General features: G+C 65.5%; 53 protein-coding genes, 2 pseudogenes and 1 riboswitch (2 of these 56 running past the window's edge). Of the genes and pseudogenes, 33 read left to right on the top strand and 22 right to left on the bottom strand.

What is annotated here, in order from left to right; translation table 11 throughout:
- The 5 genes from ACPFMJ_RS16010 to ppsR form a co-directional block, all read right to left on the bottom strand.
- On the bottom strand, positions 1–353 hold the 5' portion of the coding sequence (locus ACPFMJ_RS16010) for a TspO/MBR family protein (protein WP_424360942.1). 181 nt of this gene lie to the left of the window's left edge; only the first 353 of its 534 coding nucleotides appear in the window; it begins with the start codon at positions 351–353; its stop codon lies off the left edge, out of view.
- Positions 350–1534 carry a geranylgeranyl diphosphate reductase gene (locus ACPFMJ_RS16005; RefSeq protein ID WP_424360941.1) on the bottom strand — a complete coding sequence of 395 codons (1185 nt, stop codon included), beginning with the start codon at positions 1532–1534 and terminating at the stop codon, positions 350–352. Before ACPFMJ_RS16005 ends, ACPFMJ_RS16010 begins: the two co-directional genes overlap by 4 nt.
- 12 nt (positions 1535–1546) lie before the next feature.
- Positions 1547–2872 carry a BCD family MFS transporter gene (locus ACPFMJ_RS16000; protein WP_424360940.1) on the bottom strand — a complete coding sequence of 442 codons (1326 nt, stop codon included), beginning with the start codon at positions 2870–2872 and terminating at the stop codon, positions 1547–1549.
- A 35-nt stretch (positions 2873–2907) separates the two neighbouring features.
- Positions 2908–3774, bottom strand: coding sequence for a chlorophyll synthase ChlG (chlG, locus tag ACPFMJ_RS15995; RefSeq protein ID WP_424360939.1), 867 nt, complete (start codon positions 3772–3774; stop codon positions 2908–2910).
- Positions 3775–3857: 83 nt separating this feature from the next.
- Positions 3858–5291 (bottom strand): transcriptional regulator PpsR, encoded by a 1434-nt coding sequence (gene ppsR, locus ACPFMJ_RS15990; protein ID WP_424360938.1) that lies wholly within the window; start codon positions 5289–5291, stop codon positions 3858–3860.
- A 45-nt stretch (positions 5292–5336) separates the two neighbouring features.
- On the opposite strand from ppsR, the gene ACPFMJ_RS15985 reads away from it, so the two are divergent.
- The 15 genes from ACPFMJ_RS15985 (at position 5337) to hemA (ending at position 21284) form a co-directional block, all read left to right on the top strand.
- The gene (locus tag ACPFMJ_RS15985; protein WP_424360937.1) at positions 5337–5654 is read left to right on the top strand and encodes a hypothetical protein; all 318 of its coding nucleotides are present in this window, start codon (positions 5337–5339) and stop codon (positions 5652–5654) included.
- An 81-nt stretch (positions 5655–5735) separates the two neighbouring features.
- Positions 5736–6242, top strand: a complete 507-nt coding sequence (bchF, locus tag ACPFMJ_RS15980; RefSeq protein ID WP_424360936.1) for a 2-vinyl bacteriochlorophyllide hydratase — start codon at positions 5736–5738, stop codon at positions 6240–6242.
- Positions 6239–7528 carry a ferredoxin:protochlorophyllide reductase (ATP-dependent) subunit N gene (locus ACPFMJ_RS15975; protein WP_424360935.1) on the top strand — a complete coding sequence of 430 codons (1290 nt, stop codon included), beginning with the start codon at positions 6239–6241 and terminating at the stop codon, positions 7526–7528. Before bchF ends, ACPFMJ_RS15975 begins: the two co-directional genes overlap by 4 nt.
- Positions 7529–7531: 3 nt before the next feature.
- A complete protein-coding gene (gene bchB, locus ACPFMJ_RS15970; protein ID WP_424360934.1) occupies positions 7532–9061 on the top strand; it encodes a ferredoxin:protochlorophyllide reductase (ATP-dependent) subunit B in 1530 nt (509 codons plus the stop codon).
- Positions 9036–12767 (top strand): magnesium chelatase subunit H, encoded by a 3732-nt coding sequence (locus tag ACPFMJ_RS15965; protein ID WP_424363888.1) that lies wholly within the window; start codon positions 9036–9038, stop codon positions 12765–12767. Before bchB ends, ACPFMJ_RS15965 begins: the two co-directional genes overlap by 26 nt.
- Positions 12764–13645 carry a ferredoxin:protochlorophyllide reductase (ATP-dependent) iron-sulfur ATP-binding protein gene (bchL, locus tag ACPFMJ_RS15960; RefSeq protein ID WP_424360933.1) on the top strand — a complete coding sequence of 294 codons (882 nt, stop codon included), beginning with the start codon at positions 12764–12766 and terminating at the stop codon, positions 13643–13645. Before ACPFMJ_RS15965 ends, bchL begins: the two co-directional genes overlap by 4 nt.
- On the top strand, positions 13645–14343 hold the full coding sequence (bchM, locus tag ACPFMJ_RS15955; protein WP_424360932.1) for a magnesium protoporphyrin IX methyltransferase: 699 nt from the start codon (positions 13645–13647) through the stop codon (positions 14341–14343). Before bchL ends, bchM begins: the two co-directional genes overlap by 1 nt.
- Positions 14340–15782 (top strand): MFS transporter, encoded by a 1443-nt coding sequence (locus ACPFMJ_RS15950; protein WP_424360931.1) that lies wholly within the window; start codon positions 14340–14342, stop codon positions 15780–15782. The genes bchM and ACPFMJ_RS15950 overlap by 4 nt, the downstream gene beginning before the upstream one ends.
- The gene (puhA, locus tag ACPFMJ_RS15945) at positions 15779–16543 is read left to right on the top strand and encodes a photosynthetic reaction center subunit H (protein WP_424360930.1); all 765 of its coding nucleotides are present in this window, start codon (positions 15779–15781) and stop codon (positions 16541–16543) included. The genes ACPFMJ_RS15950 and puhA overlap by 4 nt, the downstream gene beginning before the upstream one ends.
- Positions 16540–17196 (top strand): photosynthetic complex putative assembly protein PuhB, encoded by a 657-nt coding sequence (gene puhB / locus ACPFMJ_RS15940; protein WP_424360929.1) that lies wholly within the window; start codon positions 16540–16542, stop codon positions 17194–17196. The genes puhA and puhB overlap by 4 nt, the downstream gene beginning before the upstream one ends.
- A 21-nt stretch (positions 17197–17217) precedes the next feature.
- Entirely contained in the window at positions 17218–17694 is a 477-nt protein-coding gene (gene puhC, locus ACPFMJ_RS15935; protein WP_424360928.1) for a photosynthetic complex assembly protein PuhC, read from the top strand.
- Positions 17691–18002 carry a hypothetical protein gene (locus tag ACPFMJ_RS15930; protein ID WP_424360927.1) on the top strand — a complete coding sequence of 104 codons (312 nt, stop codon included), beginning with the start codon at positions 17691–17693 and terminating at the stop codon, positions 18000–18002. Before puhC ends, ACPFMJ_RS15930 begins: the two co-directional genes overlap by 4 nt.
- Positions 17999–19060 (top strand): magnesium-protoporphyrin IX monomethyl ester (oxidative) cyclase, encoded by a 1062-nt coding sequence (gene acsF, locus ACPFMJ_RS15925; RefSeq protein ID WP_424360926.1) that lies wholly within the window; start codon positions 17999–18001, stop codon positions 19058–19060. The genes ACPFMJ_RS15930 and acsF overlap by 4 nt, the downstream gene beginning before the upstream one ends.
- A gap of 10 nt (positions 19061–19070) precedes the next feature.
- On the top strand, positions 19071–19913 hold the full coding sequence (gene puhE / locus ACPFMJ_RS15920; RefSeq protein WP_424360925.1) for a putative photosynthetic complex assembly protein PuhE: 843 nt from the start codon (positions 19071–19073) through the stop codon (positions 19911–19913).
- Positions 19914–19982: 69 nt separating this feature from the next.
- On the top strand, positions 19983–21284 hold the full coding sequence (gene hemA, locus ACPFMJ_RS15915) for a 5-aminolevulinate synthase (RefSeq protein ID WP_424363887.1): 1302 nt from the start codon (positions 19983–19985) through the stop codon (positions 21282–21284).
- An 8-nt stretch (positions 21285–21292) separates the two neighbouring features.
- Here the strand turns inward: hemA and ACPFMJ_RS15910 are convergent, their stop codons facing one another.
- On the bottom strand, positions 21293–21430 hold the full coding sequence (locus tag ACPFMJ_RS15910; protein WP_424360924.1) for a hypothetical protein: 138 nt from the start codon (positions 21428–21430) through the stop codon (positions 21293–21295).
- A gap of 148 nt (positions 21431–21578) precedes the next feature.
- Here ACPFMJ_RS15910 and ACPFMJ_RS15905 point away from each other — a divergent pair, with 148 nt between their 5' ends.
- The 3 genes from ACPFMJ_RS15905 to ACPFMJ_RS15895 all read left to right on the top strand — a co-directional run bounded on the left by ACPFMJ_RS15905 (position 21579) and on the right by ACPFMJ_RS15895 (position 23614).
- Positions 21579–22148: a hypothetical protein gene (locus tag ACPFMJ_RS15905; protein ID WP_424360923.1), complete on the top strand. Its 570-nt coding sequence runs from the start codon at positions 21579–21581 to the stop codon at positions 22146–22148.
- A gap of 68 nt (positions 22149–22216) precedes the next feature.
- Positions 22217–22471: a hypothetical protein gene (locus ACPFMJ_RS15900; RefSeq protein ID WP_424360922.1), complete on the top strand. Its 255-nt coding sequence runs from the start codon at positions 22217–22219 to the stop codon at positions 22469–22471.
- A gap of 84 nt (positions 22472–22555) precedes the next feature.
- Entirely contained in the window at positions 22556–23614 is a 1059-nt protein-coding gene (locus ACPFMJ_RS15895; protein ID WP_424360921.1) for an alkene reductase, read from the top strand.
- Positions 23615–23800: 186 nt separating this feature from the next.
- On the opposite strand, the gene ACPFMJ_RS15890 is transcribed toward ACPFMJ_RS15895, so the two are convergent.
- Positions 23801–24847 carry an NAD(P)-dependent alcohol dehydrogenase gene (locus ACPFMJ_RS15890; RefSeq protein ID WP_424363886.1) on the bottom strand — a complete coding sequence of 349 codons (1047 nt, stop codon included), beginning with the start codon at positions 24845–24847 and terminating at the stop codon, positions 23801–23803.
- Between the two features lie 116 nt (positions 24848–24963).
- Between ACPFMJ_RS15890 and ACPFMJ_RS15885 the strand changes: the two genes are divergently transcribed.
- Positions 24964–26928, top strand: a complete 1965-nt coding sequence (locus tag ACPFMJ_RS15885; RefSeq protein WP_424360920.1) for a beta-galactosidase — start codon at positions 24964–24966, stop codon at positions 26926–26928.
- Here the strand turns inward: ACPFMJ_RS15885 and ACPFMJ_RS15880 are convergent.
- Positions 26904–27182: a hypothetical protein gene (locus ACPFMJ_RS15880; protein ID WP_424360919.1), complete on the bottom strand. Its 279-nt coding sequence runs from the start codon at positions 27180–27182 to the stop codon at positions 26904–26906. The genes ACPFMJ_RS15885 and ACPFMJ_RS15880 overlap by 25 nt on opposite strands.
- Positions 27183–27256: 74 nt before the next feature.
- Here ACPFMJ_RS15880 and ACPFMJ_RS15875 point away from each other — a divergent pair, with 74 nt between their 5' ends.
- Positions 27257–27664, top strand: coding sequence for a surface-adhesin E family protein (locus ACPFMJ_RS15875; protein ID WP_424360918.1), 408 nt, complete (start codon positions 27257–27259; stop codon positions 27662–27664).
- Here the strand turns inward: ACPFMJ_RS15875 and ACPFMJ_RS15870 are convergent.
- On the bottom strand, positions 27654–27932 hold the full coding sequence (locus tag ACPFMJ_RS15870; RefSeq protein WP_424360917.1) for a hypothetical protein: 279 nt from the start codon (positions 27930–27932) through the stop codon (positions 27654–27656). The genes ACPFMJ_RS15875 and ACPFMJ_RS15870 overlap by 11 nt on opposite strands.
- A gap of 176 nt (positions 27933–28108) precedes the next feature.
- On the opposite strand from ACPFMJ_RS15870, the gene ACPFMJ_RS15865 reads away from it, so the two are divergent.
- On the top strand, positions 28109–28372 hold the full coding sequence (locus ACPFMJ_RS15865; RefSeq protein WP_424360916.1) for a hypothetical protein: 264 nt from the start codon (positions 28109–28111) through the stop codon (positions 28370–28372).
- A 166-nt stretch (positions 28373–28538) separates the two neighbouring features.
- Here the strand turns inward: ACPFMJ_RS15865 and ACPFMJ_RS15860 are convergent, their stop codons facing one another.
- Together ACPFMJ_RS15860 and ACPFMJ_RS15855 are read right to left on the bottom strand one after the other, a co-directional pair.
- Positions 28539–32405 (bottom strand): translocation/assembly module TamB domain-containing protein, encoded by a 3867-nt coding sequence (locus tag ACPFMJ_RS15860; protein WP_424360915.1) that lies wholly within the window; start codon positions 32403–32405, stop codon positions 28539–28541.
- A complete protein-coding gene (locus ACPFMJ_RS15855; protein WP_424360914.1) occupies positions 32406–34313 on the bottom strand; it encodes an autotransporter assembly complex protein TamA in 1908 nt (635 codons plus the stop codon).
- A 568-nt stretch (positions 34314–34881) separates the two neighbouring features.
- Here ACPFMJ_RS15855 and ACPFMJ_RS15850 point away from each other — a divergent pair.
- Positions 34882–35505, top strand: coding sequence for a PilZ domain-containing protein (locus ACPFMJ_RS15850; protein ID WP_424360913.1), 624 nt, complete (start codon positions 34882–34884; stop codon positions 35503–35505).
- Positions 35506–35611: 106 nt separating this feature from the next.
- On the opposite strand, the gene ACPFMJ_RS15845 is transcribed toward ACPFMJ_RS15850, so the two are convergent.
- The 4 genes and pseudogenes from ACPFMJ_RS15845 to ACPFMJ_RS15830 all read right to left on the bottom strand — a co-directional run.
- Entirely contained in the window at positions 35612–36004 is a 393-nt protein-coding gene (locus ACPFMJ_RS15845) for a VOC family protein (protein WP_424360912.1), read from the bottom strand.
- Entirely contained in the window at positions 35994–36908 is a 915-nt protein-coding gene (locus ACPFMJ_RS15840) for an SDR family NAD(P)-dependent oxidoreductase (RefSeq protein ID WP_424360911.1), read from the bottom strand. Before ACPFMJ_RS15840 ends, ACPFMJ_RS15845 begins: the two co-directional genes overlap by 11 nt.
- Positions 36909–36918: 10 nt before the next feature.
- A complete protein-coding gene (locus tag ACPFMJ_RS15835; protein WP_424363885.1) occupies positions 36919–37692 on the bottom strand; it encodes an N-acetylmuramoyl-L-alanine amidase in 774 nt (257 codons plus the stop codon).
- Between the two features lie 36 nt (positions 37693–37728).
- Positions 37729–38226 (bottom strand): annotated as a pseudogene (locus ACPFMJ_RS15830) (thiamine phosphate synthase); the annotation flags it as partial.
- A 129-nt stretch (positions 38227–38355) separates the two neighbouring features.
- Here ACPFMJ_RS15830 and ACPFMJ_RS15825 point away from each other — a divergent pair.
- Positions 38356–39474 (top strand): phage tail sheath family protein, encoded by a 1119-nt coding sequence (locus ACPFMJ_RS15825; RefSeq protein ID WP_424360910.1) that lies wholly within the window; start codon positions 38356–38358, stop codon positions 39472–39474.
- Here ACPFMJ_RS15825 and ACPFMJ_RS15820 read toward each other — a convergent pair.
- The 3 genes from ACPFMJ_RS15820 to ACPFMJ_RS15810 are packed head-to-tail and all read right to left on the bottom strand — an operon-like array spanning position 39471 to position 41447.
- On the bottom strand, positions 39471–40274 hold the full coding sequence (locus ACPFMJ_RS15820) for a thiazole synthase (RefSeq protein WP_424360909.1): 804 nt from the start codon (positions 40272–40274) through the stop codon (positions 39471–39473). The two genes, ACPFMJ_RS15825 and ACPFMJ_RS15820, sit on opposite strands and share 4 nt — an antisense overlap.
- On the bottom strand, positions 40271–40468 hold the full coding sequence (gene thiS, locus ACPFMJ_RS15815; protein WP_424360908.1) for a sulfur carrier protein ThiS: 198 nt from the start codon (positions 40466–40468) through the stop codon (positions 40271–40273). The genes ACPFMJ_RS15820 and thiS overlap by 4 nt, the downstream gene beginning before the upstream one ends.
- The gene (locus ACPFMJ_RS15810; RefSeq protein ID WP_424360907.1) at positions 40437–41447 is read right to left on the bottom strand and encodes an FAD-dependent oxidoreductase; all 1011 of its coding nucleotides are present in this window, start codon (positions 41445–41447) and stop codon (positions 40437–40439) included. The genes thiS and ACPFMJ_RS15810 overlap by 32 nt, the downstream gene beginning before the upstream one ends.
- 17 nt (positions 41448–41464) lie before the next feature.
- Positions 41465–41591: riboswitch (TPP riboswitch) on the bottom strand.
- A 163-nt stretch (positions 41592–41754) separates the two neighbouring features.
- On the opposite strand from ACPFMJ_RS15810, the gene ACPFMJ_RS15805 reads away from it, so the two are divergent.
- Complete coding sequence (locus ACPFMJ_RS15805; protein WP_424360906.1) at positions 41755–42321, top strand: hypothetical protein; 567 nt, start codon at positions 41755–41757, stop codon at positions 42319–42321.
- Positions 42322–42421: 100 nt separating this feature from the next.
- On the opposite strand, the gene ACPFMJ_RS15800 is transcribed toward ACPFMJ_RS15805, so the two are convergent.
- The 3 genes from ACPFMJ_RS15800 to ACPFMJ_RS15790 form a co-directional block, all read right to left on the bottom strand.
- Positions 42422–43267 (bottom strand): hypothetical protein, encoded by an 846-nt coding sequence (locus tag ACPFMJ_RS15800; RefSeq protein ID WP_424360905.1) that lies wholly within the window; start codon positions 43265–43267, stop codon positions 42422–42424.
- Between the two features lie 223 nt (positions 43268–43490).
- Positions 43491–43874, bottom strand: a complete 384-nt coding sequence (locus ACPFMJ_RS15795; protein ID WP_424360904.1) for a cell division protein ZapA — start codon at positions 43872–43874, stop codon at positions 43491–43493.
- Positions 43875–43877: 3 nt separating this feature from the next.
- Entirely contained in the window at positions 43878–44228 is a 351-nt protein-coding gene (locus ACPFMJ_RS15790) for a DUF4164 family protein (RefSeq protein ID WP_424360903.1), read from the bottom strand.
- Between ACPFMJ_RS15790 and gap the strand changes: the two are divergent.
- The 3 genes and pseudogenes from gap to hspQ all read left to right on the top strand — a co-directional run bounded on the left by gap (position 44209) and on the right by hspQ (position 46925).
- Positions 44209–45215: pseudogene (gap, locus tag ACPFMJ_RS15785) on the top strand (type I glyceraldehyde-3-phosphate dehydrogenase). The gene ACPFMJ_RS15790 and the pseudogene gap sit on opposite strands and share 20 nt — an antisense overlap.
- Positions 45216–45294: 79 nt before the next feature.
- The gene (locus ACPFMJ_RS15780; RefSeq protein WP_424360902.1) at positions 45295–46488 is read left to right on the top strand and encodes a phosphoglycerate kinase; all 1194 of its coding nucleotides are present in this window, start codon (positions 45295–45297) and stop codon (positions 46486–46488) included.
- 104 nt (positions 46489–46592) lie between these two features.
- Positions 46593–46925 carry a heat shock protein HspQ gene (gene hspQ / locus ACPFMJ_RS15775; protein WP_424360901.1) on the top strand — a complete coding sequence of 111 codons (333 nt, stop codon included), beginning with the start codon at positions 46593–46595 and terminating at the stop codon, positions 46923–46925.
- 217 nt (positions 46926–47142) lie between these two features.
- Here the strand turns inward: hspQ and ACPFMJ_RS15770 are convergent, their stop codons facing one another.
- A complete protein-coding gene (locus tag ACPFMJ_RS15770) occupies positions 47143–47844 on the bottom strand; it encodes an invasion associated locus B family protein (protein WP_424360900.1) in 702 nt (233 codons plus the stop codon).
- Between the two features lie 330 nt (positions 47845–48174).
- Here ACPFMJ_RS15770 and ACPFMJ_RS15765 point away from each other — a divergent pair, with 330 nt between their 5' ends.
- From ACPFMJ_RS15765 to mutL, 6 genes are all read left to right on the top strand, one after another.
- Positions 48175–50007, top strand: coding sequence for an extracellular solute-binding protein (locus tag ACPFMJ_RS15765; RefSeq protein WP_424360899.1), 1833 nt, complete (start codon positions 48175–48177; stop codon positions 50005–50007).
- Positions 50004–51077 carry an AMP-binding protein gene (locus tag ACPFMJ_RS15760; protein WP_424360898.1) on the top strand — a complete coding sequence of 358 codons (1074 nt, stop codon included), beginning with the start codon at positions 50004–50006 and terminating at the stop codon, positions 51075–51077. The genes ACPFMJ_RS15765 and ACPFMJ_RS15760 overlap by 4 nt, the downstream gene beginning before the upstream one ends.
- A gap of 162 nt (positions 51078–51239) precedes the next feature.
- Positions 51240–52229 (top strand): SPFH domain-containing protein, encoded by a 990-nt coding sequence (locus ACPFMJ_RS15755; protein ID WP_424360897.1) that lies wholly within the window; start codon positions 51240–51242, stop codon positions 52227–52229.
- Between the two features lie 166 nt (positions 52230–52395).
- Positions 52396–52863, top strand: a complete 468-nt coding sequence (locus ACPFMJ_RS15750; protein WP_424360896.1) for an NfeD family protein — start codon at positions 52396–52398, stop codon at positions 52861–52863.
- An 83-nt stretch (positions 52864–52946) separates the two neighbouring features.
- The gene (locus tag ACPFMJ_RS15745) at positions 52947–53300 is read left to right on the top strand and encodes a hypothetical protein (RefSeq protein WP_424360895.1); all 354 of its coding nucleotides are present in this window, start codon (positions 52947–52949) and stop codon (positions 53298–53300) included.
- Between the two features lie 114 nt (positions 53301–53414).
- Positions 53415–55037: the 5' portion of a DNA mismatch repair endonuclease MutL gene (mutL, locus tag ACPFMJ_RS15740; RefSeq protein ID WP_424360894.1), read on the top strand. Its footprint extends 165 nt past the window's final position; only the first 1623 of its 1788 coding nucleotides appear in the window; its start codon is at positions 53415–53417; its stop codon lies off the right edge, out of view.

Genomic DNA, 55037 nt, shown 5'->3' with positions numbered 1-55037 from the left:
AACCACAGCAAGATCAGCTCGGCCATCGCCCAATCCGGCCGCCGCAATTTGAAGAAAAGCGGACTCCAGGCGACATTGAGCACAGCGTTGACGACAAACAGGATCAGCAGCCGAGTCCGGGCGCCGTCATCCGGCGCCTGTTCGAAGGCGAGCACGCCGCTCGTCGCCGTCAGGAGGAAGATAAGGGTCCAGGCCGGTCCGAAAATCCAGTTCGGCGGACGCCAGGGCGGGAAGCGCAAGCCTTCATACCATTCGCCGACCTCCGTCGCGAGCCCGCCGAGCAATGCGACGACGCCGACCATGGACGTCGCGATGGCGATCAGCATCCATCGATCTGCGGCAAGCGACATCATGGCGACGCCAATCTCAGAAGGTGAGCCAGATCCTTGAAGAAGATCCGGACATGCGCCATCGGATCGCGGCGCACCAGCTCCTTGTTCATATAGGCTTCCCATGTGAGGCGCTGCACGTCGGGGTCTTTGCACATGCTGACAAAGGCTTCCCGCAGACGGTCGTTGCGATACCAGAAGAACTGCATCATCCCCAGGATGAAAAAGACGCGGCCATGCAGCTTCATGAAGCGTCTGCGCGCCGTCGCCAGCGCGCGCGCATCGCCCGTGCGCAGCGCTTCGTCGGCGGCGTCCGCGGCGAGGCGCCCGCCAAGCATCGCGTAATAGATGCCTTCGCCAGACGCGGGCGCGACGACGCCGGCGGCGTCGCCAGCGAGCACCACGTCGCGGCCATTGTCCCAGCGCTTCAGCGGCTTCAAGGGAATGGGCGCGCCTTCGCGGCGCATCGTCTCCGCTTCCGCGAGACGCTCGCAATCGCGAAGGTCGCTCACCGAGGCCTTGAGCGAAAATCCCTTATGGGCGCTGCCGGAGCCGACGCTCATCGTGTCGCCATGGGGGAAGATCCAGGCGTAGAAATCCGGCGACAGCGCGCCGCGATAGTGGATTTCGCAGCGATTGGGGTCGCTCGTCTCGTCGGATGGGGTCTTGATAACTTCGTGATAGGCGAAGACGAAACGCGTCTTGTCGGCGCCCGGCACTTCCTGCCGCCCGACCTGCGAGAGCGCGCCGTCCGCGCCGATGACGAGCCGCGCAAGCAAGGTCCGCGGCTCGGCCTCGCCCCTCACGCGATAATGCACATGCGCGAAGCCCTCGGCGTCGCGCGTAATTTTCTCATAGGCTCCCGTGACGCGCGTGGCGCCGGAGGACGCCGCGCGCGCGCGCAGCCATTCGTCGAATTCGCAGCGGTCGACCATGCCGACGAAGCCGCCCTTGATGGGCATGTCGACGACGACGCCTTTCGGCGAAATCATGCGCGCCGAGGTGACGCGCGCCTTCAGCAGATGATCGGGAATTCCAAAATCGCGGATGAGACGCGGCGGAATGGCGCCGCCGCAGGGCTTTATGCGCCCGGCCTTGTCGATGAGCGCCACTTTGTGGCCGCGCCGCGCGAGATCATGCGCCGCCGTCGCGCCGGACGGGCCGCCGCCGACGACGGCCACATCGAAGATCATGTCATCGGGCATCGCGCGCCCTCCTCACGATTGCGCCGGCGCCGCATGCGCCGGGAGAGAGACGGAAGCGCGCGGCGTCTGCGGCGCGGCGATGCGGCTGGCGAGGATGGCGGAGACGATGAAGATCGCCGCTTCGCCAACGAAGACCATGGCGTAGGCGGAGAGCGGGGCCCCGGTGAGCAATCTAGCAATGTCGACGAGAATCGTCGCGAAAACGCCGCCGCAGCCGAAAGCGATGGCCTGCGCCGCGCCCCACAGTCCCATGCGCGTGCCTTCGCGCGCATGGGCTCCCGATCCTGCGAGACCCATCATCGAGCCGATCGCCGCCACCGCGAAGGCGCCGTTCGAGACACCCAGCGCGAAGACGGAGGCGCGCAGCGCGAGAGCGAGGCCCGTATAGCCGCTCGCGGCGACGGCGACGAGCGACGCGCCCGACGCGACGCAACCGCCGACGGTCCACATGCGCAGCGACCCGAGACGCGGCCCGCCAATCCCCGTCGCCGCTGCGGCGACGCCGATCATGCCGAGCAGCACGCCGCCATGTTGCAACCCCGCAAGCTTGGTGGTCGCGCCCGGCGTCATGCCGAAAACGACGCCCGCGAAGGGTTCGACCAGCAGTTCCTGCATGCTGTAGGCGAGCATGGAGACGAAGATGAAGATAGTGAACTGGCGCGCCGCCGGCTCCCGCCAGACCTGCGCGAAGGCTACCCGAAAAGGCGGCTTCTGATGCGCCGCGACAGGCGCTGGCGCATCGGTTTCGACGCCGATCACTGCGAGCGTCGCAACGAGGAACGCGATCGCGCAAACGCAGGCGGTCACGACGATGAGGCGCTGCTGAGAGAAGGGATCGAGGAAATGGCCGGCGAGCGGCGCGCTGACCGCGAAGCCGAGGATCATCATCACCCAGACGGTCGTCGCGGCGGCGGCGCGGCGTTGCGGCGCCACGCGCGTCGCCAGCATGGCGAGGACCGACGTTCCCGCCGCGCCGGCGCCGACGCCGACGAGAAGGAAGGCGAAAGCCGCAAGCGCAAGCCCGGCGACGGGATTGCTGGCCGTGAGCGCGGCGCCGAGCGCCGCGCCGACGCCGCCGAGCGAGAGCGCCGCGAGGCCGCCAATGATCCATGGGGTGCGCCTGCCGCCGACATCGGCGCCATAGCCCCAGGCGGGCCGAAGAATTTGTATCCCGTAATGCGACGCGACGAGCAGGCCCGGGACGAAAGCTGGCAAAGCAAGTTCGACGACCATGACGCGATTGATGGTCGAGGTCATGAGCACGACGATGGCGCCGAGCGCCGTCTGCACGAGACCCAACCGGACAATGCCGGACCAACCGAGCGGCGCTGCGTTCATTCCAAGCCTCCCTGGCGGCTCTTTGTTCTGTCGGCTTACGCTCTCATGGCGAAGGCGCTGATCAGCATGCCGAGCACGTAAAGGGTCGTGCCCGTCGCGTTGTAGAAGGGAGCCTGCGCCCGCGGATCGGCGAGCAGGCGCCGCATCAGCCAAAATTGGCCGGCGAGCAGCGCGGCGACGCCGGCGGCGTGGAGCGGATGCCCCCAGTGGACGAGCAGCGCAATGACGATGACTTGCGGCGCGGCCATCACGACGCAGGCGAAGCGCGCGGCTTCGTCGACGCCGAGTTGCACGGGCAGAGACGCGACTCCCATGCGCCGATCGCCTTCGACCGATTTGAAGTCGTTGAGCGTCATGATGCCATGGGCGCCAAAGCTGTAGAGCAAAGCGAGCGCGATGATGCGCCAGTCCGGAAGCGAGGCCGCCATGACGGCCGCGCCGGTGAACCACGGCAAACCTTCGTAGCAGAGCGCGACGGCGGAATTCCCCCACCAGCCGTTCTGTTTCAGCCGCAGCGGCGGCGCGCTGTAGACCCAAGCCAGGAAAAGCCCGAGCGCGGCGGCGGCGAAAACCCACTGGCCGAGCGCCGCGGCGACGGCAAGCGAGAGCAGCGTCCAGACGCAGGCGATGTAAAAGCCCCAGCTTCCGGGAATGCGGCCGGACGGAATCGGACGGTTCGGCTCATTGATGGCGTCGACATGGCGGTCATACCAGTCGTTCACCGCCTGGCTCGTCGCGCAGACAAGAGGGCCCGCCAGCATGACGCCGGCGAGCACGAAAGTCCAACGCGAAAGAGGAGAAACGCCTGACGAGACGATGCCGCAGCCGAACGCCCACATCGGCGCAAACCACGTAATCGGCTTTAAAAGCTCAAGAACGGCTGCGGGTTTCGGCGTCTGCATCCCTGGACGGTATGCTTGACACTAGCATCTGTCAATGTGGATTTACACATGTGGCATTGATCGTGTTGAATCGTCCTGAAACCTCAGTCGCTCAGCGCCTCCTCGTCGAGGTCGCCAAGTCCATAGCGGCGCAGCTTCGTGTAAAGCGCCTGCCGGCTCAGGCCGAGCATTTCCGCGGCGGAAGCGCGATTGTCCTTCGTCAGCTCCAGCGCCGCCTCGATGCAGAGGCGCTCGATGAGATCGGTGGTTTCCCGCACGAGATTTTTCAGCGGCACGCGACCGACAAGATCGGCGAACTGTTCGGCCGTACGCGGCAATTCGCGGCCGCCGAGCCGCTCACGCCCGCCGCGCGGGCTGGCGTTGCGGATGCAGAAGCCGAGGCAATGCCGAGCGCCGTCGGAGACATCGATGGCCGAAACCTCCACGTCCTCGATCGTCCCATGCTCGCCGCGCATCACCGTCGAAAAATTACGCAGCGCGCCATGCGTCTGCAAATTCGCGAACAGCACGTCGACGTCGAGCCCCGGGCGGCCGACCCATTTCTCGATCGGCTCGCCCCGCAATCTGTCCTCGGAGGCGGCCTGCGCGAGATCCACGAAAGCGGCGTTGGCCATCAGGACTCGCCGGTCCTTGTCGGTGAGCGCGAAGGCGTCCGGCATCCGCTCGAGCGCGAGCAGCGCGCCGGCTGCGTCGATGGACATGGGAGCGCCGCCATTGACGCGCGAAAGAATGACGAGAATGGAACTGACGCCGTCCTGGCGAAACATCGCGCCGGAGAGCAGAAGGGGTTCGCCGCTCTCGGCGAGCGCGCCATGCACATTGTCGAGGCGCGGCGCCACGAGCAGCGCCGAGACGAAAGATTGCGCCGCGCGCCGACTCGCATCGTCGAAGAGGTCGGTGAAGACGCCGCCGACGATCTTCTTCAGAGGCTTGCCGATCAGCGCCAGGGCGGCGGGATTGGCCTCGACGATGCGCTGCGTGCCGGCGTCGATGATGAGAATCGCCTCAGCCGCGAGTTGAAACAACAGCCTGTAGCGCTTTTCGGCGCTTCGGATCTTCGCGTATTCGCGCTCCATTTCCTGCTGCGCCTCGGCGACGCGCTGCTGCAGCGACGCGAAGTCGCGCAAATCGCGTCCGAAGGCCACGATCGGCCCGCCAGGACGACTGCGCGTCGCTGCATAATTCATCGGCAGATCTGCGCCGTCTTTTATGGGATGGTTGATCTGCCGCCAGCGCGGCGGCGCGCCTTTGAGCGCGTCGCGCAACAGCGCGTCGATTTTCGGACGGCTTTCAACCGTCGCCGTGTCGACCCAGCGTCGGCCGATCCACGCCTTGGCCAGAGCGGCGTCGCCCGCGCCAGCGGCGGCGTCGACGATCACGCCTTTGGAATCCAGAATAAGCGTGACGTCGGCGGCGGCGGCGAGCAGCGCGCCGACATTCTCCACGGAGATCTTCCCCAACTGCGCGTCGGGGGCGGAAAAGCCCTTGGAAGCTGCGGAGGTCGTGGCGTCGCTCACGGCGCTAATCTCGCTTTCTGACCATTTTAGTCGACACGAAAAAGTGTGCGTTTTTATTGGGCAGGCCAAACCTTAGCAACGTTTCATCTTCTGATGGGGGCGCCCGACGCTGCGCGATCCGTCTGGCGTCCTGCGCCCGCTTCGGCGTTTTCTATTCCCTTCGCTTGCTGCGAGCACCCTATAGCCCCTTCTTCATCGGCCAAGCAAAGCGTCGCGCTGAATCTCAACGGTTTTGCCCAGTTTTTTGAAAGCAAGGGCGATGCCGAAGGAAATTTTGTTTGCGGCAGAATAGCGCATCCTCGCGCGATTGTCACACAAAGTGAACGTCAATTTTCATTGACACTTTCCTGTAAAGCGCTCTAAGCTTCGCGTCAGGGTCGCCTGGCGGCGGATCGCGCGCCAAGGGAAGTCCCTCAAAAAGACATGGCGAGGCGAGGAAGCGGCATGAGCGATTACCGGCTTCAGAATGCCAAACCTCTTTACACGGCCGACGAACGCCGCCGTCGCGACGAGACGATCTGGACGCTCGTGCAGGGCGTGCTGGCGCCGGTGCAGTTTTTTGTCTTCCTCGTCAGCCTCATTCTTGTGCTGCGCTACCTGTTGACCGGCGAGGGAGAAAGCGCCGCGACAATCTCCGTCGTCGTCAAGACGATTGCGCTCTACGCCATCATGATCACCGGCTCGATCTGGGAGAAAGTGGTCTTCGGCCGCTATCTCTTCGCGCCGGCCTTCTTCTGGGAAGACGTGTTCAGCATGCTGGTGCTGGCGCTTCACACGGCCTACCTCGCGGCGCTCGCCTTCGGCTGGCTGGACGCCCGCGGCCTCATGCTTCTCGCGCTCGCCGCCTATGCGACCTATGTCGTCAACGCCACGCAATTCCTTCTGAAGCTGCGCGCGGCGAGGCTGGACGAAGCGGCGCGCGTCAGACTGCAGATGGAGTTTGCGCCATGAACGCGCTCGCGCCGCTCCCGCCTGTCGCTTCCGGCGCCTGTCACGCGTCGCCCATCGTGCAGGAGCGCGGCCAGCGCGAGGTCTTCTGCGGCCTCACCGGCATCGTCTGGCTGCACCGAAAGATCCAGGACGCCTTCTTTCTCGTCGTCGGTTCCCGCACCTGCGCGCATCTGCTGCAATCCGCGGCAGGCGTGATGATCTTCGCCGAGCCGCGTTTCGCCACCGCCATTCTCGAAGACCGCGATCTCGCCGGCGTCGCCGACATCGACGACGAACTCGATGCAGCGGTCGAGCGTCTGCTCACGAGACGTCCCGAGATCAAGCTGCTGTTCCTCGTCGGCTCCTGTCCGTCCGAAGTCATCAAGATCGATCTGTCGCGCGCCGCCGCGCGTCAGTCGAAGAAGCACGCGCCGCGCGTGCGGATACTGAGCTACTCCGGCAGCGGCATAGAGACGACCTTCACCCAGGGCGAAGACGCCTGCCTCGCCGCGCTGGTTCCGGCTCTCCCCCAAGAGGCGCTGGACGCGCCGCAGTCGCTGCTCGTCGTCGGCGCGCTCGCCGATGTCGTGGAAGACCAGTTCGCCCGCCTCTTCGACGCGTTGGGAATCGCGCCTGTGCGCTTCCTCCCCATGCGGCGCGCCGCCGACCTTCCTCCCGTCGGCCCCAACACGTCGTTTCTCCTCGCCCAACCCTTCCTCGGCGACACCGCTTACATGCTGCAGGAGCGCGGCGCGCGCCCCATTGCGGCCCCCTTCCCGCTCGGCGTCGAGGGCGCGACGCTCTGGCTGCGCGCCGCGGCCGAAGTCTTCGGCGTGACGCAAGAGCGCTTTGAGGCCGCCGTCGCGCCCGCCCGCGCACGCGCGGCGCAGGCGCTCTCGCATTATCGCGACGCACTCGCTGGCAAGCGCATCTTCCTCTTTCCCGATTCGCAGCTCGAACCCGCTTTGGCGCGCTTTCTCTCGCGCGAAATGGGCATGGAGATCGTCGAGATCGGCACGCCCTATCTGCATCGCCGCCTCATGGCGAGCGAACTCGACCTGCTGCCGCCAGACGCGCCGATCGTCGAGGGCCAGCATGTCGAAAAACAGCTCGACCGTTGTCGCGCCGCCCGTCCCGACCTCGTCCTCTGCGGCCTTGGGCTCGCCAATCCGCTGGAGGCGGAAGGCTTCACAACGAAATGGTCGATCGAACTCCTCTTCTCTCCCATCCAGGGATTCGATCAGGCGGGCGACCTCGCGGAACTCTTTGCGCGGCCCTTGAACCGCCGCGCGCGGCTGGAGGTCTAGGCCATGCAGCTGACGCTCTGGACATATGAAGGGCCGCCGCATATCGGCGCCATGCGCGTCGCGACCGCCATGCGCGGTCTGCATTACGTACTCCATGCGCCGCAGGGCGATACATACGCCGATCTCCTCTTCACCATGATCGAGCGCCGCGGCGCCCGCCCGCCCGTCACCTACACCACCTTCCAGGCGCGCGATCTCGGCTCGGACACGGCGGAGCTTTTCAAGAACGCGGCGCGCGAAGCCTATGAGCGTTTCTCCCCGGAGGCGATGATCGTCGGGGCTTCCTGCACGGCCGAGCTGCTGCAGGACGATCCCGGCGGTCTCGCCAAGGCGCTCGATCTTCCCTGCCCCGTCATTCCGCTGGAACTGCCGGCCTATCAGAAGAAGGAAAACTGGGGCGCCGCCGAAACCTTCTACCGGCTTGTGCGCGGACTCGCCGGCGCGAAGCGCGAACGCCGGGAGCGGTCGCGCAAGAGCTGCAATATTCTGGGGCCGACGGCGCTCGGCTTCCGCTGCCGCGACGATGTGCGCGAAATTGAAACGCTGCTTGAGACTCTCGGCGTCGACGTCAATGTCGTCGCCCCGCTGGGCGCCAGCCCGCGCGATTTGACGCGTATCGGCGACGCGGATTTCAACGTCCTGCTCTATCCCGAGATCGCGCTCACGGCCGCGCAATGGCTCGAGCGCACGCATGGGCAGCCCTTCACCCGGACCGTCCCGATCGGCGTCGGCGCCACGCGCGATTTCATCACGGAAGTCGAGCGCCTAGCGGGTCTCGACGCGGCGGTTGCAAAGATGGCCGAGCCCTCGCGTCTGCCTTGGTATTCGCGCTCCGTCGACTCGACCTATCTCACGGGCAAGCGCGTCTTCGTCTTCGGCGACGCGACCCACGCCATCGCCGCCGCGCGCATCGCGCGGGACGAACTGGGCTTCACGGTCGTCGGCCTTGGGACCTATTCGCGCGAATTTGCCCGCGACGTCCGGGAGGCCGCGGCGCGCTACGGGCTGGAGGCGCTCGTCACGGATGATTACCTCGAGGTCGAAGCCAAGGTCGCGGAGCTGCAGCCCGAACTCGTGCTCGGCACGCAGATGGAGCGCCATATCGCCAAACGCCTCGGCGTTCCCTGCGCGACGATCTCCGCGCCTGTTCATGTGCAGGATTTCCCCGCGCGATACTCGCCGCAAATGGGCTTCGAGGGCGCCAATGTGATCTTCGACTCCTGGGTTCATCCGCTCATGATGGGCCTCGAGGAGCATCTGCTCACCATGTTCCGCGACGACGTCGAATTCCATGACGCAGCCGCGCCATCTCATCTCGGCGGCAAGCAACCGGCGCCGCCGGCGGCCATCGCGCCTGTCATGAGCGACATCGTCGTCGCCTGGGCCGACGACGCCGAAAGGGAATTGAAGAAGGTACCCTTCTTCGTGCGCGGCAAAGCCCGCCGCAACACGGAGAAATTCGCCGCGGAACGCGGCCTAGCGACTATCACCGTCGAGACGCTCTATGATGCAAAAGCATACTTTGCACGCTGAAGCGGCGGCCGTGAAGGTCGTCATCGTGACGATGGACACGCATGTGGCCACGGCGACGGACCGTGCGCGCCGCAAACTGGCGCAGGATCTGCCGGGCCTCTCGCTCAGCGTCCATGCGGCGTCGGAGTTCACGACCAATCCGAAGGCCCTCGAAGCCTGTCTTGCCGCAATCCGCGAAGGCGACATTATCGTCAACGCCATGCTCTTCCTCGAAGAGCACTTCAAGCCGCTGCTCGCCGCTCTTGCGGCGCGGCGCGCCCATTGCGACGCGATGATCACGATCATGTCCGCGGGAGAGGTTGCGAAACTCACCCGCATGGGGCGCTTCGACATGAGCGCGCCGACGTCTGGCTTCATGTCGCTTCTCAAACGCCTGCGCGGCAATAAGGGCAAGTCTGAAGCCGCCGGCGCGCGGCAGATGAAGATGCTGCGCCGCCTTCCGAAAATCCTTCGCTTCATTCCGGGGACGGCGCAGGACGTACGGGCCTATTTTCTTGCCCTGCAATATTGGCTCGCGGGCTCCGACGAGAACATGGCCAATATGGTTCGCTTTCTCGTCGACCGCTACGCCGATGGCCCCCGGCGCGCGCTGCGCGGCCGCCTGAAGCCGGCGGCGCCCGTCGAATATCCGGAAACCGGCCTCTACCACCCCGCGCTGCCGGGCCATGTCTGCGAGGGCCTCGATCAGTTGCCGACGCCGCCCAACGCAAAGGCGACTGTCGGGCTCATCGTGCTGCGCTCCTATGTGCTCGCCGACAACGCCCGCCATTATGACGGCGTCATCGCCGCCATGGAGGCGCGCGGCCTCAAAGTCATCCCGGCTTACGCCACGGGCCTCGACGCGCGTCCGGCGATCGAGAAATATTTCATGCGCGACGGGCGGCCGATCATCGATGCGCTCGTCTCGATGATCGGCTTCTCGCTTGTCGGCGGCCCCGCCTATAACGACGCGAAAGCGGCCGAGGAAATCCTGGCGCGGCTCGACGTGCCCTATATCGCCGCGCACCCGGTTGAATTTCAGACGCTGTCGGATTGGCGCGGCTCGGATCGTGGCCTTCTCCCGGTCGAAGCGACCGTCATGGTGTCTATCCCCGAACTCGACGGCGCGACCGGCCCAATGGTGTTCGGCGGCCGTCCGTATGGCGCGGGCGCCTGCACCGCCTGCGCGCGCAACTGCGTCTTCCCGGACAGCGACAGCGCTCGCGACATGCAGGCCTGCGCGGAGCGCGCCGATATGCTCGCGGCGCGTGTCGAAAAGCTCACGGCGCTGCGCCGCGCCGAGCGCGCGGCTCGGAAAGTGGCGATCGTTCTCTTCAACTTCCCGCCCAATTCCGGCGCGACCGGCACGGCCGCCTTTCTCTCGGTCTTCGAGTCCCTGCATCGCGTGCTGCACGAGATGAAGCGCAGCGGCTATAGCGTCGAGCCGCCGGCGACGGTCGAGGCCTTGCGCAAGGCGATCGTCGACGGCAACGCTCAGCGCTTCGGCGCGCAGGCCAATGTGCATGCGCGCGTAATGACGGACCAGCATGTACGGCATGAGACCTGGCTCGATGAAATCGAAGCGCAATGGGGTCCGGCGCCTGGCCGCCAGCAAAGCGATGGAACCTCGATACATATCTATGGCGAGCGCTTCGGCAATGTCTTCGTCGGCGTGCAGCCCGCCTTCGGCTATGAAGGCGACCCGATGCGCCTGCTCTTCGAGAAGGGCTTCGCGCCGACGCACGCCTTCTCGGCCTTCTATCGCTGGCTGAAGGAAGATTTCGGAGCCGACGCCGTGCTGCATTTCGGCACGCATGGCGCCCTGGAATTCATGCCTGGCAAGCAAACCGGCCTCTCCGGCGCCTGCTGGCCGGATCGCCTGATCGGCGCTTTGCCGAACTTCTATCTCTACGCCTCGAACAATCCGTCCGAGGGCGTGCTCGCCAAGCGACGTTCGGCGGCGACGCTGATCAGCTATCTGACGCCGCCCGTCGCAAATGCAGGGCTCTATCGCGGCCTCGCCGAACTGAAAGCCTCCATCGATCGCTGGCGCGCGCTCGACCCCGCCGAGGCAATGGAGCGCGGCGAGCTCGCGGAACTCATCCAGTCGCAGGCCGCCGCCGTCGATCTCGAAGCCGCCGAACCGCTCTGGCGCGAAGCGGCCGCGCAGAAGATCGTCAAGCTCGGCGAAAAGGTGCTCGAACTCGAATATGCGCTCATTCCGCATGGGCTGCATGTCGTCGGCGAACCGATGGCGCACGAGGCGCGGCGGGACATGCTTCTCGCCATGGTTGACGCCACACAGGGTCCGAGGATCGACGGCGACATGATCGACGCGCTGATGCGCGAGGTCGCGCCCGAGACGATTTCTTCAGACCCAGCAGCGCGCGAAACGCTGCAGACTCTCGCCGCCGCCAACGCCGCGCTTGCGCAAGACCACGAACTCGCCGGCCTCATCCGCGCGCTCGACGCCCGTTTCGTGCCGCCGGCGCCGGGCGGCGACGTGCTGCGCACCGCCGAGGTGCTGCCCACCGGCCGCAATCTTCACGGCTTCGACCCGTTCCATATTCCAAGCGTCTTCGCCGTGCGCGACGGCGCGCGCCAGGCCGCGCGTCTGCTCGAACGCCACATGAGCGATGGCGGCGCGTTGCCAGAAACGATTGCGCTCGTCCTGTGGGGCACCGACAATCTCAAGACGGAAGGCGGTCCCATCGCGCAGGCGCTCGCGCTCATCGGCGCCGAGCCGCGTTTCGACGGCTATGGCCGGCTCGCCGGCGCGACATTGACGCCGCTCGAAAAGCTCGGCCGGCCGCGCATAGACGTGATGATTTCCCTTTCCGGCATCTTCCGCGATCTTCTGCCGCTGCAGATCAAGCTGCTCGCGGAAGCATGCCTCCTCGCCGCGTCCGCTGACGAACCTGTCGAACAGAATTTCGTGCGCAAACATGCGCTCGCCTTCATCGCCGCCCATGGCGGAGACATGGAGACGGCGGCTCTGCGCGTCTTCGGCAATGCCGACGGCGCCTATGGCGCCAATGTCAATACGATGATCGACGGAGGCGCATGGGAGGACGAGGATCAACTCGCCGAAGCCTATATGCGTCGGAAGGGCTTCGCCTATGGTGTCGCCGGCAAGCCGATGCGCCAGAACGAGGTGCTGAACAGCGTGCTGGCGCGCGTCGATCTCGCCTATCAGAACCTCGATTCCGTCGAACTCGGCATCACCACGATCGATCACTATTTCGACACCCTCGGCGGCGTCAGCCGCTCGGTGAGGCGCGCCAAAGGCGAGATGACGCCTGTCTATATCGGCGATCAGACCACCGGCGAAGGCGTCGTGCGCACGCTCAACGAGCAGGTGGCGCTAGAGACGCGAACGCGTGCGCTGAATCCAAAATGGTACGAGAGCATGCTGAAACACGGCTATGAGGGCGTGCGCCACATCGAGTCGCATGTAACCAATACGATGGGCTGGTCGGCCACGACCGGCCAGGTCGAGCCCTGGGTCTATCAGCGCCTTACCGAAACCTACGTGCTCGACGCCGATATGCGTCAGCGCCTTGCGCAGCTCAACCCGACGGCTTCAGCGCGCATCGCCAATCGCCTCATCGAAGCGCATGAGCGCCATTACTGGACGCCCGATCAGGACACGCTCGCCGCGCTTCAGCAGGCGAGCGAGGAACTGGAAGACCGCCTTGAAGGCGTGACTGAGGAGATTGCGGCATGAATGTTCAGATCCGCAAACCCGACGAGACGGACTCCTTCCAGGTCCAGCTCGACCCCGACCTGCAAATCGGAACCGCGAAAGTCTTCGCCATCTACGGCAAGGGCGGCATCGGCAAAAGCACGACCTCGTCGAACCTTTCCGTCGCCTTTTCGAAGCTCGGCAAGCGCGTGCTGCAGATCGGCTGCGATCCCAAGCACGATTCCACCTTCACGCTGACCAAGCGACTCGCGCCGACCGTCATCGACGCGCTCGAAAGCGTGAAGTTCCATTCCGAGGAGCTGCGCACGGAAGACTTCGTCGTGGAGGGATACAATGGCGTGATGTGCGTCGAGGCCGGCGGGCCGCCTGCTGGCACGGGCTGCGGCGGCTATGTCGTCGGCCAGACGGTGAAGCTCCTCAAGGAGCATCATCTCCTCGAAGACACCGATGTCGTGATTTTCGACGTGCTCGGCGATGTCGTCTGCGGCGGCTTCGCCTCGCCGCTTCAGCACGCCGGGCGCGCGCTGATCGTGACCGCCAATGATTTCGATTCGATCTTCGCGATGAATCGAATCGTCGCAGCCATTCGCGCCAAGTCCAAGAATTACGAGGTGCGGCTCGGCGGCGTCATCGCCAATCGCAGCGCCAAGACGGACGAAATCGACCGTTACAACGACGCCGTCGGCCTGAAGCGCGTCGCGCATTTCCCGGATCTCGACGTCATCCGGCGCAGCCGGCTCAAGAAATCGACGCTGTTCGAAATGGAGCCATCGCCCGAGCTCGAAGCGGTGCAGAACGAATATCTGCGCCTCGCCCAGGAGCTGTGGGATGGCTACGAGCCGCTCGACGCCGCGCCGATGAAGGATCGCGATCTCTTCGAATTTCTGGGGTTCGACTGATGACGACGCCGAGCTATGTCGCCAGACGCGGCGAACTTGAAGCCTATTTCGACCGTACCGCCGTCGAAGCCTGGAAGCGGCTGACTTCCGACGCGCCCGTCAATCGCATTCGCGCCACGGTGCGCGCCGGCCGCGACGCGATGCGCGAGACTTTGCTGTCCTGGCTGCCGCAGGATCTGCATGGTCTGCGCATTCTCGACGCCGGCTGCGGCACCGGCGCGCTCGCAATCGAAGCGGCGCGGCGCGGCGCCGATGTCGTCGCCGTCGATCTATCGGCCACGCTGATCTCGCTCGCGCAGGAGCGCGCGCCGAGCGATCTTTCGGGCCGCGTGAGCTTCGCCGTCGGCGATCTGCTCGATCCCGCATTCGGACAGTTCGATTACGTCGTCGCAATGGACAGCCTCATCCATTACGAAGGCGCGGACATCGCGCGCACGCTGGCGGCGCTGGCGCCGCGCGTCGGCGGCTCGCTTATTTTCACCATCGCGCCGCGCACCCCTGCGCTCACCGTGATGCATGCCGTTGGGCAGCTCTTCCCACGCGGCAATCGTTCGCCCGCTATTGCGCCCATCTCAATAGGAAGGCTCGCGCAAAACATGCGGATGCATGCGTCGCTGAACGACTGGGACGTCGCACAGACCGAGGAAATCTTCAGCGGCTTCTACATCTCCCAGGCGGTGGAGGCGCGCCGCTCATGAATCGCGCCAGCGCCGCCCTCGTCAAAGGCCTGATGCGCATTGGGCCGGGCGTCCTGCCTTTCGCGGATGCCGGTTCGCCCGAGCTGCCGATGCCGCGCCTCTTGCGCCTGTCGCTGTTCCAGGTGACGGTGGGCATGGCGGCGGTGCTGCTGATCGGCACGCTCAATCGCGTCATGATCGTCGAACTCGGCGTGCCGTCCTGGCTCGTCGCGCTGATGCTGTCGCTGCCGCTGCTCGTCGCGCCGTTCCGCGCGCTGATCGGCTTTCGCTCCGACACGCATCGCTCCGTGCTCGGCTGGCGGCGCGTGCCCTACATCTGGTTCGGCACGATGCTGCAGTTCGGCGGCCTCGCCATCATGCCTTTCTCGCTGCTGATCCTTTCCGGCGACACGACGGGACCGATCGTCATCGGGCAGGCCGCCGCGGCGCTCGCCTTCCTTCTCGTCGGCGCAGGCCTCCATACGGTGCAGACCGTCGGCCTCGCCCTCGCGACGGATCTCGCGCCGGCGCATACGCGTCCCAAAGTCGTCGCGCTGCTTTGCGCCATGCTGCTCGTCGGCATGGGGGTCAGCGCTCTCGCATTCGGCGCGCTCCTCGCCAATTTCAGCGCGATTCGTCTCATTCAGGTCGTGCAGGGGGCGGCGGTCGTGACGATGGCGCTGAACTGCGTCGCATTGTGGAAGCAGGAAGCGCGCGGCGCGCTGCCGCCGGCGCAGGACGTCGACTTCTCCGACGCCTGGCGTCGCTTCGCCACGGCCGGCCGCGCCCGTCGCCGGCTATTCGCGACCGCCTTGGGCACTGCCGGCTTCAGCATGCAGGACATACTGCTCGAACCTTACGGCGGACGCGTTCTGCATTTGCCGGTGGGCGCGACAACGGCTCTCACCGCGATGCTGGCCTTCGGCAGCGGGGTCGGTCTCGCCATCGCGGCCCGCTGGCTTTCGCGCGGCGCGGACGCCCATCGCGTCGCCGGCGTCGGCGCGGTGGCGGGAGTCGTCGCTTTCTGCGCGCTGATCTTCGCGGCGCCGGCCGAGTCGTCGACGCTCTTCAGCATCGGCGTCACGCTCATCGGCCTCGGCGGCGGCCTCTTCGCGCACGGCACGCTGACCGCCTCCATGGAAAACGCACAGCCAGAGGATCGCGGTCTCGCGCTCGGCGCCTGGGGGGCCGCCCAGGCGACCGCCGCCGGTCTCGCCATCGCGGCGAGCGGCTTCGTCAATGACGCGGCCTCATCGCTCGCGCTCAGCGGAACGTTCGGCGAGGCGCTTGTCGGCCCGGCCACCGGCTACGCCATCGTCTATGTCGTCGAAATTCTTCTGCTCGTCGCAACGGTCGTCGCGATCGGACCCCTCGTCCGCTTCGCGAAGCCGCCGGCCGAGGCGCCGAAGGAATTCCACCTGGTCACCTCGCCCAGTTTCAACTCGGGAGCCATGCGATGATACGCGGAGCCATCACCAGCCATATCGATGTGGCGCAAGTCGTTCTTTACGCCTTCTGGATCTTCTTCGCCGGCCTGATCTTCTATCTGCGCCGCGAAGATCGCCGCGAGGGCTATCCGCTGGAATCGGAGGATCGCGGCGTGGGCGATCGGGGCTTCCTGCTCATCCCGGATCCCAAGACGTTCCTCCGTTCGGACGGATCCGTCGTCCTCGCGCCGAATTTCGAGCGTGACGCGCGCGCGCCCAACGCCGAGAAAGCCGCGCTTTTCCCCGGGGCCCCGCTCACGCCCAATGGCGATCCGATGCGCGCCGAAGTTGGGCCCGGCGCCTATGCGCTGCGCGCGGACGTCACGGAGAAGACGCATGACGGCCGGGATCTCATCGCGCCCCTGCGCATCGCCACCAATTTCGCCGTCGCCAGCGAAGGCCCGGATCCGATCGGCATGCAGGTCGTCGCTGCCGACCGCGACGTCGTCGGCGCCGTCAGGGACGTCTGGGTCGACCGCTCTGAAAGCATGCTGCGCTACTACGAGATCGCGCTCGAGGGCGGCGGCCGCGCTCTCCTCCCGGTCGGTTTCGCCAATGTCGACGGCGGCAAGCGGCTGATCAAGGTCGACGCGATCCTCGGCGAGCAATTCGCCGGCGTGCCGAGGACGCGGGACGCCGACAAGGTGACGTTGCTCGAAGAAGAAAAGATCGCCGCCTATTACGCCGCCGGCACGCTTTACGCCACGCCCGCACGCACGGAGTCGATGCTGTGAAAGCCGTCAATCTCGAAAAGCTCCTGCCCGAGGATATTCCGCAAGGGGAACGTATCCTTTGGCACGGGCGGCCGAACTGGATTGCGCTCTATCGTCGCGCCTATCGCGCCGATTTTGTCGCGGCCTATTTCGCCTTGCTCGCGATCTGGAACGCAATCGACGCGTCGTCCTCCGGGGCGGCGGCGGCCGCCATTGCGGCGTCGCGGGCGCTGGCGATCGGCTTCGCCGCGCTGGCGTTGCTCGCGCTGCTGGCCTGGGCGTCCGCGCGCACGGCGCTCTTCGTCGTCACGTCGCGACGCGTCGTGATGAAGATCGGCGTTGCGCTGCAAGTCTTCTACAATCTGCCTTTTGCGCAGATCCGCAATGCGGCGATGCGCGTCGAGAATGACGGCTCGGGCGACGTAACGCTGCAACTCACGCCGGGCAAGCGCATTGGCTATCTCAATCTCTGGCCCTTCGCGCGACCGTTCCGGTTTGGCGACCCCGAGCCCGCCATGCGCGGCCTGGCGGATGCGCGTCATGTCGGCGACATCCTCGGCGGGGCGCTTGTCGCCGCCGCGCAGGAACGTGGAGACGCACATATCGCCGAGCCGGAAGCAACAGTCCCCGCGGTGAATCCGACCGCCATGGCGGCCGACGCGATCGCGGCGTAGATCGAACGAGGGGAGTGACGAATGAGTCAGGCGTCGATCGAAAAAGGCCATTCGCCGCATGATGGCGTGCCACGCCAAATTTTACGCGGCGCCGCGATCCTGATCGGCTTTGCGCTTCTAGCCGCCGGCATGTCCCGGATCACCGATGTCGGGACGCTGCACATGCCCGCGGCGAGCGCCGTGGAAACGCTCGCTCTTCGTTTCGAGGATCAGCCCGATGGGTCCGTCGCCGTGAGGGATGCGCAGGACAGCCACGCGATCTATATCGTGCAGCCAGGCGCCTATGGCTTCATCCGCTCGACCTTGCGCGGTCTTGCGCGCGAGCGCAGGCGCTCGGACCTCGATGCGTCGACTCCCTTCACGCTCACGCGGTGGAGCGACGGCACGGTGTCGCTCCAGGACGCTTCGACGGGCCGCCGCGTCAATCTCGACGCCTTCGGTCCCGACAACGCTCGCGCCTTTGCGCAGCTCTTCAAGGAAAGGCCGGATCAGCCATGAAAACGGATTGGCTTTTTCCCCTGACGCGGCAGAGCTTCGACGCGCCCTGCCGGGTCGAAATCGGCCACACGGCCGAGAGCCTTTTCGCGCATGTCGAGATCGACGGCGATTTCGAGATGCGCCCGGGCGACCGCGTGTTGGTGCAGAACGCGCCGACCGAGACGCCTTTCGGCTATCGCATAACCGTCGCGCGACGCGCGACTATCATTCGCGCCGGGCTCCTTGAACGTCTGTGGACCCGTTTCTGCGGCCAGTTCGAACTCAACGAACTTTACGACGTCAGCTTCACGAACAGGAGAGCGCTATGAACGCCCCGCTGCGCCACAATGTCTCGCTCGAAGCGACGCGCGTCGCCCAGGAAAGCACCCTGCTGAGCCCGCGCTTCTACACGACGGATTTCGACGAGCTCGACAAGACGGACGTCTCTCCCGTCCGCAAGGAGTGGGACGCGCTGATGGAGGAGATGCGCTCGGACCCCAACAACAGGCACTTCCAGCGCACCGAGGAGTTCAACGCGGATTTCGTCTATCCCGAAGCGCTCGACAAGGAATTTCGCGACTTCCTCATCAGCTCGATCACGGCCGAATTCTCGGGCTGCGTGCTCTACGCCGAAATGAAGAAGCGCGCGCATAATCAGGACATGAAAGACCTGTTCGCCTTCATGAGCCGGGATGAAGCGCGGCACGCGGGATTCATCAACGACACGCTGAAGGATTTCGGCATCGGCATCGATCTGTCCTTCCTCACCAAGACGAAGAAATACACCTTCTTCAAACCAAAGTTCATTTTCTACGCCACCTATCTTTCCGAGAAGATCGGCTACGCCCGCTACATCACCATTTACCGGCAGCTTGAGCGCCATCCCGAGCGTCGCTTCCACCCGATCTTCAAATGGTTCGAGAAATGGTGCAATGACGAGTTTCGTCACGGCGAGGCATTCGCCCTGCTGATGCGCGCGAACCCGAAGCTGATCTCGGGATACAATGTCTACTGGATCAAGTTCTTTTTGCTCGCGGTCTTCGCGACGATGTATGTGCGCGACCATTGCCGACCGGCCTTTCACGAGGCGATCGGCGTGCATCCCGACGAATACGACTTCAAGGTTCTGCATCTGACATCTGAAATCTCCAAGCAGGTTTTCCCGATCACGCTCGACCTCGACCATCCGGCCTTCAAGGCCGGGCTCGATCGTCTCGTCGAGATCGAGCGCGCCATCGCGCAAGCCAAGGCCCAGGGCGGCCTCATGGGGCGCATCAAGCAGGCGGGGCTCGCCGCGGCGGCGGCCGCGACTTTCGCGCGCCTTTACTTCCTGCCGGCGAAGTCCAACGCCTTGCCGGCGGAAATCCGTCTCGCGCCGGTGTGGTGAGGAGCGACCCATGTCAGCCTACGCCCCGCCGATCGCCGCGACGCTCCTCATGTGGTGGGCGAGTACTGGCGCGATCCTGTATCTCGACGGTCTCTCGCGCCGCACCTTTGCGTGGAGCATGGCGGGATCGACGGGGCTTTTCCTGCTGGCGCTGTGGGGCATGTCCGCGACGAGCGGGGAAACCAGCGCCGCATCGGCCTATTGCGCCTTCGCCTGCGGCCTCATGGCCTGGGCCTGGCAACTTGTCAGCTACTACATGGGCTTCATCACCGGACCCAACCACGCGCCTTGCCCGCCGGGCCTTGCCGGCTTCGGGCGCTTCATCGCGGCGATCGGAACAAGCCTCTATCACGAAATCGCGATCATCGTCTGCGCCGCCGCGCTCATTGCGCTGACATGGGGCCAGCCGAATCTCATTGGCCTCTGGACCTTCCTCGTGCTGTGGTGGATGCACAGCAGCGCCAAGCTCAATCTCTTTTTCGGCGCGCCCAATCTCAGCGAAGAACTGCTGCCGGAGCATCTGCGCTATCTCGTCACTTATATGCGCCGCCGGCCGATGAATCTTTTTTTCCCCGTATCCGTCACCGTGTCGACCATCGTCACTGTGCTGATCGCGCAAAAGGCTTTCGTCGCTACGACGCCCTTCGAGATCGTCGGATACACAATCCTCGCGACGCTCATGACGCTTGCTGTCGCCGAACACTGGTTTCTCGTCGCGCCGCTGCATGCCAATGCGCTCTGGTCCTGGGGCGTAAAGGACGGCCATGCGTCGAATGACGCCGAGGAGCGCGACGACAGCGATTCGCTGCGCGTCGCCGCCATTGAGGCGGCCCGCGCCGCGGGAAGAATCTAGCGCCACAATGAAGGGCGCAGTTGGGAACGACCGTTACGCCGATGGAGAGTTGAGATGAATTCGACAGTCCTGTCCTACGACCAGCATTTCCAGTCGGCGATCGCGCAGTTGAAGATGGAGAATCGCTATCGGGTTTTCGCCAATCTGGAACGCGACGCGGCGCGCTTTCCGCTGGCGCTGTGGCGGCCGGAGGGCGAGGAAGACGCGCCGCGCGAGGTCACGATCTGGTGCTCCAACGATTACCTCGGAATGGGGGGCCACCCTGCATCGCTCGACGCCGCGCGCAGCGCGCTGGAGCGGCACGGCGCCGGCGCGGGCGGCACGCGCAACATTTCCGGCACGCATCATCCGATCGTCGAACTCGAAGCGGAGCTTGCCGATCTCCACGGCAAGCGCGCGGCGCTCGTTTTCACCTCGGGCTGGATCTCCAATCTCGCCGGCATTTCGACCATTGCGTCGCTGCTCCCCAATTGCCTCATCCTTTCCGACGCGCTCAATCATAATTCCATGATCGAGGGCGTGCGTCGCTCCGGCTGCGAGAAGCAGGTCTGGCGCCATAACGACGTCGCGCATCTCGAAGAGTTGCTCCAACTCGCTGGCAAGGAGCGCGCAAAACTCATCGTCTTCGAGAGCCTCTACTCGATGGACGGCGATATCGCCCCGATCGCGGAGATCGTCGCGCTCGCGGAAAAATACAACGCCATGACCTATGTCGACGAAGTGCATGCGGTCGGCATGTATGGCGCGCGCGGCGGCGGCATCGCCCAGCGGGAAGGCGTCGAGGGCCGCATCGACATTATCGAGGGCACGCTCGCCAAAGGGTTCGGCGCGCTTGGCGGCTATATCGCCGCGAGCCCGGCCATTGTCGACGCCGTGCGCAGCTTCGCGCCGCAATTCATCTTCACGACCACACTGCCGCCCATGGTCGCCGCCTGCGCCCGCGCCGCCGTGCGTCATCTCAAACATTCGGGTCAGGAACGCGCGCGGCACCAGCACATGGCGCTCCTCACCAAGCATGCGCTGAGAGCAGCAGGGCTTCCGGTCATGGACAATGACTCGCATATCGTGCCGCTGATGGTGGGCGACGCGGCCCGCTGCAAGGCTGCGAGCGACCTCCTGTTGCGGCGCCATTCGATCTACATACAACCGATCAACTATCCGACGGTTGCGATCGGCACGGAAAGGCTTCGCATCACGCCAACGCCGCGCCACGACGAGTCTCATGTCGTAGAGTTGGTCGAGGCGGTGGTCGACGTGTGGATTTTCCTCGATCTTCCCTTCACGGACGCCAAGGTCATTCCGCTGCGCCCGCGGGCGGCGGCCCCTCAAGCGCAATGCGCCTATGTGGAGATGAAGAACGCGGCGGAATAGGCGCAGCGTCAAAGTAGCTGACGGCGCCGCGTTCGGGGCGGCTCGATCGCCGCAACCACGAGAAACGCGACGACAAAGAGAGTGAGTCCGGTTGCGAAAAGCAGCGCCGCCGCGCGGCTGATGAGAAGCGCCAGGGAATAGGTCATTGAAACGGCCTGGGATATGTATTTAGAAATCTGGCGCTTAAGGTTTAAAGCCGGGCGCTTGCGGCTCCGGAAAGCCCCCTCGCGCTGCGTCTATCGCCCAGCCGGCCCTATTTGACGAATGGGCGAGGGCGGATGCAGGAGCGTCGCAATGCGGAATTCGGCTCTCTTTTCATGTGCGCTGGCGGCTCTGCTCCTGAGCCCGAACGCCGGCTGGGGCGGCGGGTTTGGCGGCGCCGGCTTTGGTGGCGGCGGTTTCGGTGGCGGCGGTTTCGGGGGTGGCGGTTTCGGGGGTGGATTTGGCCGCGGTTTCGGGGGCGGGTTCGGGCATGGCGGTCGCGGGGGTTTCGGCCGGGTCTTCCTGGCTCCCGGAATGCGCTTCGGCCGCTATGGCGGGTTTGGCATCGGACGCGGCGGGTTTGGGTTCAGAGGATTCGGAAGATTCAGGGGTGGGAGCGGCTATTACTATGGCTGGTATCCCTGGTGGTGGGACGGATATTCAAACGACCAGCAAAACGTAACCTACGCGCCTGCGCCCAACATTTACGTGCGGCCGCCGCCGCAAGCTCCCGCGAGGCCCCCCGAATTCGGCAAGTTTGTTTCCGCGCCGAGATCGTCGACTCCGACGATCGCAAGCGCCCATTTTGGATGCCGCCATGGGCGTGTGATCCGGCTCCAGGGCGATCAACGGCCAGCGACGATGGGATGCGTCAGCCCGTAAGGCCCGGGTTGAATTTTACCGCAACATCCTAAGTCTTCCAGCGGTCCCGTTGATTATCGGAGGCGGCGATGACTGCTTTGATCGATCTCGTCGAATGGTGCCGGCAAGAGCGGCAAAGGGCAAGGAAACTGGCGGCCTCGCTAGAATCCGGCCGCATGCGTCATGCCGAGAATCGCGGGCATGGCTGGGTGGACGTCACGACCGCAACCATTTCGCGCTTGAAGCTGCATCTCGACGAACTCGACGAGATGCTGGAGCAATATGAGGTCGAGCGGTCGGGCGCACCGGCGGTGGAGACCTTTCGCGAGAAACGCTCGCTCTAGCGAGGCGCCGGCTGCGCGGCCTCTCCCATTCTCTTCGACAGGGCCTTTGCGGTAGAAGGGGCGGCCCAGCAAGACAGGACGCCCATGCCGACGCTTTTCGACCCCATCCGCCTTGGCGACATCGACCTTCCCAACCGCATTGTCATGGCGCCGCTGACGCGCTGCCGCGCCCTTGAGGGGCGCACGCCCAACGCGCTGATGCGCGACTATTACGTGCAGCGCGCCAGCGCCGGCCTCATCCTCACCGAGGCGACTTCCGTCACGCCCATGGGCGTCGGCTATCCCGATACGCCGGGGGTGTGGTCGCAGGCGCAGGTGGAAGGCTGGCGCGAGATCACGCGGGCAGTTCATGCGGCGAGCGGACGCATCATGTTGCAGCTCTGGCATGTTGGCCGTATCTCGCATCCGGTCTATCTCGACGGCGCGCTCCCCGTCGCGCCGAGCGCTCTTGCGGCCGAAGGGCATGTCAGCCTGCTGCGCCCCAAGCAGCCCTACCCCGTCCCGCGCGCGCTGGAGGCCGAGGAAATCCCGGGCGTGATCGCCGCCTATCGGCAGGGCGCCGAGAACGCCAGACGCGCGGGCTTCGATGGCGTCGAGATCCACGGCGCGAATGGCTATCTGCTCGACCAGTTCCTGCAGGACGCAACGAACAAGCGCACGGACCGCTATGGCGGCTCGATCGAAAACCGCGCGCGGCTGATGCTCGAAGTGACCGACGCCTGCATCGAGGTCTGGGGACCGGGGCGCGTCGGCATGCATCTCGCGCCCCGTGGCGACGCGCATTCCATGGGCGATTCCGATCCGAAGGCGACATTCGGCTATGTCGCGCGCGAGCTCGGCAAGCGGGGCATCGCCTTCATCTGCGCGCGCGAGCATCAGGGGGAAGGGGCGATCGGGCCTTATCTGAAAAAAGAATTCGGTGGCCCCTTCATCGCCAATGAGAACTTCACCTTCGCGACGGCGCAGGCGGCGCTCGCGGCGGGCGAGGCCGACGCGGTCGCCTTCGGCAAGCTCATCATCGCCAATCCCGACCTCGTCGAGCGCTTCCGCCGCGGCGCGCCGCTGAACGAGGCTAAGCCCGAGACTTTCTACGCGCCGGGGCCGGAGGGTTATACGGATTATCCGGCGCTTGCGCAGGCGTGACGGTGATACGCGCAGCATTCGCTATTCCGCCCGCCCCTCACCCCAACCCTCTCCCCGCCGGCGGGGAGAGGGGGCGCTGCTCAAATTCTATCAGTTGTAACGACGCCGGGTAGGAGCTGTTGTCCCCTCTCCCCGCAGGGCGGGGAGAGGGTTAGGGTGAGGGGCAAGGCCGAAATGACCCCGCCGTCACTCCTTCAACGACGCCATGTCGATCACGAAGCGATATTTAACGTCCGCCTTGAGCAGACGTTCGTAAGCTTCGTTGATGTCCCGCATCTTGATCACCTCGATATCCGAAACGACGCCGTGCTTGCCGCAGAAGTCAAAAAGCGCCTGCGTCTCGGCGATCCCGCCGATCAGCGAGCCCGCGACGGATTTGCGCCCCATGATCAGCGGCACGCTGTCCACGGGGGGCTCCAGCGGACCGAGATAGCCCACGAGCACGATCGTGCCGTTGATCGCCAGCGTCGGCAGATAGGGGTTCAGATCGTGCGCATAGGGAACCGTGTCGATGATGAGATCGAAGCGCCCGCCGACTGTCGCCATCTGATCGGCGTCAGTCGAGAGAATGATGTCGTCCGCGCCGAGGCGGCGGGCGTCGTCTGATTTGCCGGGCGAGCGCGTAAAGAGCGTGACATGCGCGCCGAGCGCCTTGGCGAGCTTGATCGCCATATGGCCGAGCCCGCCGAGTCCCACGACCGCCACCTTGCTCTTGTCGTTCACATTCCAATGCCGCAGCGGCGACCATGTCGTGATGCCCGCGCAAAGCAGCGGCGCCGCGCCGGCGAGGTCGAGTCCGTCGGGGATTTTCACCACGAAGCGCTCCTTCACGACGATGCGGTCGGAATAGCCGCCATAGGTCGGCGCACCCTCCCGATCGAGCGCGTTGTAGGTGAATATCGGAAAGCAGCGGCAATATTGCTCCTCCCCTTCCTCGCAGGCCTCGCAGGTCAGGCAGGAATCGACCATGCAGCCGACGCCCGCATGGTCGCCCACCTTGAAGCGGGTCACAGAGGGCCCGACGGCGACGACCCGGCCGATGATCTCATGGCCCGGCACCATGGGGTAAATCGAGTTGGCCCAGTCGTTGCGCGCCTGATGCAGGTCCGAATGGCACACGCCGCAATAAAGGATATCGATCGTCACGTCGTCGGCGCGCGGATCGCGCCGCTCGAAATGGAAGGGAACCAAAGGCGACGTCGCGGAATGCGCCGCATAGCCGAAGGCCTTCATCGTCATGTCATTCTCCGTTCGGAAGGGGTCGCAGGATAGTAGCCGATCCGGGCCGTCATCGGGCTGTTAAATTTCAAGGGCACGGCTCGCCCTTCGATCATTGGCGAGCGTCCCTGATGACCAAGCAGAAACTCGGCGTCTGTTATTATCCAGAGCACTGGCCCGCCTCCTTGTGGGCGGAAGACGCGGCGCGCATGAAGGCGATCGGGCTTTCTTACGTGCGCATCGGGGAATTCGCCTGGTCGCGCCTCGAACCGCGCGCCGGCGTCTATGCGTTCGACTGGCTGCGCGAAGCGATCGATACGCTCCATGCCGCGGGTCTTCACGTCGTTCTCGGCACGCCCACCGCGACCCCGCCCAAATGGCTCGTCGACGCCATGCCCGACATGTTGGCGCGCGACGCTGAGGGGCGACCGCGCAAATTCGGCTCGCGCCGCCATTACTGTTTCAGCCATGAGGGCTATGCGCGCGAATGCGACCGCATCGTCACGCGACTCGCGGAAGAATTCGGCGCGCATCCCGGCGTCGTCGCCTGGCAGACCGACAATGAATATGGCTGTCACGATACGGTGGAGAGCTATTCAGACGCGGCGCTCTACGCCTTCCGCAAATGGTGCGAAAAGAAATACGGCGCTAGCGACGCGCTGAACGCCGCATGGGGGAATGTCTTCTGGTCGATGGAGCTTTCGAGCTTCGACGCGATCGACCTGCCGAACCTCACCGTCACGGAAGCCAATCCGGCGCATCTCCTCGACTTCCAGCGCTTCTCCTCGGATCAGGTCGTCGCCTTCAACCGGCGGCAGGTCGAGATCATCCGCAAGCATTCGCCGGGACGGACGATCCTGCACAATTTCATGGGCGCCTTCACGGCCTTCGACCATTATGCGGTGTCGCAGGACCTCGACGCGGCGAGCTGGGACAGCTACCCGCTCGGCTTTCTCGAACGCAGCGCCAATGACGACGCCTTCAAGGCGCGCTACATGCGCGTCGGCGATCCCGACTTTCAGGCGTTCCACCACGATCTCTATCGCGGCTGCGGGCGCGGGCGATGGCAGGTCATGGAGCAGCAGCCGGGCCCCGTGAACTGGGCGCCGTGGAACCCGGCCCCGGCCAGGGGAGCCGTGCGCTTGTGGACCTTCGAGGCCTTCGCCGCGGGCGCGGAGACGGTGAGCTATTTTCGCTGGCGACAGGCGCCTTTCGCGCAAGAGCAGATGCACGAGGGGTTGCTGCCGCCAAACTCGGAAGCGAGCGAAGCCTATGACGCGGTGAAGACCATCGCGGCCGAACTCGCCTCGCTCGATGCGTGCGTCGAGACAAAGCGCGCGGATGTCGTCCTGATCTTCGACTATGAAAGCGAATGGGCCTGGAAGATCGAGCCGCAGGGGCGCGATTTCTCCTATTATGAACTCGTGCTGCATTTCTATCGCGGCCTACGCCGCGCCGGGCTTTCCGTCGATATCGGCCAGCCGACCGCCGAAACGGTGCAGAACCGCAAGCTCATTCTGCTGCCGGGATTGTTTACGGCTTCGGACGCGTTCGTCGAGGCGCTCGCCGCGAGCGAGGCTCATTTGCTGATGGGCCCGCGTTCAGGCTCCAAGACCGCCGATTTCCAGATTCCGCCGGCCTTGCCGCCCGGCGCGTTACAAAAACTCATTGATCTGCGCGTTCGCCGCGTCGAAAGCCTGCGGCCGGACGCCGTCATCCCGACCGAAACCGGCCATTTCCAGCGCTGGCGCGAATTCGTCGTTCTCGGCGAGGGCGTCGAAAGCGTCATCGCCTCCTATGACGACGAATGCGCGCTCGCGCGCCAATGGAAGCACTACTATCTCGCCGGTTGGCCGAATGACGCGCTGCTCGATTGCGCGCTCTCCAAACTCCTCGCGGATGCCCGCGTCGAAACAGTTTCGCCGCCGCGAGACATTCGCATCCGCGACAATGGCGGGCTGCGTTACGTCTTCAATTACGGCCCCGAGCCCGTCGATATTTCATCGCAGGTCGGCGAGGCGCAGCTCCTGCTCGGCGAGACCATTCTGCCGCCCTGCGGCGTCGCCGCCTTTCAGCTTACGGAGAAGAGGAAATAGAAGACAAAAGCCATGATCATGAGGATCGCGTAGATCGAAGACCACGCGATCCAGACATAGAAGAGGCGGCGCTCCTCCGTGAGGTCGGAACGCTTCTTCACCGCGCGGATGTAAAGCCAGACGAGAAAAACGGCGACTGCGCAAATGTAGAGCGAGATGAGCGCGGTGATCTGCGCCGTGTACTTTTCCGTCAGTTCCGGCGTCGGCGCGCCGTTGAAGACGGCGGAGACGAGCTTGCTCAATGAAAAGGCCATTGCCGCTCCCCCAAGCTTTGCGCTTTCCTCAAAAGGATGGAAGACTGGCGCGATCAGGCGACAGAGGCAGGCCCATGCGGAAAAGCGCTTTTCTTCTCATTCTCGCACCATTCCTCTACGCGACGGCGGCCCATGCCGAATGGTCGCTCGTCTGGCAGGACGATTTCTCCAAAATCTATCTCGACCCCGCCTCCGTGAAGAAGGGCGACGACGGCTCGACTCTCGCCAAGGCGCTCACCGACTATAATCCGCATTCGCCCGAGGCCATCGATTTCAAACTCGCGGAGAAGGGCCTGTCCGAGATTGAAAGCGCGCGCTTCGATTGCGCGAAACAGGCCTATCGTTCGGACGGCGGAAGCTGGTTCGCCGGCCATATGGCGACGGGCGCCGTGCGCAGCGATTATCCGGCCAGGGCGACATGGGGCAAAGTCCCGTATTTCTATCAGACGCTCGCCGGGAAAGTTTGCCCGATCAATCAATGAAGCGGCCGACCGCCTCCGGGAAGCTGAACCCCGCCTCGATCCAGTAATAGGCGCCGATGACGGCGAGGCCGAAATAGGCGAATCGCCCGGCATAGGGGATGAGGCTGGCGACGAAAACGCCGATGAGCGCCATCCACCAGGAAAGCTGAAACCAGCGCATGAGCGTCACGACGCTCAAGGGCACGGCGAGCAGCGAGAAGACGAAGAAGGACCAGCCCAGTGTGAGGCCGATCGGCTTTTGAAGCGGCTGCGGCAACCTATCGAGCATGGGTTCCTCCCTCTCCTGCAGCATGACGCAGGCGGCTCCCGGGCGCCAAGCCAAGTTTCGCCAATTCGCGCCCTCGCGCCGACATGTGCGGGTCCGCACAGCAGCCCCTCTCGCAAGGGCGCATTCTGACCACGGTTCCTGCTGCGCCGAACATTGGTTCGGAAAAGGAGCGAAAAATGTTGCGTAAAATTGCGATTGTCACGGCGCTCGCCGGCGCTCTCATGTTCCCGACGGCTTCCTTCGCGCATGGCTGGGGCGGTCATGGCGGCTGGGGCGGGGGCTGGCATGGCGGCCACCATGGATGGCATGGCGGTCATGGATGGCACGGCCATTGGGGCTGGGGCGGCGGCGGCCGCTGGTGGGGCGGAAGCTGGTATCCCTACGGCACAGGCTCGTGCTGGCGCCCGGGCTATGGCGGCTGGGTGTGGGTCTGCGGCTGATGCGGTTTGCGAACCGCATGACAACGCCCCTCGTGCTTCGCGACGCCTGCTGCGCAGGCTCCTCAGCATGAGGGGCTCTCAAGAGGCCATCGCCACTTAGGCCTCATCCAGAGGAACGAGCGGAGCTCGCGTCTCGAAGGATGAGGCCGAGCCTCGATCATAAGTCTCAATATTCGTGCTCGACGCCAATGCCCATCGAGGTCTTGCCGTCGACCGACGTCTCGCTCTGCAGGCGCACGCCGCGCGTAACGTCGACGCCGACATTTACCGAAGTCTGCTCGGGCCTGGCGCCCGTCCTCACGCCGACGCTCACGCCGTCCATGATGTAGCGTGACGCGCCGATGGTGGGGCCGTTGGCGCCGCCCGCGTCGAGATCGAGCGAGTCGACACCAAGCGATTTGCGCATCTTCTCGAATGCGTCGACGCCCGTCGCGGCCCCGGAAAATTGCGCGAGCGCGGCCGCGAGCTGCACCGCCTGGAAAGGCGTGAGCGAACCGGAGGCTTTCGCGAAGAGCAGGCGCGACAACACTTCGTCCTGCGGCATTTCCGGCGTCGATGAGAAGGTGAAGGCCGGCGAAGCCGCCGGTCCCGAAACGCCGATGCGCGCCGTGATGTCGGCGGCGGTCGTCTCGGCGAGGAAATCGAGCTGCGGCGCAAGGCCGCCGGTGAAGGAGAGCTTGCCGCGCGTGATCTCGATGCGCTGGGTCAGGAGTTGCATCTTGCCGCGGCGCAGATCGAAGCCGCCAATGACATTGGGTTTCTGAATCGTGCCGCCGATCTTCAGATCGCCGCCGAATTCAGCGTCGATGCCGCGCCCGCGCACGAAGATCTTGTTGGGCGCGGAAAGGGCGAGATCAAGCGCGGCGTCGAAATTGGATTTGCGCCCGGCCTTCTCCTTCTGCTTGCGCTCGAGCGCCAGCATCTGCGCGGCGAAGCCCTTGGCGTCGATATGGGTGGAGCCCGGAAGCGGCTTGAGATTGGCGGGCAGCCGGTCGGGGACGCTGACTTCCATCAGGTCGAGATTGACCTTGCCCGCGACTTTGGGATTGCGCGCGAGCGGACCGCTGATCGCGAGGTTGAGATCCCCCACCGTATTGACGATGTCGGTGCTTGCAAGCTGCGCGTTGTTTGCGACGATCTGCAGCGCGCCCGGCATGCCGGCGTCCGGCGCCACCGTCACGCGGCCCGCCACGGCGATCTCGCCGCCATTCTTCGTCTGCGCCGTCAGGCCGTTGATGGTGAGATCGTGGCCGCGCCCTTCGAGCCGCCCGTTGATCTTCGCAAGGCTCACGCCGTTCAGGGGATCGTTGAAGGCGCCGTCCGCGATGACGACGGAACCGCCAATGACCGGATTGGCGGCGGGGCCCGTGAGGCGCAGATCGACATTGGCCTTGCCCGCCACCGTCTGGCCGTTCGCGGCGAGCATGGTGTTGGCGAGCGCCGCATCGAGCGCGCCCCTTACGGCAAGATCGAGCGAACCGTCGCCGAGCGGCGCCGAGCCCGTGATCTTCAGCTTGCTCGTCGCGCCAAGCGCAAGGTCCGCATCGACGCTCGTGCGGGCGCCGGAGAGACGCCCGCTGGCGGCGGCCTCGATCGCGGGCAGGCCGTTCGTCCGCAATTGCGGCGCCGTAACCTTGCTCGCTTTCACGCGCCAATCGCCTATGGGCGCGGTCTTCGTTCCCGTGATGCGCGCTTCGGCCTCCACCGCGCCGTCGAGGCCGAGCGACGGATCAACGATGGATGCGACCGAAAGCGGTACGGCGCGCGCTTTCACGGCGAGGTCGAAACGCTCGCCGATGAGGCCGTCCACATCGAGCCGGCCCGAACCGAGCGCAACGGAAAGGCCCCGCAGATTCATCGCTCCGCGCTGGATCGTCACGACAGCGGGCTGCGCCAGCGCGATCTTTTTTCCGGCGCGCTGCGCGGAGAAGGAAGCGATGTCGAGTTGCGTGACCTCGCCAGGCGTCAATGTGGCGCGGCCTGCGATGTTGAAGCCGCGCGCATCGAGCGCGAGATCGAGCGCCGCGGCGCCAGCGCCCGCGGGTTGCGCGAGCAGACGCGCCTTGCCGATCGTCTCCTTGCCGACGCGGGCGTTGTCGAGCGAGACCTCGCCATCGAGCGCCGGGCGACGATATAGATCGCGCGCCGTGAATTTCGCGCCGAGCCGCGCGATTGAGGCGCCGCTCGTCTCGACGCTCGCCCCCGTCGCATCGACGGAGACGTTCTGCCCGCCGCCCTCCGCGTCGAGCGCAATGTCGGCGTTGAGACGACCTCCGAGCTTCTGCAGCGCGAGCGCGGACACCTCGTCGAGATTGGGCGCGGCGACGCTGAGCCGGCCGCTCGCCAACCCGGCTTCATCCAGCGCCAAAGCGCCTTTCGCGGTCGCGCTTCCCACGGCGAGGTCGAGTTCGTCGAGCTTCCAGCCCGCGCCGGCCTTCGCCAGCGAGAATCGGCCCCTCGCCTTTTTGCGATCGACTGTCCCGTCCAGCGTGGCGAGCGCGGTGAGGTCGCCCAGCACGTCGTGCGCTTCGCCCTGCACGGTCAGTTTCGGGATCGGGCGACCATTGGCGGCCGCGTCTTCCAGCGTCGCCGCGAGCGTCGCGTCGGGCTTGTCGAGCGCGCCCGTCACGTGGGCGACGACATTGGCGCGGCCCGTGAGCGGCAGGCCGGCATATTTCAGGTCGGGAAGGTCGATCTTCGCCTCGATCGCCGCTTTTTCCTTCGCCGCCTCGCCGTCGATCAGCGCAGAGAGATGCGCGCCGTTCAGCGCGAGCTTTTCGAACGAGAACCCGCCATCCGCGCGCGTTGCGACCTTGCCCGACAAGGAAAGACGCTCGCCGACGAGCCCGTCCACCGCCGCGACGCCCGAGCCGAGCCCCGTCACGGCGCCGTCGAGCGCGGCGACGATCGCGCCCTCTCGCGGCGCGCCCGTGAGATCGGCGGAAAGATCGAGCGCGCCGGAGAGATCGCGTCCCGCAAGCCGCGAGAAGCGGCCAAGATCGGCGGCGGTGAGGCGCAGCGTCCCCTGCCCTTCGCCCGTAGCGGAAAGACGGCCCGTGGCCCCGAGCTCGAAACCGGACGCCGCAACTTTCAGCCTTTCGAGCGCGGCGGCGCCGTCATCGGCAAGACGCCCATTCCCTTCGATCCTGGTCGTCTCGGCGAAAAGCGGCGCGAGGTCGCGCGGCAGAGCGTCGGCGAGCCGCGCGGTCAGATCGAGCTCAAGGCGCCGCGCACCGCCCTCGCGCGCGATCTTCGCAGCGCCCTCGGCGCCGGCCTCACCCGCCTTGGCGACGATCGTCGCGGCGAAAGCGTCGAGCGTCCCATCGCCGTCGATCGACGCTTCGACCGGCGCCAGGCCGGGGAGATTGGCGAGACGCGCGATGAGGCCGTCGCCGGGCTCCGAGGCCGCAATCTTCACATGCAGCTTGCCGTCGCCGGGTTGATAGCCGGCGTCCGCGCGGATCGACCCCGGCGCGTCGAGACGTTCGGCGAGAAGCCTGGCGCGCGCCGTCGCGCCGGTCAGCTCCGCCCCGGCGGAGACGGAAAGCGTCGCGGCGGCGCCCGCCACGGGCTCAGCGAGGACAAGCTTTGCGAGCGCCAATTCCCCGAGCCGAACGGCGACCGGAAGTTTCGGCGGGAATGCGGACGCCCCGGCCTTCGCTTCAGCCTGTTTGGGCGCGACGGCGGGCGCGGGCCGCCGTAGCACGTCGACTTCGCCGATCTCGATGCGGTCGATGTCGAGCGTCAGTCCGAGCAGCGCGAAGCGAGACCATTTCGCGCCGATGCGATCGACCTTGAGCCACGGACCGTCGCGATCGGAAATAATCAGGTCGCGAATGGATGGGGCGGAAGACAGGGCGCCGTCGATCGCCCCGATCGCGACCTTCATATCCGGCGACGAAGCCGCCCCCGAGGCCATGCGCGCGAGCCAGCGCCCGCCCGTCTCGCTGTCGAGCCAAACGACGCCGGCCGTGACGCCGAGAGCGGCCAGAGCGGCGAAGCCGGCGGCGAGGGAAAGCGAGCGCCTGCGCATCTAGAAGCTTTCCCCAATGCCGATGAAGAGCGCGAAGCGGCTGTCCGTCGGCCGCGGATTGAGCGGCGTCGCGAGATCGACGCGAATGGGACCAATGCCCGTGTAATAACGAAGGCCGACGCCGGCGGCGACGCGCATGGTGGAGCCGAAATCGGGCCAGGGGGTCGAGAAGGCGGCGCCGGCGTCGAGGAAAGGCACGATGCCGATATTCTTCGTCACCTTGATCCGCGCCTCGGCGGAAGCCTCGAACAGGCTCAGCCCGCCCGTGGGCCATCCGAAGCCGTTTTCCGGGCTGATCGAGCGATAGCGATAGCCGCGCACCGAGCCGCCGCCGCCCGCAGAGAAGCGGCGATTGGCGGGGACGTTCTCGACCGACGCGCCGACGATGGAGCCCGCCGCGACGCGGCCCGCGAGGATATACCAGGCGTCTTCGTCCAGCGCGTAATAGGTCGAAGCCTGCCCCTTCGACTCCACCATGCCGACGCCATGCGGCAGCGCCTTCACGTAAGGCGCGACGCGGGCGTTGACGCGCACGCCGCGCGTCGGGGCCAGCGCATTGTCGGTGCTGTCATAGGTTCCCGAAATCGGAAAGCCCAGCAGCGAATAATCATGCAGGCCGTAAACGTCGAAATATTGCCCGCCTTCTATTTCGAGCCCCGCCTGGATCGACGCCGTATCGCTGAAGCGGTGGCGGATCGCGCCGTTGAAATTGCCGAAGGCGGCCCAGTAATAAACGGTGCGTTCGCGCACCGCCGAGGCGTCGAGCAACAGATCGTTGCGCGTGCCGCTAAGCGCCGGTTTGACGAAGCCCACATGCGCGACGCCGACGAGATTGCTCGCCTTCAGTTCGGGGAAGGAGAGAAAGGCGGCGGAGTTGTTGTAATAAGCGAGCCCGCCTTCGAGATCGAAGCGCAGCCGCTCGGCCCCGCCGAAGAGATTGCGGTCGACCCAATAGGCGCGCAGCGCCGGCCCGTTGATGTTGGAGAACATCGCCGAGGCGCCGATCGCATGGCGTTTGCGCTCGCTGGTTTCGACGAGGATCGGCAGATTGCCGTTCTTGTCGAGATGCGCGCCATCCTCGACCTTGACGCCGCCGAGCGCCTCGATGCGCGCCACCGATTTGCGGGTGCCTGCGAGCTTCTTCGGACTGTAAGGCTCGCCCTCTTCCAGATAAATGAACGAACGGATGACGTTTGGATCGACGCCCGGCGAGCCGGAAAGCTCGACGGCGCCGATGCCGGCCTTGGGTCCCGGATCGATGGTCACCGCCACGTCCATCACGTGCTCTTTGTGGAAGACGACGGGACGGACGGACACGATCTTCGCAAGCGGATAGGATTTCTCGCGCAACTGGTCGACCCACTCGGCGCCGCGCGCGCGCATGTTCGCGGCGCGAGCCGGATGGTCCGGATCGGCCTCCAAAGCCTTGCGCGAGAAAAGCGCCGGATCGATCGGCGCATTGGTGCGCGCGTCATAGACGACGACGTGGCGCAGCGTGAAGAGCGGCCCCTGATCGATCTCGAAAACGACCGGCGCAAGCCCCGCTCCGCGGTAGGCTTCGGCGGCGGCGGCGGCGGCTTCGACGCCCTTGCCTTCGGGCGAGACGTAAACGCCCGCGACGCTGGCCCTCACGGAAGCGTTGAAATAGCCGCTCGCCCACAGGGCGTCGGAAAGGCGCGGATAATCCGCGACGACGCGCCGCGCGAGGCCAACCCCGGAACCGGGCGAATCGAGACGCAACCGCCAGCTGTTGGAGGCGTCCTCGAGGACCTGCTCCAGCTTGCCGTCATCGAGCCCCTTGAACTCGATGTCGTAGGCGACGGCGTCGGGCCTGGGCTGCGCCTTTTCGGGCGCGCCGAACAAGCCGAAAAAGTCGAACGCGCGCGCCGGCGCGAGCGGAGCGACCATCAAACCGCAACAAAGGAGCGACCTTATGAAAACCCGCGGCGACGTCACGTTAAACCTGCAAAATCTCTTAAACTAAACCATAAGACCAAAAGGGGTCCGGGTCCATTTGATTAAGCTTATCGCGGCGCTTGTAGTTAATAATGTTTTGAAGGCGCGGCGCATGTCGGTGGCGGGGCGGGGCGGGGCGGGGCGGGGCGGGGCGGCAAGGTAACGCCAGCCTGGAGGCTGGGGATAACTAACGCGCGCGCCTGTGCATCGAAATCAGAACCGTTTTTCAAAACTTCGCGGCGAAAACTCCAGGGTCCGGCGGCGCTGGACGAACTTTGCAGCGTAGCCGCCTTTTCGATTTTCCGGGACTCGTCCGCCGAGGCGCCAATGAATCTGAGCGCTTGGCGGCCGGCGCGTAAAATTGTCCGAGTTAACGCAGTTGTTCGCACACGGCGTTCCGCAAAAGGGGCGTCGAAAACGGCGTGCGAAACTTTTTGCCGCAACCTCTCTCATGTAACTTTCTCGCATCAAACCTGAGCATTCTCCCCCGAGGCGAAGCTGCAGGACGGCTCACAAGGACATGGCGGATTCGACAATGGGCGTGAATCTCCTCCACTCGATCAATCATTTCGCGGCCGATCGCTTGCAGCGCGTCCAGATCGACTTCCAGGGACGCTACATGCTGCTCAAGTCGAACGAAGAGTATCCTTGCCGGACTTTCGAGATATCGACGAGCGAGGTTTCGCTCTTCGCGCCTGTCGTCGCCATGCCGGGGGAAAAGGTGGTGCTCTACCTCAACGAGTTGGGGCGCTTCACCGGCGCCGTCCTGAACGGAACGGAGACCGGCTTCGAGATGAGCCTGCAATTGACGCCTAAAAAGCGCGACAGGCTCGCCGATCAGCTCACCTGGTACGCCAACCGCAGTTCGATGGATATCGAGGAGCGCCGGCGCCACGACCGCATCGTGCCGCTCATGGACCTCACCGTGCTGCGCCTCACCCGCGGGGACGAACACATTGTGCGCATCCGCAGCCTGTCGCTTTCGGGCGTCGCGCTCGAAACGGACCACATCATTCCGATGGGCGCCGAGGTGATGGTCGGCAACACCCCGGCGAAGGTCGTGCGCATTCTCGACGACGGCGTCGCCTGCGAATTCATCAAGCACTTCCGGCCTGGCGAGATCGACGAGACGACGCGTCTTTAGATCGACGTCATCAAGCTGGCGCCATCGCGCGGATATGAACGACCAGAGCCAAGAGCGTGGCTCTGAATGCTTCGCTGCGCTCGCAAGGACGGACGGCGCGGCCTCTTCACATCGGCTTCGGCGTCATCCAGGCGACGACCGCGCCGCCGGGTTCCGCCAGCACGGCCATGCGGCCAACGCCGGGAATGTCGAAGGCCTCCTTGCAGATCTTCGCGCCGGCGCCGACGGCCTTCTTCAGCCGCGCGTCGATGTCGTCGACGGCGATATAGGTCAGCCAGTGCTCCGGCACGCCCTCGAATTGCGGGCCCGTCATCTCGAACATGCCGCCGACGCGCGCCTCGCCGGACAGAATGATCCAATAGGTCATGTCCGGCGCCGGCATCGCCTCAAAACGCCAGCCGAGGGCGTCAGCATAGAATTTTTGCGCGCGGGCGATGTCTCGGACGGCGAGCTCGCTCCAGCACACGGCCCCGTGAACGAATTGCATCTCATTCGCCATCCTGCTCTCCTTTCACGGGAGCGGTCGCGAGCTTCCTGCGCAGCGCCGAGAAGCCCAATTGATAATCGGTCAGCCAATCGACGAGCCGCATGGGCATGAGGCCCGGAAGCGTCCAGCCGAGGAACCGGTTTTTCATGACGGGAATGCGAAGCGGCGCACGCGACGCGGTCAGTCCGCGCAGCACGGCTTCCGCCACGATCTCGGGCCCCGGCGCGGTGCGCCCTTCCTCCACCGCCCATTTCTGCATGCGGCGCGCGGCCGGGCCGTAGATCGTGTCGTCGAAATGCGCGAAGTCGGCGCTTTCGGCCTTGTCCCAGATGGGAGTCGCGATCATGCCGGGCTCGATGAGGACGACGTCGATTCCATAAACCTTCAACTCCCGGCGCAGCGCGTCGGACATGCCTTCGAGCGCGAATTTCGAGGCGTTGTAGGCGCCCAGAAACGGCGAGGCGAAACGGCCCGCGATCGAGCTCATCATCACGATGCGCCCGGGCTTCTCGGCCAGAGGCTGGCGCGCGCCGAGCAGCGGCGCGAAAGCCTGCGTGACCTGAAGCTGGCCGATGAGATTGATCTCCAACTGCCGTCGCAAATCGGCGACCGGCAGATGCAGCAGCGGCCCCGGCACGGCGACGCCGGCGTTGTTGACGAGACCGGCGAGCGTCGCGCCGTGAAGCCACGACGCGACGGCCTGCGCGCCCTTGGCGACGGCCTCGCCATCGGTGACGTCGAAAAGGAGCGGCGCGAAGCTGTCGCCGAAACGCGCCTGCAGACGCTCGGCGTCGGCCTCCTTGCGCACGGAGCCAAAGACGAAGAAACCCGCCTCGACCAGAGACGCGACGCAGGCCGCGCCGATTCCGGTGGACGCGCCTGTGACGACGACGGCGCGCTTCGATTCATTCGCCATGTGCAATTCCTTACTGCGCGAGAAGGCGCGTCAAAATGTCGATCGTGGCGGCGTCGGCGCGGCCGTCCACGCGCTCGCGCCGGAAATGGCGCTGGAAAGCCGCGACTGTCGCAACCGTGTCGTCGTCGTAAATGCCGGTCTCGGCGATTTTATAACCAAAATTGGCGAGTTGGCTTTGCAGATGCGAGACCGCCGCGCCCGCCATGTCCGCTTCGAGCGCAGGGCCGTCGCTTTGCGTCGACGCAAGATAGCGGCCGACGCCCGCGGCGGCGAGCTCCTCCCAGGGAAAGAACTCGCCGGGATCGATCTTCCGGCGCGGCGCGATGTCGGAATGGGCGAGAATGCGCTCTGGCGCGATCTTGCGCCGCTCGCAAATGTCGCGCGAGAGCGCAATGACCGCCTCGATTTGCGGCGCGGGAAAAGGATGCGGATCGATATGGCCGGGATGCGCGATCTCGATTCCGATCGACGCGGAATTCATATCCGTCTCGCCGGCCCAATAGCTCACGCCTGCATGCCAGGCGCGTCGTTCTTCGGGCGTGAGCTGCAAAACGCGGCCGTCTTCCTCGACGAAATAATGCGCCGACACTTCGCGGATGGGCGAGCACAAAAGCTCCAGCGCGCTCTCCGCCGTCGGCATCCCAGTGTAATGCAGAATGAGCGCCGAGATGGGCTTCGCGCGCGGTCCGTGGTTGGGCGACGGGAAAGCGACTGCGCCGGCGTAATCGGGCGTAAAGCTTCTCGTCAGCTCCGGCGCGCTGCGCCAGGGCGCGGTGGCGGTCACCCATTCCACCGTGCGCGATTCGGGATCCGGCGCGCGCAGCACGTCCGTGACGACGCAGGCGCTGTCGGCCCCGGCCGCAAGCGCGAGGCAGGCGCGCGCCGGCGTGAGCCCGCCAATGGCGACGAGCGGAATGTCGCCGATGCGCTTCTTCCAGCGCGAGACCCTTTCGAGTCCCTGCGGCGCGAATTTCATTTCCTTGAGCAGCGTCGGCCAAACCGGGCCGAGAGCGACATAACCGGGCGCGAGCGACAAGGCGCGCTCAAGCTCGTCTTCGTCATGCGTCGAGACGCCGAGCTTCACGTCATGGCGTCGCAAGGCGGGAATATCCGCGTCGTCGATATCTTCCTGCCCGAGATGCACGAAGTCGCAACCGGCGTCGATGGCGAGGCGCCAATAATCATTGACGATGAGCTGCGCGCCCGCCGCGCGGCAGAGATCCCGCGCGCGAACGATCTCTTCGCGCACCTCCGACTCCGACCGGTCCTTCACCCGCAATTGCACGAGCTTCACGCCAAGGGGCAGAAGCCGCGTCAACCAGTCGGCGCGATCGACAATGAGGTAGAAGGGGTCCAGGCTACAGGCGGGCAAAGGCGGCTCCGGAGAACGCTTCGTGTCGGCCCCAAATAGACGCGGCGGGGGCCGAGGGGAATAGGGGAAGCGGACATGACCAATTTTACGCAGTTTCCGCAGGTCTTCACCGCGGAGAATGCGGGAGGCGCGCCGCCGGTCGCGAGCGCGCCCACGGATGTGACGCTCTTTGTCGGCGAATCGCCTGACGGTCCGTTGAAGGCCACGCCGGTCGCGAGCTTTTCCGATTACGCACGCCTCTACGGGCAAAGCCCCAGCCTGCTCACGGCGAGTCTTCGCGCCTTTTTCGACAATGGCGGCAGGCGCGCGATCGTCTTGCGTCTCGACAGCGCGCCAAGCGACCGCAATTCGTTTTTGAGCGCGCTTGCGAGCGCCTTTGCGGAAGGCGGCGCGGCCGACGCGCTGGCCTTCAATCTGCTCTGCGTTCCGGGCCTCACCGAAGCGCCGGCGATCGCGCCGTTGCAAGCCTTCTGCCGGCGCAAGCGCGCCTTTCTCATTCTCGACGCGCCGCAACAGGCGACAGTCGAGAGCCTCCTGCAAGGCCTGCCCGCGCTGACGGGCCCCGACGCAATGAACGCGGCGCTCTATTATCCCTGGATCATGACGCCAGAGGGTCCGCAGCCTCCCTGCGGCTTCGTCGCGGGCGTCTATGCGCGCATGGATGCGGCGCGCGGCGTCTGGAAGGCTCCGGCGGGCGCAGAAGCCTCGCTTGTCGGCGCGCTCGATCTGAAGGCGCATCTCGATGACCGGCAAAACGGCCTGCTCAATCCGCGCGGGGTGAATTGTCTGCGGCGCTTTCCCGAGCGCGGCCTCCTCGTCTTCGGCGCGCGCACGCTCGACGGCGACGATCTGCGGGGCTCGGACTGGAAATTCATTCCCGTCCGCAGACTGGCGCTTTTCATCGAGTCCAGTCTCGCCGCGTCGCTCGGATGGACCATCTTCGAGACCAACGCCGAACCGCTCTGGGCGCGCATAAGCCTCGCCATCGAGGGCTTTCTACACGGCTTGTTCCGGCAGGGCGCCTTTCAGGGCGCGAAGGCGGATGAGTGCTTTTTCGTCCGTTGCGACGCCACGACGACGACACAGGCCGACATCGACGCGGGGGTCGTCAATATCCTCATCGGCTTCGCAGCGCTGAAACCCGCCGAATTCGTCCTGATCCACATGCAGACGCGAGCGAACGCGCCGGCCTAGTCTCCGAACGGCCGTCCGATCACCGGCGTCGACGGCTCCGCCATGTCGCGCGGCGTCATGGGCTTCGCCCGAAAAGCGAGGTGCCCGGCCTCAACCGCAAGGCCGAAGGCGCGCGCCATGGCGACGGGATCGCCGGCGCGCGACACCGCCGTGTTGAGCAGCACGGCGTCGTAACCCATCTCCATCACCGTAACCGCATGCGACGGGGCCCCGAGGCCGGCGTCGACGACGAGCGGAACATCCGGGAAATGCGCCCGCAGCGCCCGCAACGCGAAAGCGTTGTTGACGCCGCGACCCGAGCCGATCGGCGCGGCCCAGGGCATCAGAACCTTGCAGCCCGCGTCGAGCAGCTTCTCGGCGACAACGAGATCGTCGGTCGTATAGGGAAAGACCTGGAAGCCATCCGCGACGAGCGCCTTCGCCGCCTCGACGAGGCCGAAGACGTCGGGCTGCAGCGTGTCCTCTTCGCCGATGACTTCGAGCTTGATCCAGTCGGTCTCGAAAACCTCGCGCGCCATCTGCGCGGTCGTGATCGCTTCCTTCGCCGTGCGGCAGCCCGCGGTGTTGGGCAGCACCCGCACGCCCGTTTCGCGCACGAGGCTCCAGAAGCTTTCGCCCGCGCGCGAGCCGCCAGCCTCGCGGCGCAGCGAGACGGTCACGACCTCGGATCCCGACGCGCGAATAGCCTCCGCGAGGATCGCGGGCGACGGGTAACGCGCCGTGCCAAGCAGCAGGCGCGAACGCAAGGCCGCGCCGTAGAAGAAGACGGGATCGGCCGGCATCTCGACTTTCGCGTTCATCCGCCTTGCCTCGGCGTCACGATCTCCACGGCGTCGCCCTCATGCAGGAGGGCCTTGTCGCGGTCCTTGTCGCGCACAAATTCATGATTGAGGGCGGTGCCGACCTTCTGGTCCTCATAGCCCAATTCGCGCAGCAGCGCCTCCAGCGTGCAGGCCTCGACCTCACGCGGACGCCCGTTCACCTGAATCCGCATCCATCACCTCCGGGAAGTAGGCGCCGCCGAGAACGACCTCGGCCGCCCGCCGCGCCAGCGCCGGGGCAAGCAGGAAACCATGCCTGTAGAGCCCGTTCATGTAGAGCGTCCGACCGCGCCGGATAAGGCGCGGCAGATTGTCGGGAAAGGCGGGACGCACATCCGAGCCCGTCTCGACGATCTCCGCCTCGGCGAAGGCGGGGTGGATGGCGAAGGCGGAGTTGACGAGCTCCACCACCGAGCGCGCCGTGACGCGCGCGCGCTCCTCATTCTCGATCATGGTCGCGCCAACCATGAAAAGCCCCTCCCCGCGCGGCACGACATAGACCGGACGGCGCGGATGCAGCATGCGAACCGGGCGTGAGAGCGAGATGTCGTCGCTGCGCAAAACGAGCATCTCGCCCTTGACGCCGCGAAGCTTCGCCAGCGCGTCGCGGGCGGCGAAGCCCCGGCAGTCGATCGTCCAGTCGGGCGCGGTCATCAGGCTTTCGGCGTCGACGCCAAAATGCTGCGCAACATTTTGCATCGCGGAGAGGCGCTCGGCGAGCGCCCGCATCGCCGCGCGCGGATCGAGATGCGCCTCCTGCGGGAAATACAGCGCCTCCTCGAAGCGCCCGGAAAGGTCCGGCTCCAACGCGGCCACCCCCGCCGCATCGAGCCGCTCGAAATGCTCCGTGCGGCGGGCGAAGTCGGCAAGCTCGGCGCGTTCGCGCGGGGCGGCGACGACGAGGCTGCCCGCGACCGTCGCGACAGGGACCTCGCGGGTCCAGAAGTCCAGCGCCTCCTGTCCGAGTTCCGCGACGAGCGGCTCGGCGCTCTCCAATTCGCACCAGGGCGCGATCATGCCCCCGGCGTAGCGCGAGCAGCCCTGCCCGGGCGCAGCGGCGCGCTCGACAAGCTCCACCGCCGCCCCGCCCCGCGCCAGCGCATAGGCCGCGCAGAGCCCGGCGACGCCGGCCCCGATCACCCGCGCGAGCATGACGCGCCCCTTATGGGAAGAAAATTCGACACCATCCCTCCGCCAGCAGTGAACTGGATCAGGTTCGAAGGGTCGCCGCGCCTCGCGCCTCGCGACGCTCCTGCAGCCTCTCAGCCCCCTGGCGGGGCTCCCCCGGTTGCGCGAAGAATCGCGCCAAAGGCCCATCCGCGTCAAGCGCCGCGACGGCGCCCGATGGCGGCTGCATGGCAGGAAGCAGTCTTGCAAGAGAGGCGTCGATAGCCCACTTTCAGGCGACGACAACGCGCGCAAGACACCAAAAAGTCGCGCCTATCCGGGAGAGAAATAGATGTTCCTCAGCCTTCGCGCGGCCCTCGCCGCGGCCCTCGTCGCCGGCGCAATCGGTCTCGCCGCGCCTGCTCAGGCGGCCAAAATCGGTCCCTATTTCCCCATCCCGAACGGTTTCAACCTCACCGGCATCGCCCGCGACTCGCTCCTTACCATCCAGTCGAGCTGGCTGAAGAACGGCCTCGACAATCTGGAGAAAGCCAAGAAGGAGACGGAAGCCGCCCTCGAGAAGGCCAAGGGCGGCGCGGCGGATCAGGCGGCGGCGCTGGAGGCGAAGCTGAAGGAAGTCGACAAGCTGATCGAAGACACCAAGGCCGAGATCGCCATCGCCACCGACACGTCCCCCGATCATGCGGTCCAGAAGGAGCGCAAGGACAAGCTGCTCGCCAACGTCAACCAGTGGATCAACGAACTCGACCGCATGGCGACCGAGCAGATGAAGATCGCCATCATGTCCGACGGCGGCGTCGCGATGACGGCCGAGAAGCTCAATCACCAATATTCGACCTTCGCGGACGACCTTCAGAAGGCGAAGCGCGACGCGAGCATCGAGAATTGGGGGAAGTGAAGCCGTAGGACCGATCTTTTTTCACGAAGAGCGAAGCCTTGGAGGCGTCTTTCCTCCAAGGTTCGCCGATTTAGCGACCGGCGCGCGCAGCCGACCTAGCCTATTGATACGGGTCGACGTCTATCGTCCGGATAATCGGCTCGAGAACTTCCCAATCCGTCCGCCAACGCGCCGCCGGCGCCTCGGCCATTATGAGGGTCGCCGAGCCGGGCGCCTCCGACCGCCAGACCTGGAAAATATGCGTGGGCGGCGTCGTGCTTCGGGCAAGATACTCAATCTCGTATCCCGGGAGAGGCCCTTCGCTGTTCGCCACCACGCGAATGACCTTCTGCTTTTCCATTAGCGCCTTGAGTCCGATGCCTGCGATATTCTGCGGCTGCAGCTCTTTACCGTCTTCCGAGCGCAGGTTCTTGAAGCGCTGGATCGTCACGCCCGTCAGATAGCGCCCCTGTGGGCCTGCAATTTCTTCCTTAGTGAGAAAGCAGGCCGCGGAGTCTTCGTTGCCTGCTTCCTTCAGGAACCACCCGGGAGGCGCGAGGATCGTCGCACGGACTCCCTCGCATTTACGCGGCGAAAAGCCTTTTGACAAAGCGACGACCCATTGGTTCTGGAACTCGGTGGGGCCCTGGATTTTCTGGATATGCTCGGTCAGGAGGCGTGTTTTCTCACTGTCGGCATAGACTCGAAGCGCCACTGTGTAGATGTGCGACGTCTGAACCCCTTTTACTGGCGCAGATTCCACTGACAACTTCTTGTCGACGGTTTCAATCTGCCTTTCGACGCGCAAGGGCGCCGCCTTCGAGCCTGCGGGGTTTTCAAACTCAAATTCAGCAAAAACCTTGTTTTCGAACGGCTTAATAACGTCGACCGACAAAAAGTAGGCATGCCTACGTTCCTTGTCGGACTTTCTCCCCACCTGATACTGAAACCCGCCTGCCGTAGTCACGAAATGCTCGGATGTGACAGGCTTTGGGGCCTCACTGATGGTTTCACCCGTCGCCTCTGAGATGAAAAGGCAGGACAGGGCGAAGACTACAGAATGGAATATGTTTATATGTTTGACCACAGTAATGGCAAAGCCTCTGTTTGCTTGGAAAAATCATCGCAAGGCAAACATTGCTTGTATTTTCTGTCAAGCCGGCGGTCTTTACGTCTACAGTGCTAAAAAGCTAAATCGGAAAATCGTCCTTCACAGCCGGCTTCTGCAGCTCCGCATTCAGCTGCTCGATCCGCCGCGCCGCATCGTCCACCGCCGCCGCCGCGCGCTCCTCAAGCGCCGCCGCCGTCTTCCTCACCGAATCCAGCTCCGCCCGCAGCGCCGCGATGTCCATCTCCATCGCCTGCGCCTTGCCGCGCGCGTCGGTGGCTTCATCCGCGATGGCGAGCGCGGCCATCACCACGATGCGCTGCTCGCCAATGTCCTTGAAGCCGTCCTTCATCGACAGGATCTTGCCCTCGACATAGCGGGCGAGCTGTTCGAGACGCGGCTCCTCGCCGTCGTCGCAGGACAGGCGGTAGGTGCGGCCGGCGATTGTGACGATGACGGCGGCCATGGCTTAATCCGCCCGCCGCACGGCCGAGGCCGCCGCGCCGAGCGCCGCGGCGACGCCCGCTCCCGCCCCGTCGAGCCGGCGCAGCACCTCGTCGCGCGCCTTCTCCAGCGCGCTGACGCGGGCGAGCGCGGCGTCGAGATCGAGCGCGAGGCGGCCCCTATCGTCCTGCATGATGGCGAGTTCCTCCTCCAGCTCGGCGCTGGAAAGGTCGTCCTCGAGCTTCAGGGCCACCGTGCGCTCTAACTGGTCCAGCGCCGTCTTCAGGCGGGAAAGCGCCGCGTCGAGCTTCTCGGCGGCGGCGTCGGCGGGCTGCGGCGACAAGGAGAAATTCCATATGACCGTCAGAGTGGCCATCAACGGCTTCGGGCGTATCGGCCGCAACGTCCTCCGCTTCATCGTCGAATCCGGCCGCACCGATCTCGAGGTCGTGGCGATCAACGATCTGGGCCCCGTCGAGACCAACGCCCATCTGCTGCGCTACGACAGCGTGCATGGCCGCTTCCCCTACGAGGTGAAGGTCGACGGCGACACGATCGACGTGGGCCGCGGAAAGATCAAGGTCACCGCCATCAAGAACCCCGCCGAGCTGCCCTATAAGGAGCTGGGCGTCGATATCGCGATGGAATGCACCGGCATCTTCACCGCACGCGACAAGGCGAAGCTGCTGCTCGACGCCGGCGCCAAGCGCGTGCTCGTCTCGGCCCCCGGCGACGGCGCGGATCTGACGATCGTCTATGGCGTCAACCATGACAAGCTGACCAAGGATCACCTGATCGTCTCCAACGCCTCCTGCACGACGAACTGCCTCGCGCCGGTCGCGAAGGTCCTCAACGACGCCATCGGCATCGAGAAGGGGATCATGACGACGATCCACTCCTATACGGGCGACCAGCCGACGCTCGACACCTTCCACAAGGATCTCTACCGCGCCCGCGCGGCGGCCTGTCCATGATCCCGACCTCGACGGGCGCCGCCAAGGCGGTGGGCCTCGTTCTGCCGGAGCTGAACGGCAAGCTCGACGGCTACGCCATCCGCGTGCCGACGCCGAACGTCTCGGCCGTGGACCTGAAGTTCGTCGCCAAGCGTCCGACGACGAAGGACGAGATCCACGCGGCCATCAAGGCGGCGGCCGACGGTCCGATGAAGGGCGTGCTGGCCTATACTTCGGAAAAGCTCGTCTCGATCGACTTCAACCACTGCCCGGCCTCGTCGACCTTCCATCTCGACCAGACCAAGGTGATGGACGGCAACCTCGTCTCGATCCTGTCCTGGTACGACAATGAGTGGGGCTTCTCCGGCCGCATGACCGATACGGCGGCGCTGATCGGCTCGCTGATCTGAGCCCCGATCGAAATAAAATCCAGACGCGGGCCTATTCGGTCCGCGTCGTCATTTCTGACGACCTTTGGAGCCCGCGCAGATGACCTCCTTCCGCACTCTCGACGACGTCGACGTCAAAGGCAAACGCGTGCTGCTGCGCGTCGATCTCAACGTGCCGATGGAGGGAGGCCGCGTGACCGACGCGACCCGCATCGAACGCATCCTGCCGACGATCAACGAGCTCGCCGACAAGGGCGCCAAGGTCATCCTGCTCTCGCATTACGGCCGGCCGAAGGGCCAGCGCGTCGAAGAGGACTCTCTGCGCCACGTGCTGCCGACGCTGGAGCATTATCTCAAGCGCAAGGTCGCCTTCGCCGACGACTGCGTCGGCGCGCCGGCGGAGGCCGTCATCGCCGCGATGAAGGACGGCGATGTCGCGCTCCTCGAAAACACCCGCTACCACAAGGGCGAAGAGAAGAACGATCCGGCCTTTATCGACGAAGTCGCGAAGCTCGGCGATATTTTCGTCCATGACGCCTTCTCGGCGGCGCATCGCGCCCACGCCACGACCGAAGGCATCGCGAAGAAGCTCCCCGCCATTGCGGGCCGCACCATGCAGGCGGAGCTGGAGGCGCTCGAATCGGCGCTCACCAGTCCCGCGCGCCCTGTGATGGCGGTCGTCGGCGGCGCCAAGGTCTCCACCAAGCTGGAATTGCTCGGCAATCTCGTCGCCAAGGTGGATTATCTCGTCATTGGCGGCGGCATGGCCAACACTTTCCTGGCCGCACAAGGCAAGGCGGTCGGCAAGTCGCTCTGCGAGCACGATCTCGCCCCGACGGCTCTGGAAATCCTCGAAAAGGCGAAGGCGGCCAATTGCACGGTCGTCCTGCCGGTTGACGCCACCGTCGCGCAGAAATTCGAGGCCCACGCCCCGTCCCACATCGTCTCGGTCGATCATGTCGGCGCCGACGACATGATCCTCGACGTGGGGCCGAAATCGGTCGCCCATGTCGAGAGCCTGCTCGCGAAATGCAAGACGCTTGTCTGGAACGGCCCCTGCGGCGCCTTCGAGCTGCCGCCCTTCGACGAGGGCACCAACGCCGTCGCGCAGACGGCCGCGCGTCTCACCGTCGAAGGCAAGCTGCTCTCGGTCGCTGGCGGCGGCGACACGGTCGCCGCACTCAACCAGGCGCACGCCGGTCAGGAGTTTTCCTATGTCTCGACCGCCGGCGGCGCGTTCCTGGAATGGCTGGAAGGCAAGACCCTCCCCGGCGTAGCCGCCCTAAAGGCCTGACGAAAAAGCGTTTTTGCGCTGCGCCGTAACGCCCCGTTGACGGGGGCGACGGCGCTGCGCTACCAAATTGCGAGCGTAAAATCCGCGTTAAAGGCGTCGCAAGAATGCCGACAGAGAATAAAGCCAAATTCGGGATCGGGCAGGTGGTGAAGCACCGCCGCTACCCGTTTCGCGGCGTCATTTACGACGTCGATCCGGTATTTGCGAATACCGAAGAATGGTGGCTGTCGATTCCCGAGGACCTGCGTCCGCGCAAGGACCAGCCCTTCTACCACCTCTTCGCGGAAAACGCCGAAACCGAATATGTGGCCTATGTGTCGGAGCAGAATCTCGTGCCCGACACCTCGGGCGATCCCGTCCGCCACCCGCAGGTCGAGGAGACCTTCGAGCGCGACGACGACGGCGTCTACCGCATGCGCGCGCCGAAAAGGCACTGATCTCAGGCTAATAGCCTCCCTGTCATTGCGAGGAGCCTCTTGGAAGTCGGGTAATGCCCGACTTCGGGAAATGCGACGTCGCAATCCAGAGCCGGGATAACGGTCCGGAAGGCTTCGCTGCTGCAATGAGCGGGCGGGATGCGCGGCGACGACGCCAAAAAGAAAACGCCCGCGCTGTCACGCGGGCGTCTTCAAATTCAAGCGGCTCGAAAAGCGCTTACTTCTTCTCGGCGGCGCCCTTGGCCTCGAGCTTCTTGCGCTCTTCCTCGGCCTTCTTCTGCAGCTCTTCCTGCAGCTTCTTCTGCTGCTCCTCGAGCACCTTCGGGTCGATGGCCGGGCCGTCGAAGGCCTTTCCGAAATTCGCCAGCGGCAGATAGAAGGTGACTTCGGCGTTGGCCTGGTTCTTGACGATGACCGTCATCTGCTGGGCCTTCTTCATGCCGTCGACGGTCGCCTTCTTGACCTTGGCCTCGGCGAAGCAGCCGTTCGGGAAGCAGATCTCGAAGGCGCCCGCCTCCATCGCGCCCTTGTCGACCGCGAAGCGGAAGCCCGGCTTCAGCATCAGACCCGGCGGCAGCAGCAGACGGATGATCTTGTTGTCGTCGGCCTTGGGGTCGTAGACGGCCAGCGCGAGCAGCGGCTGGGGCGCGTCGCCTTCCTTGGCGGCGGCGCCGAAGTCGCGGGTCGTGTAGCAGATTTCCTTCTTGGTCGCCGGATCGGAGCCGCAGACCTTGGTCCAGTCGGGCTGCACCGCCTGCAGCGTGGCCGTGATCGGGCCCTGCGGCTGCGCACCCGCGGGAGCCTGCTGGGCCGGAGCGGCGCCGGCGGCCGGAGCCTGCTGGGCCTGCGCCGAAGCGCCGGCGAGCAGGAATGCGCCTGCCAGCGCGACCGCGGCGGACCGCGAGAAGAGGATCGACATTTTGCGAAGTCCCTTTCGATTGTCTGCTAGCCGGGGCCTTTCCGGCTCTCGCAAAGAGTTATTGTTGTCGCGTCGTCGCGCGGGGCCGCCCGCATGCTGGGCGCGAAAATGAAACGCCGTGGAACCCTTGCCCCTGTCGCGGTTTCTCTCCGGCGCGGTCACGCGCCGGATCGACGGCAAAGCTCTTACATTGTCGGCGCGCCAAATTCCAGCGGGTCTTTGCTTGACGCCAGCGAACCCAGGACGCTTCCCTACGTAAAATTTGAAAATACGGCGGAATGACGCCCGTCTTCGACTTCAAGAGGCCATAGGTTCGATTATGGTCACGCCATGAGGTTTCTTGCGATTCGCGCGATTCGCCGCTCGTCACTGGCCCTGGCGGCCCTCTTTGCGGCCCTGTCGCTCGGCGGTCCGCTCTCCGCCGCCGAGCCGACGCACGGCCTCGCAATGCACGGCGCGCCGGCTTTGCCCAAGGATTTCGACCACTTCCCCTATGCCGACCCGGCTGCGAAAAAGGGCGGGAAGCTGCGCGTCGGGCTCCCCGGCACCTTCGACAGCCTCAATCCCTTCAACGTCAAATCCGGCACCGCGGCCCAGGGCCTCGTCGGGAATGTCTTTCAGGGGCTGATGGCGCGCTCGCAGGACGAGCCCTTCACGCTCTATCCGCTGATCGCGCAGTCGATCGAGATCGACCCGGCGCGCACGCACGTCACCTTTCATCTGGACCCCCGCGCGCATTTTTCCGACGGCAAGCCGATCACGTCGGATGACGTGCTCTTTTCATTCGACCTTCTGAAATCGAAGGGCCGCCCCCAGCAGCGCATCGCCTATGGGCTGGTCAAGTCGATCGCCGCGCCCGACGCGCATACCGTGACCTATGATCTGACCGGCGTCGGCGACCGCGAATTGCCGCTCATTCTCGCCATCATGCCCGTGCTGCCGAAACACGCCACGGACGTCGAGCGCTTTTCCGACGCGACGCTCGCAAAGCCCATCGGCTCCGGCCCCTATGTCATCGCCGACACGCAGGCCGGCGCGCGCATGCTGCTGAAGCGCGACCCGAACTACTGGGGCGCCGACGTGCCGAGCCAGAAGGGCTTCTACAATTTCGACGAGATCGACCTGCAATATTTCCGCGACGGCAATTCGCTCTTCGAGGCTTTCAAGGCGGGTCTGATCGACTATCGCGACGAGACCTCCACGACGCGCTGGTCGTCCGGCTACGACTTCCCGGCGGTGCGCGACGGGCGCATGGTCAAGGAATCCCTGAAGAACGACAACCCCAAGGGATTGAGCGGCTTCGTCTTCAACACGCGCCATCCGATCTTTGCGGACGCAAGGCTGCGCGAAGCCTTTGGCATGATGTTCGACTTCGAATGGGTCAACGCCAACTATTACGCCGGTCTTTATACGCGCACGAAAAGCTTCTTCGACGAATCTGAACTGTCTTCCTCCGGCCGCCCGGCGAGCGGGAAGGAGAAGGCGCTGCTGGCGCCCTGGCCGGACGCGGTGCGCGCCGACATTCTCGACGGCAACTGGCGCCCGCCAGTGAGCGACGGCTCGGGCCGCGACCGCGAAATGGCGAAGCGCGCGCTCGATCTTCTCGCTTCCGCCGGCTACCAGCTCGATGGCGACAGGCTGATGAAGGACGGCGAGCCGGTTTCCTTCGAGATCATGGTCAAGGATCGCGACCAGGAGCGGCTGGCGCTCGCCTACGCCTCTTCGCTTTCGCGCATCGGCGTCGATGTGCGCGTGCGCCTCGTCGACGACGTGCAATATCAACGCCGGCGCCAAAAATTCGATTTCGACATGATGATCGGCCAATATCTGGCCTCCGCGTCGCCCGGAAACGAGCAACGCATGCGCTGGAGCTCTGCGACGGCGAACCAGGAATCGTCCTTCAACCTCGCCGGCGCCGCCTCCCCCGCGATCGACGGCATGATCGCCGCGCTGCTCGCCGCGCGGAGCCATGAGGATTTCGTGACCGCCGTGCGCGCCTATGACCGCGTGCTGCTGTCGGGTTTCTACGTCGTGCCGCTGTTTCACGCCTCCGAGCAATGGATCGCGCATTCGACCGATATTGCGCGGCCCGAGCGGCTGCCGCACTATGGGTCGCCGCTTTTCGGCCCGACGCTGGAAAGCTGGTGGAGAAAAAATCCATGACCGCCCGCGCCGCATACTCGGAGAATGACGAGGCGGCTCTGGCCCGCGCCCATCCTCTGACGCTTTTCGGCTTCGACGCGCTCATCGCCGGCGCCGCAAGGCCGCGCCCCGGCGCCCCCGCCTTTCGCGACGACCATGACGGCGATGCGGACGAGGTTTCATACGCCGACCTCTATCAGCGCGTCGGCGCGGCGCTGGCGCGTCTGCGGGGCTTTGAGTTCGCGCGCGGCGAGAGGGCGCTCGTCTGCTGCCCGCCCGGCGCCCAGAGCTTCGTCGCCCTCACCGCGGCGCTCGCCGCCGGGCTCGATCCCGTGCTCGCGCCGCTGCCTCTGCCCTATTCGCGCGACGCCGTCGCCAATGCGGCGAAAGCGCTGAAGGTTTCGGCGCTTTTCGGCCCCGCGCAGTTTTGCGGCCTCGATTTCGAGGCGCCGCTTCTGGAGATCGCCGCCGACACGCCCTCCATCCGCCTCATCGGGGCGCTGCATGGGACGCTCGACGGCGCGACCGACTTCTCGCCCGCTTCCCTCGCCGCGCAGCCCGCGCCGCGCGTGCGGCTCGACGATGAATGGGGCGCCGACGAGCGCCGGCTGATCGGCGCGCTCGACGATCTGGGCCAGGTCGATTTCGCCACGCAAGGCGCGCTGCTCGGCGCCGCGCTCGACCTCGTGCGCGCAACGCGGTCGGCAGGCGAGGCGCCCATCCTGTCGCTTTGCGCGCCGAGTTCGCTGTCGGCGCTCGTCGCCGGTCCGCTCGCGGCGCTCCTCGCCGGCTGTCCGCTGCATTTCCTCGCGCCCTTCACGGCCGCGCGCTTTGTCGAGACGCTCGACGCGCTGGGGCCGGTGCGGCTCGTGGCGCCCGCTTCCGTCCTCGCCGATCTCGGCCGCGCGGGACTGCTCGCCAATGGGGCGCTCGTTTCGGTTGCGGCGCTCTGCAACGGCGCCGGCGCCCCGCGGCTCGAGGTTGCGCCCGCCTGCCCAATCGTCGAGCTGCGCGGCGCCGGCGGCGCGGTGAGCCTGCGCGCGGCGCATGCGCCAGCGCACGGCGAGAAAGGCGCGGCCGCGCGAGATTGACGCAGGATGCGCACGCCGCATCCTCGCTCATATTCGCCGCTGACGCGCTTTCCGCTTGCATGAAATCATGGGAGCGATCAGAAATCGCGCCGGTCTCGTGACCTTTCGCGCGTTCCGATCGCAGAAGTCTCAGCTTGTGCGGAATGCGCTCTGGAGGAATCCATGGGTTTCCCGCTTTTCATTTTCGGCGTCGTATCGATCGGCCTTTTGATCCTCGACCAGCATTACGGCATCGGCCTGTCGATCCTGCATAATCCGCTGTTCTGGTTCGCCTACCTCGCCTTGCTCGCCCTCGCCAGCATGGTGCGCTTCGTGCGCCAGCAGAGCGTCCTCGTGATCGAGCGCCTCGGGCGCTACAACCGCACGCTCACGGCGGGCGTCAATTTCGTCTATCCCATCGTCGAGCGCGTGGCCTACGCCTTCGACATGCGAGAGCAGGTCATCGACGTGCCGGCGCAGGACGCCATCACCAAGGACAACGCCACCGTCACCATTGACGGCGTGCTCTATTACAAGATCATCAACGCCAAGGACGCCGCCTATGGCGCGGAGGACATCCGCCGCGCCATCGTCAATATGGCGCAGACCTCGATGCGCTCGGCGATCGGCTCCATGGAGCTCGACAAGACTTTCGAGAACCGGAGCGAGATCAATGAGCGCGTGGTGCGCGCTGTCTCCGACGCGGCGCAGCTCTGGGGCGCGCATGTGACGCGCTACGAGATCAAGGACATCAAGATGCCCGAGTCGCTGCGCCAGTCCATGGAGCGGCAGATGAAGGCCGAGCGCGACAAGCGCGCCGCCGTGCTGGAATCGGAAGGCGTGAAACAGTCCGAGATCAACCGCGCCGAAGGCGAGAAGCAGGCCGCGATCCTGCGCGCCGAGGGCCAGGCGAAGGCGATCGAACTCGTTCGCTCGCAGATCACGCAGCAGGGCGGCGACGCGGCCGTGCAGCTCGAAGTGGCCAAGAGCGCCATCGAGCAATATGGCCGCCTCGCCAAGGCGGGGAACTCCCTCGTGCTGATGGGCGACGGCGCCGATCCCGCGGGCTGGATCGCCAAGGCCATGGCGGTGCTGAACACGGTCAACAAGGGCGGGACGCCGCAGGCGCCCGCGCGCAATAATACGCAGCCTTGGCAGCAGCGGCCGGAGTAAGACGCGCGGCGTGACATTAACCTCTCCCCGCATCGCGGGGAGAGGTCGAGCGAAGCGAGGGTGAGGGGCGAAGCGTCCGCGCAGCGCTCGAACGGACGCCCCGCCCCTCACCCCAACCCTCTCCCCGCAGGCGGGGAGAGGGGGCAACACCCAAATCGGTGACAAAATGGAACCCTCTTTCCTCTTCGATCCAGCCAACGCCAGCCTCGTCGCCGGCCTCGTGCTGCTCGCCGTCGACATTCTCGTCATCGGCCTCTCGCCGGTGATGTTCGTCGGCGCGGGCTCGATTTTCACAAGCCTCCTCTTCTACGCGACCGGCTGGCGCCCCGCCCTCGCCGAGACGCTCGCCATCGTCGCCGTCGCCAGCCTCGTCATCGCCCGATTGGGCTGGCGCTGGCTGCAGCGCTTTCAGTCGGCCGACGTGCAGGAAGACCAGAGCAGCGACCTCATCGGCCGCGAACTCGTCACGACGCATGAAGTGACGAAGGATGGCGGCCGCGTGCACTGGTCCGGCCTCAATTGGGAGGCCCGGCTCGCGGCCGATGCGCCTGTTGAAAGCCTCGCGCCCGGCGCCCGGGCGCGGGTGGCGCGGGTGGAGAATCTCGTGCTGGTGCTGGCGCCGTCGGGCGAGTGACGAGGGAACCATCGCGCTCGAGCGACGTTTCCCTAAGTCGTTTTATGCGAGCGACAATTTTTCAATTTTTTGGAGAAAAAGACATGTCAGCAGCCTATGATTTCGAAAAAGCGCCGGCCGCTGCGAGCTGGAAGCTTCTCGCCAGAACCATCGCCGGCAACAAGGCCTCTGCCGAAGTGCGGCCGGGCTTCGTCAACAACACGTTCATTCTCATCGTCTCGGGCAGCAAGCCCTATCTGAACATGAAGGTGAAGCTTTCGCCGCTCGTTTACATTCGCCAGCCGGAATATTGGGAGATCGAGGTGATCGCCAGCGTTCCCGGCATCGTGCTGCCGGCGATCGGCGCCTATCACGAGAGCCTGCCGCTCGACGGCGTTCGCGGAACGAAAGGCATTATCGTGAAATGGGCGGACAGCTCCGAAAAATTCGACATCTGAGCGCCAGCATCCGATTGACATGCAACGTCGCCGGCGGAAGTCGGCGGCGTCTGCATTGGGCTTGATCGAGCGAATCCGATAGGGTGCGCTGACGCCCCCTCATTGGACCGCTGAATGCCCGTTCGCCGCCTCGATCCCATTCTCGTCGACCGCATCGCCGCCGGCGAAGTCGTCGAGCGCCCGGCTTCGGCCGTGAAGGAGTTGGTCGAGAACGCGCTCGACGCGGGGGCGACGCGCATCGACGTCGCCATCGAGGAAGGCGGGCGCGGGCTCATTCGCGTCATCGACGATGGTTGCGGCATGGACGAAGCTGACCTCGCCCTCGCCATTGAGCGCCACGCCACCTCCAAGATCCCCGATGGCGATCTCACGCAGATCGCGACGCTCGGCTTTCGCGGTGAGGCGCTGCCCTCTATCGCCGCCGTCGCGGACCTTACGATCGACACCCGCGCGCGCGGCGCGGATTGCGGCTTTTCGATCCGCGTGGAGGCCGGCGAGAAGCGCGGGCTCGCCGCCTCGAACTGGCCGCGCGGCACGCGGATCGAGGCGCGCGCGCTTTTCGCCGCGACGCCGGCGCGGCTGAAATTTCTCAAGACCGAGCGCACCGAGACGGCCGCCGTCATCGATGTCGTGAAACGTCTCGCCATGGCGCATCCCGACGTGCGCTTTTCCCTCTCGACCGACGGCGGTGCGCTGTTCGACTACCCGGCCTGCGGCGAAGACATTGCGCGGCGCATCGCGCAGGTGCTGGGCGACGAGTTCCGCGCCAACGCTTTTCCGATCGACGCCGAGCGGCAGGGCGTTCGGCTCACGGGTCTTGCGAGCCTGCCGACCTACAATCGCGGCAACGCCCAGGCGCAATATGTCTATGTCAACGGCCGGCCCGTTCGCGACAAGCTCTTCGCCGGCGCCATTCGGGCCGCCTATCTCGACTTCCTCGCCCATGACAGGCATCCGACCGTCGCGCTTTTCATCGACTGCGACCCGCGCATCGTCGATGTGAACGTCCATCCGGCGAAGGCGGAAGTGCGCTTCGCCGATCCCGGCCTCGTGCGCGGCCTCGTCGTCGGCGCGCTGAAACAGGCGCTGAGCGCGCAAAGCCATCGCAGCGCCAACACAAACGCGCGCACGGCGATCGACATGCTGGCGCAAGGCGGCGCGCCGCGTTACGGATCGCCCTATCGCGCGCCGCCGCCCGCCAATTGGGACATTGCGCGCTCGCCCTTTGCGCCGTCGGGCTTTGCAGAGGCGCCGCAAGCGGCCTTCGATGTCGGCGCGCCGGAAGCGCGCGTGCATGAGGCGCCGGTCGAAGCGATTGACGACGCCCCGCTCGGCGCCGCGCGGGCGCAGTTACACGAAACCTATATCATCGCGCAGACGCGAAACGGGCTCGTCATCGTCGATCAGCACGCGGCGCATGAGCGGCTCGTCTATGAGAAGCTGAAAAAGCAGCGCGAGGAGACCGGCGTCGCGCGGCAAATCCTGCTCATGCCCGTCGTGGTCGATCTCGACGAGGCGCGGATGAACGCGCTGGCTCCCGCCTTCGAGGAACTGGCGTCGCTCGGCCTCGTTCTGGAGCCTTTCGGCCCCGGCGCCGCGCTGGTGCGCGAGGCGCCCGCGATCCTTGGCGACGTCAACCACAAGCGGCTCGTCGAGGACATCGCGGATCTGCTCGCCGAAGAAGGCGACGCGCGCGCCCTCTCGCGCAAGCTCGACCATGTGCTCGCGACCTGCGCC

Origin of the sequence: Methylocystis parvus, from assembly GCF_049675845.1 — a bacterium.
In the GTDB taxonomy this organism is placed as follows: Bacteria; Pseudomonadota; Alphaproteobacteria; order Rhizobiales; family Beijerinckiaceae; genus Methylocystis; species Methylocystis parvus_A.
Note: the sequence above shows the minus strand (reverse complement) of the source record. Positions and strands in the feature narration are given on the sequence as shown.

What these genes read in the sequence shown, in the direction of transcription:
- ACPFMJ_RS15950 (WP_424360931.1), top strand. Translation starts at nt 14,340, where the DNA reads ATGAATCGCGCCAGCGCCGCCCTCGTCAAAGGCCTGATGCGCATTGGG.
- ACPFMJ_RS15805 (WP_424360906.1), top strand. Translation starts at nt 41,755, where the DNA reads ATGTTCCTCAGCCTTCGCGCGGCCCTCGCCGCGGCCCTCGTCGCCGGC.
- ACPFMJ_RS15855 (WP_424360914.1), bottom strand. Translation starts at nt 34,313, where the DNA reads ATGGTCGCTCCGCTCGCGCCGGCGCGCGCGTTCGACTTTTTCGGCTTG.
- acsF (WP_424360926.1), top strand. Translation starts at nt 17,999, where the DNA reads ATGAACGCCCCGCTGCGCCACAATGTCTCGCTCGAAGCGACGCGCGTC.
- ACPFMJ_RS15845 (WP_424360912.1), bottom strand. Translation starts at nt 36,004, where the DNA reads ATGGCGAATGAGATGCAATTCGTTCACGGGGCCGTGTGCTGGAGCGAG.
- ACPFMJ_RS15840 (WP_424360911.1), bottom strand. Translation starts at nt 36,908, where the DNA reads ATGGCGAATGAATCGAAGCGCGCCGTCGTCGTCACAGGCGCGTCCACC.
- ACPFMJ_RS15905 (WP_424360923.1), top strand. Translation starts at nt 21,579, where the DNA reads ATGCGGAATTCGGCTCTCTTTTCATGTGCGCTGGCGGCTCTGCTCCTG.
- ACPFMJ_RS15820 (WP_424360909.1), bottom strand. Translation starts at nt 40,274, where the DNA reads ATGAACGCGAAAGTCGAGATGCCGGCCGATCCCGTCTTCTTCTACGGC.
- ACPFMJ_RS15875 (WP_424360918.1), top strand. Translation starts at nt 27,257, where the DNA reads ATGCGGAAAAGCGCTTTTCTTCTCATTCTCGCACCATTCCTCTACGCG.
- ACPFMJ_RS15895 (WP_424360921.1), top strand. Translation starts at nt 22,556, where the DNA reads ATGCCGACGCTTTTCGACCCCATCCGCCTTGGCGACATCGACCTTCCC.
- puhE (WP_424360925.1), top strand. Translation starts at nt 19,071, where the DNA reads ATGTCAGCCTACGCCCCGCCGATCGCCGCGACGCTCCTCATGTGGTGG.
- hspQ (WP_424360901.1), top strand. Translation starts at nt 46,593, where the DNA reads ATGCCGACAGAGAATAAAGCCAAATTCGGGATCGGGCAGGTGGTGAAG.
- ACPFMJ_RS15765 (WP_424360899.1), top strand. Translation starts at nt 48,175, where the DNA reads ATGAGGTTTCTTGCGATTCGCGCGATTCGCCGCTCGTCACTGGCCCTG.
- ACPFMJ_RS15790 (WP_424360903.1), bottom strand. Translation starts at nt 44,228, where the DNA reads ATGGCCACTCTGACGGTCATATGGAATTTCTCCTTGTCGCCGCAGCCC.
- ACPFMJ_RS15870 (WP_424360917.1), bottom strand. Translation starts at nt 27,932, where the DNA reads ATGCTCGATAGGTTGCCGCAGCCGCTTCAAAAGCCGATCGGCCTCACA.
- ACPFMJ_RS15965 (WP_424363888.1), top strand. Translation starts at nt 9,036, where the DNA reads ATGCAAAAGCATACTTTGCACGCTGAAGCGGCGGCCGTGAAGGTCGTC.
- bchB (WP_424360934.1), top strand. Translation starts at nt 7,532, where the DNA reads ATGCAGCTGACGCTCTGGACATATGAAGGGCCGCCGCATATCGGCGCC.
- ACPFMJ_RS15930 (WP_424360927.1), top strand. Translation starts at nt 17,691, where the DNA reads ATGAAAACGGATTGGCTTTTTCCCCTGACGCGGCAGAGCTTCGACGCG.
- ACPFMJ_RS15860 (WP_424360915.1), bottom strand. Translation starts at nt 32,405, where the DNA reads ATGCGCAGGCGCTCGCTTTCCCTCGCCGCCGGCTTCGCCGCTCTGGCC.
- ACPFMJ_RS15975 (WP_424360935.1), top strand. Translation starts at nt 6,239, where the DNA reads ATGAACGCGCTCGCGCCGCTCCCGCCTGTCGCTTCCGGCGCCTGTCAC.
- ACPFMJ_RS15865 (WP_424360916.1), top strand. Translation starts at nt 28,109, where the DNA reads ATGTTGCGTAAAATTGCGATTGTCACGGCGCTCGCCGGCGCTCTCATG.
- ACPFMJ_RS15900 (WP_424360922.1), top strand. Translation starts at nt 22,217, where the DNA reads ATGACTGCTTTGATCGATCTCGTCGAATGGTGCCGGCAAGAGCGGCAA.
- ACPFMJ_RS15810 (WP_424360907.1), bottom strand. Translation starts at nt 41,447, where the DNA reads ATGCTCGCGCGGGTGATCGGGGCCGGCGTCGCCGGGCTCTGCGCGGCC.
- ACPFMJ_RS15770 (WP_424360900.1), bottom strand. Translation starts at nt 47,844, where the DNA reads ATGTCGATCCTCTTCTCGCGGTCCGCCGCGGTCGCGCTGGCAGGCGCA.
- ACPFMJ_RS15780 (WP_424360902.1), top strand. Translation starts at nt 45,295, where the DNA reads ATGACCTCCTTCCGCACTCTCGACGACGTCGACGTCAAAGGCAAACGC.
- ACPFMJ_RS15760 (WP_424360898.1), top strand. Translation starts at nt 50,004, where the DNA reads ATGACCGCCCGCGCCGCATACTCGGAGAATGACGAGGCGGCTCTGGCC.
- bchL (WP_424360933.1), top strand. Translation starts at nt 12,764, where the DNA reads ATGAATGTTCAGATCCGCAAACCCGACGAGACGGACTCCTTCCAGGTC.
- ACPFMJ_RS15795 (WP_424360904.1), bottom strand. Translation starts at nt 43,874, where the DNA reads ATGGCCGCCGTCATCGTCACAATCGCCGGCCGCACCTACCGCCTGTCC.
- ACPFMJ_RS15890 (WP_424363886.1), bottom strand. Translation starts at nt 24,847, where the DNA reads ATGAAGGCCTTCGGCTATGCGGCGCATTCCGCGACGTCGCCTTTGGTT.
- ACPFMJ_RS16000 (WP_424360940.1), bottom strand. Translation starts at nt 2,872, where the DNA reads ATGAACGCAGCGCCGCTCGGTTGGTCCGGCATTGTCCGGTTGGGTCTC.
- ACPFMJ_RS15825 (WP_424360910.1), top strand. Translation starts at nt 38,356, where the DNA reads ATGACCAATTTTACGCAGTTTCCGCAGGTCTTCACCGCGGAGAATGCG.
- ACPFMJ_RS16005 (WP_424360941.1), bottom strand. Translation starts at nt 1,534, where the DNA reads ATGCCCGATGACATGATCTTCGATGTGGCCGTCGTCGGCGGCGGCCCG.
- ACPFMJ_RS15745 (WP_424360895.1), top strand. Translation starts at nt 52,947, where the DNA reads ATGTCAGCAGCCTATGATTTCGAAAAAGCGCCGGCCGCTGCGAGCTGG.
- bchM (WP_424360932.1), top strand. Translation starts at nt 13,645, where the DNA reads ATGACGACGCCGAGCTATGTCGCCAGACGCGGCGAACTTGAAGCCTAT.
- ACPFMJ_RS15880 (WP_424360919.1), bottom strand. Translation starts at nt 27,182, where the DNA reads ATGGCCTTTTCATTGAGCAAGCTCGTCTCCGCCGTCTTCAACGGCGCG.
- puhA (WP_424360930.1), top strand. Translation starts at nt 15,779, where the DNA reads ATGATACGCGGAGCCATCACCAGCCATATCGATGTGGCGCAAGTCGTT.
- chlG (WP_424360939.1), bottom strand. Translation starts at nt 3,774, where the DNA reads ATGCAGACGCCGAAACCCGCAGCCGTTCTTGAGCTTTTAAAGCCGATT.
- ACPFMJ_RS15850 (WP_424360913.1), top strand. Translation starts at nt 34,882, where the DNA reads ATGGCGGATTCGACAATGGGCGTGAATCTCCTCCACTCGATCAATCAT.
- ACPFMJ_RS15910 (WP_424360924.1), bottom strand. Translation starts at nt 21,430, where the DNA reads ATGACCTATTCCCTGGCGCTTCTCATCAGCCGCGCGGCGGCGCTGCTT.
- puhC (WP_424360928.1), top strand. Translation starts at nt 17,218, where the DNA reads ATGAGTCAGGCGTCGATCGAAAAAGGCCATTCGCCGCATGATGGCGTG.
- bchF (WP_424360936.1), top strand. Translation starts at nt 5,736, where the DNA reads ATGAGCGATTACCGGCTTCAGAATGCCAAACCTCTTTACACGGCCGAC.
- ACPFMJ_RS15755 (WP_424360897.1), top strand. Translation starts at nt 51,240, where the DNA reads ATGGGTTTCCCGCTTTTCATTTTCGGCGTCGTATCGATCGGCCTTTTG.
- ACPFMJ_RS15750 (WP_424360896.1), top strand. Translation starts at nt 52,396, where the DNA reads ATGGAACCCTCTTTCCTCTTCGATCCAGCCAACGCCAGCCTCGTCGCC.
- ACPFMJ_RS15885 (WP_424360920.1), top strand. Translation starts at nt 24,964, where the DNA reads ATGACCAAGCAGAAACTCGGCGTCTGTTATTATCCAGAGCACTGGCCC.
- thiS (WP_424360908.1), bottom strand. Translation starts at nt 40,468, where the DNA reads ATGCGGATTCAGGTGAACGGGCGTCCGCGTGAGGTCGAGGCCTGCACG.